This is a genomic window from Pandoraea fibrosis (assembly GCF_000807775.2).
Classification (GTDB): domain Bacteria; phylum Pseudomonadota; class Gammaproteobacteria; order Burkholderiales; family Burkholderiaceae; genus Pandoraea; species Pandoraea fibrosis.
Genome location: NZ_CP047385.1, coordinates 4,606,548 through 4,664,218 on the forward strand (window position 1 = coordinate 4,606,548; position 57,671 = coordinate 4,664,218).

Below are 57,671 nucleotides of genomic sequence, written 5' to 3' on the forward strand. Positions count from 1 at the left end.
GGCCCCACCCAGCACTTCAATGGCCTTCGAGGTCGTTTCCGTGAACTCGTCAATATTGGCGCGTGTGCCCGGGCCTGCCGACTTGCTCGAGATCGACGCGACGATCTCCGCGTAATGCACCTTCGCCACTTGCGAGATGGCCGCGACCATCGGGATCGTCGCCTGACCGCCGCACGTCACCATGTTGATGTTGCGGGCGTCCAGATGCGCGTCGAGGTTGATCGACGGGATCACATACGGGCCGATGGCGGCCGGCGTCAGATCGATCACTTGCACGCCGCGCGCCTGCAGCAATTCGTTGTGATGCGCATGCGCCTTGGCCGACGTGGCGTCGAAGGCGATGCGAATGTCTTCGAAGCCCGGCATTTCCAGCAGGCCATCGATGCCGCCCGCCGTCACCGGTACCCCCAGCCGCTGCGCGCGCGCCAGGCCGTCCGAGGCCGGGTCGATACCGACCATCGCGCCCATTTCGAGATGCTCGCTATTGCGCATCACCTTGATCATCAGGTCGGTGCCAATGTTGCCCGAGCCAATGATCGCCACTTTCTGTTTGCGTCGTTCCGTCACTGTCGTCTCCTGAACGTGTCCGTCCACCGGTATGAGGCGCATCGTAATTCCGCGACAACTTAAATGTCAATATGTAAACATTGATCTCATATATTGAGATAAACAAAAGACGCAGCTTATCCACACTTTTTGTTCACAAGCCCGTTGATAACTTGCGGAAAAGCATGGCAAGTGGCTGATTCGACAGGGAAGAATTGCCGCGCGCGAAAGTTGTGCCACGTGCTGCAAAACGAGGCGTGGCGCGGCTTTACGTCGGGTTGGGTTATCCACAGAATCTGTTTGCAAGCCAGTGGACAACTCGCGGATAGACGACTCAAGTCGTTGATCCGGTGAGAGAAAAATGCGACGCGCATTTGCTGCGCCCATCGGCGGGCTCTCGCGTCTTACTGAATGCCAGTCAATGAAAGACGGGAGGCCCTCGCGATTCAGGCCCGCACCGGGCGACGTTATCCACAGAAATTGTTCACAACCCGGTGCATAACACGTCGATATCCGAGATATCTCATTGACGCGAAAGGACAACTTCTCGGCGCAGCAGGTTCGGTCAATGCGTGCTGCGCGAGTGGGCATTCACGCAAACCGACAGCGCTTCGAACTTTTGCGATGGACGGGAGGTCTAGTCACTCTTGAATGCCGGTCGCACGAAACATCGAAGGCGATACCGCCAATGCCCGACGCACCGCATTCGTCCGCACGATGTCGACGCTTGCCATCGACACGTTTCTCGCAAACCACGACGCACTCATCCATGCCTACGAACCCCCAATTCACCGGGCGGCTCGCGCTACCGATTCGACTCGCACCGCTTGCCTCATCCTCCCGGACTTCGCCACACAATCGCCGCCGCGGGCTTGCGGCACGCAAGGCACTCAGCGCACTCGGCGCCGCGTTGATGTGGGTCTCGCCACTCACGGCACATGCCGACAATGCCCCCAGCGGCATTTCGACCTGGACGGGCGCCATCGTCGACGAACTCCACGAGGTAGCCACGCAAGGGGCCAGCGATCTTTACGTGCCGCTGCATACGCATCACCTGCGCTTCGCGTACACCCGTGAAAAGATCGACCAGTACAACGAAAATCCGTGGGGCCTCGGCTACGGCCGCGTGCTGTCCGATGGCAAGCACGGCTCGCGCATGTTGTACGCCATGGCGTTCAAGGACTCGCATAACGACTGGTCGCCAATGGCAGGTTACGGCCGCATCTGGAACATCGCGAATGCAGGACCGGTGCGATTCGGCCTCGGCTACACCGTCTTTCTGATGTCTCGATCCGACACCATGGGCGGCATTCCCTTCCCCGGCGCGCTGCCCCTCGCGGAGATCGGCATCGGGCGCGCCGCCGTCTCGACCGCCTACGTCCCCGGGGGCAAAGGCAACGGCAACGTGCTGTTCATCTTCGGGCGCTACACGTTCGGCAAGCCAGGCTGATCGTCAGTCTCGATAGCGTCGTGGCGCCCCCTCACGTCGCTGCATGCTGATCGAGCGCGGCATTCGAGTCTGCATCGGGCATGGTGCGTGCGCACCATGCCCCGAACCCGGCGATATAGCTGTATGCCAGCGCCGGAACCAGAAACGACAGCACGATCCCGGCACTGTCCGCCAGTGCTCCCTGCAAGTACGGCAACACTGCGCCGCCCACGATGGCCATGCAGATCAACCCGCCGCCCTCGCTCACGCGCGAGCCGAGCCCGCCGACCGAGAGCGAGAAAATCGTCGGAAACATGATCGCGTTGCCGAGGCCACAGGCCAGCAGCAACCACATCGCAAACGACGCGGGCAAGGCCATCGACGCCAGAAGCAGCATCAGGTTGTAGAGCGCGCACAGGCTCAGCAGTCGTCCCGGCGACACCTTTCGCAGCAGCCACGCCCCCACGAATCGCCCCACCATTGCCCCGCCCCAGTAAAACGCGAGATAACGGCTCGCCTGCGCATGGTCGAGAATGCCCGTGCCCGTTTGCGTCAGGTAGACGATCAGAAAGCTACCGATGCTGACCTCGGCGCCAACATAAAGAAATAGCGCCACGATGCCGTAACGCAAGGGACGGTGCGCCATCAAACTGCGGACGTTGCCGAGCAAACCGGGAGGCAATACGTCACCGGCGCGCTGTTCCGGCAGCGTCAACCGCCACAGCACCACGCCGCCAATGGCAAGCACTACCGCAAGCAGCCCGTAGGGGCCGCGAACGCTGTCGACGGCGTGACCGGTCGCGCTCGAGGCCTGCGGTGCAAGGATCCAGAGGGCCGCAAGCGGTGGCCCCACCGTGGTGCCCAGCGAGTTGAACGCCTGTACGAGCGTGAGTCGGCTCGCAGCCGCACCGCGTGAGCCCAACGTCTCGACATAGGCATTCACCGCGACTTGCAGCAATGTGATGCCGCTCGCCAGCACGAAAAGCGCCGCGAGAAAGCAGGCATAGGAGGTAAGTGCCGCGGCAGGGAAAAACAGGGCGCAGCCCAGACCGGCGAGCCACAGGGAACTGGCCAGCGCGCGCCGATAACCGACACGCGCGGTGTACTGCCCGGCGGGGTACGACACGACGAAATAGGCGGCGAAGAAGCTGGATTGGATCAGCGCTGCGTCGCGGTATGTCAGCGCGAACGCCGCCTTGAAGTGAGGCACCAGAATGTCGTTCAGCGACGTAATGAGCCCCATCGCGAAGAAGAGCGTCGCGAGCATTGCTAGCACACGATTCGCAGAGGGCATGGGAGACGTCGGTGAGTCGTCGGGAAGCGGTAAATCGGAACGGCCGGGGGCATTCGTGCGATCGACAAGCATGCATGTCTCCAGAAGCCAACGGTAAAGACTCGTTGAAAGAGGGGCCAATGCACATCAGTGTAGAACGCGCTTTCGATGCCGGGATACGGGCGGAATCTCATATTTGCGTGACGCTGCGATGGCATGCGATGCCGCGCGATACGCATTCGTTCACCCGTTTCCCCTTGTTTTTCAGTGCTTTCGGCTCTTGTCAGCCGACGTCTTTTGATCGACTATCGGCGGCATAGGATATGCCGCCACATTCGGGGAAACATCATGCGGGGTTTCAGGACTTTGAGAGTTGCGACGGGATGGCTCGTCGCCGGCATGCTCGGCTTCGCCGGGCACGCGCATGCGCAGTCCGGTGGCGCGCCGCGCGCGCCGGTCACCGCGTGCAACTGCGCGCAGATCATTGCCGATTGTTCGGCCTCCGTGTCGGTGCTCCCGACACGCGCGGCCAACGGCGTATTCTCCGCCGACGTCATGCTGCAAACCGACGCGCCCTCGTGCGCCAGGGTCGACTATCAGCTCGACGACACGCCCTACGTCACGATACTGCGCGACGGCGCTCAGGGCGGACAGCGGCTCTACGGCACGCGCCCGCTCACGCGCAATAGCCTGTCTCACATGTCTTGCCACGTGTGCGCCGCGGCGTCCGCACCGGTACAAAACGACGGCTTGTCACCCGACATGGCGCGAGTCGACGGTGCGCCCGGCACATTCAGCGCGGCACCGGCCGCCGTATTGCCGCCCTCGCCCGGCAACAACGTCAGCACCTACGCGCCCCCCGCCACTGCGTCGCAAAACGCGGCCATCGCGGCAACGGCGCCGCAACCCAGCGCACCGCCGCCGAGCACCATTGGCGACACGGCGGGGCTCAATGCAGTGAACGCAACGAACGCCAGTTCACCGGAAGTCGCGCGCGACGTCGCGGCCATCGATGCGCCGCCGCCCGCAGGCATCACCCTCGTCACGCCACCGATCCCCCCGGGCGCGGCGCTCCAAACAAGTGCACCGGCACCGTTGCGCGTGGTGAACCCGTCGGGACGTTGGCGCGGTCTGTGCACCAATGCACCTCCCTGGTGGGGTTTTTGGGGCTCACCGATGACACGACTGATGGCACTCGCGCTCAATGGCGCGCAAGTCACCGGCAGCGTCGACGACGTCGAACCGAATGTTCACACCACCGTTCAGGGCACGCTTGCGGGTGATCGTCTGCAACTCGCGGGCAGCTACGGCGCGAAGCACAACATCACTTTCGGCCCCGACGGCACGACACTCACCGATGCCTGGTGCAACAGCGACGGTCGCTGCGAAACCTGCGAAATGCAGCGTTTCTAAGGGTTTCCGGGACATTGCGCTGGCTCGCGGCGCTTCGGATGCACACAAAAATCGCGTAAAAAAATGCGACGAAAGCCGGAGAAAAATCGCACTGAAAATTCGCGATGGCAACGACGAAGCGCTACGCGACGAACGAAACACGTCGAAATGCAGCGCGATCGTCGCTCAGCCTCGTGCGGCAAGCACGCAACATAATTCGCGCACTACTCTCACAAAGCGATTTCTTAGGTAGAATCGTCGGCGCAGCAAGACGTATCATTCGGGTGGCCGTTCTCCGACGGCACTTTCTTATTCTCATCGATTGGATCGATATGGCAACGGCAAAGAAAGCAGCAGCAAAGAAGGCCCCTGTGGCGAAAAAAGCTCCGGCAGCAAAGAAGGCTCCGGTAGCGAAAAAGGCAGCCCCGAAGGCCGCTCCCAAGGCAGCTCCGAAGGCAGCCGCCGGCAAGATTTCGCCGATCAAGGACTCGCTCAACAAGACCCAGCTCGCAGCGCACCTCGCCGAACAATCGGCTGTCGCCGTGAAGGAAGTGAAGGCTGTGCTGGCCGCGCTCGAGAACACGATCATCAGCTCGCTGCACAAGAAGGGCGCTGGCGAATTCACGCTGCATGGCCTGTTCAAGGTCACGTCGCAACAAATCGCCGCCAAGGCGAAGCGTTTCGGCAAGGATCCGTTCACGGGTCAAGAGCGTTGGTTCCCGGCCAAGCCGGCTTCGGTGCGCGTGAAGGTTCGCCCGCTGAAGAAGGTCAAGGACGCTGCCCAGTAAGTCTTGCGCTCGCGCCGCCGTGGCACTCACGGCAGCGTGAATTGCACAGACCTGGCAGGCAAGGCCTGAATACGGTGCCGGTTTCCGGCACCGTTTTTTTTCGTCCGCCATTTTGTTTCGCGTGTCGTGAGAGACTGATTTCGTCATCCTCATCACTTCGGTGGCGCTGCACCGTTCGACGAAAACTCAGGGTTTTCGCTGGGGTTTGTGCGGAGTGGACGCGTCTTGTGTCGCCCGCTAACATCGCTCGGGACAGCCGTCAGCCAGCGGCAGAGAGCACGCCTGGCACCCCAAGCCGGCGTTTTCGGCGATGTCTTCGCAGCTTCAGGAGACTCAGCATGACTCGCAAGTTTTCGCGTCACCCTGTACAAGCGCAACACGTGTCATCGCATCCGGCCAGCCGACGCACCACGCCAGGCGCCGAGAACACGAATTCGCGTCGCGGCTTTCTCGCCACGCTCGGCGTCGCTGCCATGCCAGCCGCGTTCGTCGGATCGCTCGGCGGCACGCTCGGTGGATGGCTCACCGGCACCCTGTCGCTTTTCTCCACGCCCGCTCACGCGCAGACCGTTGCCGGCATCAAGAAGAAAGGCACGATCAACGTCGGCATGCTCATCGACTTTCCGCCGTATGGCACGACGAACGCGCAAGCGCAGCCAGACGGTTACGACGCCGACGTCGCGAAACTGCTGGCCAAAGATCTTGGCGTGAAGCTCAACCTCATGCCCGTGACGGGACCGAACCGGATTCCGTATCTGCTCAGCGGCAAAGTCGATGTGCTTGTCGCTTCGCTCGCGATTACGCCGGAGCGCGCCAAACAGGTTCAGTTTTCCAAACCGTATGCCGCTGCGACCATCCTGCTGCTCGGCAAGACCGGTGCACCGATCAAGTCCGCCGCCGATCTGAAAGGGGTGCGTGTCAGCGTGGCGCGTGCGAGCACTCAGGACATGGCCGTCACCAAGACGGCGCCCGAAGGCACCGAGATCCGCCGATTCGACGACGATGCCTCCGCCATGCAAGCGCTGCTAAGCGGGCAGGTCGATGCGATCGGCTGCTCGGTGACGGTCGCAAATGCGATTCGTCAGCGCGCGCCGGGTCAGTTCGAGCCGAAGTTCAATCTGCTGCAACAGGCGATGGGCATCGCGATGCGTCCCAATCAGCCAGAGTTGCTGGAGGCGATCAACGACTTCGTTTCACGCAACACGGCCAACGGCGAGTTGAACAAGCTGTATCGAAAGTGGCTCGAGACCGATCTGCCGAAGATGGCGTAAGCGCCATCGGCGCACGGCCCACGTTGCACGAATCGCGACAATCACGCCCCTAGCGATGGCGTCCCGAATCCGCCGTCGCGTTCCCATGTCGGGTTCGCGACCGCCGGATGACGGCAACACGCCGCGCAATACATCCGTCCGCGCTACGAGAAACGCTTCCCCTCCCCGCATCGCGACAAGTCCCACATCGGTATATCGAAATGCACATTTCGATATAGCTTCCGTCGACATCCCTCCTTCGAAAATCTCCCCTGCAGCCCTGCCACAAGGGTATCTCCCCGCTTTCGCCAGGGTCATTACGCAAAAAAATTTTGCTTTCGATGCAATTTAGATATATCGTAAACATGTCTCAACTACATCGATAGGGAGTCGCATCATGCGTGGATCACGTGGCGATTTCATGGGCCGAGGCCCGCTGGACCTGGACAGCATGGATTTTGGCGACGAACGGCGCGGTACGCGCCATGGACGGCGCGGCGGTGGCGACGGCTATGGTGACGGCCGCGGCGACGAAGCCCGCGCAGAGCGCGGCGAACGAGGTGGTCGAGGCGGACGCGGTGGCGGCCGCCTTTTCAGTCATGGCGGCCTGCGACTCGTGCTGCTGCATCTGATTGCGCAACAACCGCGTCACGGCTACGAACTCATCAAAGCCATCGAAGAGAGCGTGAATGGAACGTACAGCCCCAGCGCCGGCGTGATCTACCCGACGCTCACGCTGCTAGAGGAAATGGGCTACATCCGTGTGCAGGAAAGCACGGGCGACAGCCAGCGCAAGTCTTACGAAATCACCGACACCGGCCGCGAATATCTGGCGCAGAACGAAGACTCGGTCACGGAACTGCTCGCACGGCTCGCAGCGCGCCGCGAGCGTTCGGAAGACATGCCGCCGCAGGTCATGCGCGCGCTGCACAACTTCAAATATGCCGTGCATTTGCGTCTGGGCGGCGAGCCGCTCACGACCGAACAAGCCAACGCGTTCGCCGCGATTCTCGACGCGGCCGCACAACAACTGGAGCGACTCTGATGCCAAACACCGCTGCACCGAACGCCGTCCCCGACCGCACGCCGCAACGTGTGCGCCACGAACTTCGCATGCGCCTGCTCGAAGTGCGCAGCGTCGAATCGCTCACGCCGCACATGCTGCGCGTGACGCTGGGCGGCAACGACCTCGAGGGTTTCACCAGCCCCGGCTTCGACGACCACGTCAAACTGTTCTTCCCCAACCCCGAGACCGGCGAACTGGCCCTCCCGACGATCGGTGCCGAGGGCGTGGCCAAACCAGCCCCCGGCGACGCGCCGCGCCTGATGCGCGATTACACGCCGCGACAATACGATGCGGCGTCGAAAACGCTCGTGATCGATTTCGCGATGCATGACTCCGGCCCCGCCACGCAGTGGGCCCGCTCGGCCAAACCGGGCGATCGCATCGGCGTAGGCGGACCGCGCGGCTCCTTCGTCATCCCGATGAACTTCGACGGCTACGTGCTCATCGGCGACGACACGGCGTTGCCGGCAATGGCACGGCGTCTGGCTGAACTGCCCGCCGGCGCGCTGGCATTCGTCTTCGCCGAAGTCGATAGTCCGGCCGACCGCCTGCGCTTCGCAAGCCAGGCCGATGTCGTGGTGGAGTGGATCTACCGCGAAGGCAAACCGGCGGGCGAAAGCACGGCTCTGATCGACGCGCTTCAGGTCGCCTCGTTCCCCGATGGCGATGTCCATGTCTGGGTGGCCGCCGAGGCCGGCGTGGCCAAAGCCGTGCGCCGCCATCTTGTCGACACACGCGGGCTCAATCCGAAATGGGTAAAGGCCGCAGCCTATTGGCGACGTGGCGACGCCGCCGTCCACGAAAATCTCGACGATTGAGGACGAGGCAGCGCGTGTATGCTTTCTACCCCCCGCTCAAGAAAGAACGCTTAATACGTATGGATACGCCGCTGCTGCCCGACACGAACCTGTTTGCCGGCCTACCGTCGCCCCCCGATCCGACGACAGGCGAGCAATTCGACACCCTGATCGCCCGGCCGGGCATGCGGGTCGAGCGCATTGTCTCGACCGGTCAGGCATCACCCGAGGGCTTCTGGTACGACCAGGCGCAGCATGAGTGGGTGGTGTTGCTCGCCGGCAGCGCGGGCCTGGTTTTCGCCGACACGCCTGACCAGACGCTCGTGCTGGGCCCGGGCGACGCCGTCGACATTGCCGGCCACCGGCGTCATCGCGTGGCATGGACGGCACAGGGCGAAACCACCGTCTGGCTGGCGATTCACTACGATTGACGGCCTGCGTCCATCCCCCTTTGGAGAAATTCCCTGCCGTATTTCGGAATTGCCTGATAGAAATAGCAGGAACAAATTCCGACTATGAAAACGCGCCCGGGGATGTCGAATCTCGGCACCCGGAGGGCGGTTCACCCAAGGGGGTACGACGACATGGAGCAACGCAAACGACACGACGGCTTCGAGCGTTGGGCAGCGGGCGCGACGGCGCGTCAGGCTGGGCGGGACGATGCCCGCTGGCGCGTGTTTCGCGCACCGGAGCAGGCAGACTTTCACGGGTTCGTCGTCTGGTGTTACACGCAGGGCGTGTTTCTCGGTCAGGAGTTTGACCGGCGTACCGACACCATCACGCATTGCTACGTGCGTAACGGTGCCTGGGCCGTGCAATTCGATTCGTATGGGGAAGCATGTGAGCGCGCGTTCGACATTCACACACCGACCCTGATTCTGTACGCACCGGAGCGCAACGGCAGCGTTTTCATCACCAGCACTGAGCAGTAAGCGGCACGTCACACCGACGTCTGCCGAAACAAGATGGCGCCGGCCGGCAATCGCTGGCCGGTGCTTTTTTTGGATTGTCGGTCGCCGGGCGGCGACGGCAAACGTTCGCGCCGGACGAACCGGATCAGGCGTAGTTGCGGATGTCGTCGATTTCGGTCTGGCCGAAATCGTCGCGCTCGGTCAGCGCCAGAATGCGACGGGCGACGTCTTCCGGCGAGGAGAGCTTGCCGGTGGCCTTGAGATCCTGAAAACGTGCCAACGCAGGAAAACTCTCGACGCTGCTGCTGCGAATCGTCTCCTGCATGCCGGTATCGACCACGCCGGGCGCCAGCGACACGGCCTGCACCCCATGGTCGCGATGCTCCGCGTTCACCACCCGCGTATACATATCCAGCGCTGCCTTGGTCGAGCAGTAGACGGCCCAGCCGGCATTCGGATTTCGGCCGGCGCCCGACGAGATGTTCACAATCTGCCGTTTGGCGTTCAGCCCCTGCGTGGCGGTGAGAAAGCGGGCCGTGAGGAGCATGACGGACGTCACGTTCAGCGCGAATGCCGCACCGATGGCGCCCGGATCCGTCAGGGCCGCGCTGTTGGCGACCGGATTGACCGTGCCCGCGTTATTGATCAGCAGATAGCGACCGGCATCGCGCGGCAACGCGGCGAAGATGCGCTCGGCAACCTGAGCGGCAGCCTGCGTGTCGGCCAGATCCACCGCGATTTGTTCGAGCGTGACGCCCTGAGCCTTCGCCAGTGCGGCGAGGTCGTCGTCCGTGCGGCGTGCCAGCGTCACGAGATGGGTGCCGGGGGCGAGCAGACCGCGGGCGAGCGACGCGCCGAGACCACGGGAGGCGCCAGTCAGAATGGCAATCGTTTGGGACATTGGGAGATGTGCGGTCGGAAAACGCCGCAAAAAGAGGCCATCGGGACCGTCATTATCCGCGCAACGTCCTGAGATCGCTATCCCGACTCATTGTCGTTTTTCCAGCCGAACCGGGCGCGAGCGTTGGTGCAGGCGGCTGCCGGTGCGGCAAAACGACACCTGGGACCTCCAAAGCGAAATGGAGTATTGCGGAATATAATCGCGCACTTGGTGCGCTGATAACCTAAGGTAGTAAAAACGTATTTGGCGAGACCCTCGAAACGTTCAGGACACCGGTACGGTGCAAAGTTTGTCGCCCGTCAATGGCCCGAATCGTCAAGGTTGTCGCGGTAGGTACAGAGCCCTTGGGTGCACTGCACATTACCGCCTTATGGGTATATATTCCCCCCTCATGGAAACGATACCGAAAATCATTTCGGCGCCTGCTGCTGCGCCGGCCACAAGCAAAACCGCACGCCCGGCGCCACCGCGCCCGCGTCAATACGATGCCCGGCTTGCGCGCTGGATGGTCACGCCGCTGGTCAATACCCGGGTGAGTCCGAACCACCTCACGACGCTTCGCCTGATCGTCGGGCTGGCCTGCACCTGGGCATTTGCACAAGGCAGCTATGCCATGGCCAATGTGGGCGCCTTGCTGCTCGTGCTGTCGAACTTCATCGACCACACGGACGGCGAACTGGCGCGCATCAGCGGCAAGACGAGCCGCATCGGCCACCTGTACGACCTCGCCTCGGACGCTCTCGTGACCGTGCTGCTGTTCGGCGGCATCGGCATGGGCGTGGCGGCGGCGTCCCCCGATCACTACCCGCTGCCTGTGCCCCTGTCGGCCTTCACACTCGGCTGGATCGCCGGGATTGCGGTGGCCCTGATCTTCTTCCTGCGCATGCGCATTGAAGACCGTGTCGGCAAGGTCGGCACGAAGCAAGCGTCGGTCGGTGGCTTCGAAACGGAAGACGTGCTCTACCTGATGCCGCTCGTCACGTTGTTCGACGGCACGCGTGGTTTCCTGATCGCCGCCGCCATCGGCGCGCCGATCTTTGCGTTGCTCGTGATCGCCGACTACGTGCGCGTCATGCGCCGCCCGTTGCCGGTCGAGACCGAAAAGGCCGCCAACGTAGCCGATGACGACTCGACAGCACCGCTTACGCCGATGACGCCGATGACGCCTGCGGCATTCGCGGCAGATGCGGAAATCGAGCGCGCGCTGGACACCGTCGACTTCGACACTGTCACCCGCGAATTCAAATCGCAGGACGCCTTCATCTATCTTGAGAAGTTCCTGCCGGCGACGGTGACGGAACAATTGATCGCAGCGGCGCGTTCGGTCACACCGAACGTGAACCGGAACTACCTTCCCGGTCACAAGCAGGGCGGCAGCGTTAGCCGCCACACGCTCGACGAGCTGGCGCCGTTCGTGGCCGAGTTGTACCGCTCGCCCGCCCTGATGCGCTTTCTGGAGCGTCTGGCCGGCGAGAAGCTGCTGCCTTCGCCGCAGGACGACCCGCATGCGTATGCGCTGTATTACTACACGCGTCCGGGCGATCACATCGGCTGGCACTACGACACCTCGTACTACAAGGGCCGCCGCTACACGCTGCTGCTTGGCGTGGTGGACCAATCGAGTTGCAAGCTGGAATACCGACTGCACACCCGTAATCCCGGCGTGCCGCAAGTCGATGGCGCCGTGGCGTACCCGCCCGGCGCACTGGTGTTTTTCGACGGGGACAAACTGCATCACCGGATCACGCCGCTCGGCGACAACGAGGAGCGAATCTCGCTCACGTTCGAGTATGTGACCGACCCGCGCATGGGCTCATGGCAGCGCTTCATCTCGAACATGAAAGACGCCATCGCCTACTTCGGTTTCCGCCAGGTGTTTCGTCAGTTACTGGGACGGACGAAACGCTAAATGAACCGGACTGCCATCGTATCTCTCACCCTCGGTTTCGCCCTTTTCGTCGCCCTGCTGATCTGGCAGGGCACGGGATCGGTGATGTCCACGCTGGCGATCGCCGGCTGGGGACTCCTGCCCATCGCCGCCTTCCATCTCGTGCCGCTGGTGCTCGACGCCGCCGCCATTCAGGTGCTGGTGGCGAAATCCTGCTCGCTGCGCCGCGCCACCCTCACGCGCTGGGTCGGAGAGTCGGTCAACAGCCTGCTGCCGGCCGGTCAGATCGGCGGGCCGATCGCGATGGTGCGTCAAATGAAGCAACGCGGATTGGCCGGTCGCGAAGCCGCAGCGGCCATCACCGTCAGCACGACACTGCAAGCCGTGGCGCAAATCGTCTTTGCGCTGCTGGGGCTGGCCATCTTCGGCATCAGCGCCACGCAAAGCACAACCGACAGTCTGTGGCTGCCAATGCTGCTCGCCACTGCGCTGGTCTCCGCCCTGCTCTACGCGTTCTATGTCGCGCAACGGCGTGGCATCTTCGGCTGGGCATTCCGTATGCTCTCGAAGATGTCGTCCAAGCGCGACTGGTCGTCGCTGCTCGACCGCGCCGACGCCGTCGACGACATCGTGCAACGCATGTACGGCCAACGCCGTCAGGTGCTCGGGAGCTTTTTGCTCAGCCTGGTCGGCTGGATCGTCGGGACCGTGGAAGTCTGGCTGATCCTGCAATTCATCGGCCATCCGGTGAGCTGGGTCGACGCGATGCTGCTCGAAAGTCTCGGACAGGCAATTCGCGGCGCGGCGTTCTTCGTGCCGGGCTCGCTCGGCGTGCAGGAAGGCGGCTATCTGCTGCTCGCCCCGCTCGTGGGCCTGCCGGCGGACGCCGCGCTGGCCCTCTCGCTGGCCAAGCGCACGCGCGAGCTGTTGCTCGGTGTGCCAGGCCTCGTCTATCTGCATTTCTCCGAACGTGGCTGGCGCCGCCAGCGTGCCTCGCAACAAAGCGTGCCGCTGCCTGCTGCCACGGATTCTGCACCGCTCTAAAGAAGGATACTCATCATGCGGGCCATCATTCTCGCAGCAGGCATGGGCCTGCGTTTGCTCCAGCCCGAAGACAAGCAGTCGCCCAAGTGCCTGCTGCCGTTCGACGGCATGTCGCTGCTAGAGCGCCATCTGCGCATGCTCGCGGCGGCCGGGATTACCGACGTCGTGCTGGCGCTCGGTTTCCATCACGAGCAAGTGAGCGAAGCGCTCGACCGTCTGGACTGGACGCCGCGCCCGCAAATCCGCCTCAACCCCGACTTCCATCTCGGCAGCGTGCTGACGCTGCATACCGCCGCCGACGCGATGACCGCTGGCGGCGATGTGCTCGTGATGGATGCCGACGTGCTCTACGACCAACGCATCTTCAATGCACTCGTTGCAGGCAAGACGGCCAACCGTCTGCTGATCGACCGCGATTTCGAAGTGGGCGACGAGCCGGTCAAGCTGTGCCTGCGCGATGGCGTGCCGGTCGAGCTGCGCAAACAGGTCATGGTCGGCCTCGAGTACGACACGGTGGGCGAATCGGTCGGCTTCTTCCGCTTCAACGAAGCCACGGCCACGCGTCTCGCGGAAATCACGCGCGATTACGTCGAATCGGGCCGCGCCAAGATGCCGCACGAGGAAGCGGTGCGCGATCTGCTGCTTGAGCGCGGCGCGCAATTCGAAACCGCCGACGTCACGGGCTTCCCGTGGATCGAAATCGACTACCCTGAAGATGTGAAGCGCGCCGCCGAACAGGTGCTGCCGCAACTCGAACCGCTCACGATGGTGTCCGAATGAACGCTCCCGACGCTTTCACCCTCCCGCCGACGGCCACACGCGCGTCGCAACTGCGCGCCATGCTGCGCAGCAATCAGCTCGAATTCCTGATGGAAGCCCATAACGGCCTGTCCGCACGTATCGTGCGCGAGGCGGGTTTCAAGGGAATCTGGGCATCGGGCCTTGCCATCTCGGCACAGTTCGGTGTGCGCGACAACAATGAAGCCAGTTGGACGCAAGTCGTCGACAACCTCGAATTCATGGCCGACGCCAGCGACCTGCCGATTCTGCTCGACGGCGACACCGGCTACGGCAACTTCAACAACATGCGACGCCTCGTGCGCAAGCTCGAGCAGCGTGGCGTGGCCGGCGTGTGTATCGAAGACAAGGTCTTCCCGAAGACCAACAGCTTCATCGGCGGCGAGCGCCAACCGCTTGCCGACATCGACGAGTTCTGCGGCAAGATCAAGGCCGGCAAGGACTCGCAGGCCGACGACGATTTCTCGATCGTGGCGCGTGTCGAAGCGCTGATCGCCGGCTGGGGCATGGAAGAAGCCCTGCGCCGTGCCGAGGCTTACCGTCAGGCCGGCGCCGACGCGATCCTGATCCACAGCAAACTCAAGCGTGCCGACGAAATCGTGCAATTCGCCCGCGAGTGGGATAACCGCTGCCCGCTGGTGATCGTGCCGACGAAGTACTACAGCACGCCGACCGATGTGTTCCGCGAAGCGGGCATCAGCGTCGTGATCTGGGCGAACCACCTGATTCGCGCAGCAACGTCGGCCATGCAGGCCGTGGCCGCCGAGATCCACCGCAGCGAGACGCTCATCAACGTCGAAGACCGTATCGCGACCGTCGACGAGATCTTCCGCCTGCAAGATGCCGACGAATACACCGAAGCGGAAGACCGATACCTGTCGGCAGCGAACGCACCGCGCTCGGCCATCGTGCTGGCCGCCAGCCGTGGCAAGAACCTCGAGAGCGTGACGACCGACCGGCCGAAGGTGATGTTGCCGGTGGCTGGCAAGCCGTTGCTGCGCTGGCTGGTTGACGGCTTCAAGAAGCAGAGCGTCAACGACATCACGGTCGTGGGCGGCTATCGTGCCGATGCCATCGACACTGCCGGCATTACCCTCGCCGTGAACGAGCGTCACGCCGAAACCGGCGAACTCGCCTCGCTTGCCCGGGTGGCCAACGCCTTCACGCACGACACCGTCATCTCCTACGGCGACCTGCTGTTCCGCAGCTACATCGTGCGCGATCTGGTCGAGAGCGATGCCGACTTCACGGTCGTCGTCGACTCGACGGCCGCCACCACGGCCAATGCCGCCAACGCCAGCGTGCGCGACTTCGCGTACTGCTCGGCCGGCGACGACCGTGGCCTGTTCGGCCAGCAAGTGCTGCTCGAGAAGATCAGCGGCAACGCCGAGGACGCCGGACGCACGCCCAATGGCCGCTGGATCGGCCTGCTGGGGGTGCGTGGCGAAGACGGCCGCGCGCAACTGCAACGCGTCTTCGCGGCATTGCAGGCTCGCCCGGACTTCGATCAACTCGGCATGCCCGAACTGATCAACGCGCTGGCCGCCGATGGCGCCAGGATCGAAGTGCAATACGTGCATGGACACTGGCGCGGTGTCAACGACATGGAAGAATTCCGCCGCGCGACCGACTTCGCCCATGGTCAGACGCCGTTCAGCGGCGCCGCCCCGGAGGCGCAAGGTGATTGAGGCCGGACAGTTCGTCGAAGCCGCACGCAAACACGGCTTCACCTGGTACACCGGCGTGCCGTGTTCGTTTCTCACGCCGTTTATCAACTACGTATTGCAGGACCCCTCGCTGCATTACCTGTCAGCGGCCAACGAAGGCGACGCCGTCGCGATCGCTGCCGGGGCAACGCTGGGAGAAGGCCGCGGCGCACGCTCGGTCACGATGATGCAGAACTCGGGCCTCGGCAACGCCGTCAGCCCGCTCACGTCGCTCACGTGGACCTTCCGTCTGCCGCAACTGCTGATCGTGACGTGGCGTGGCCAGCCGGGGATTACCGACGAACCGCAACATGCGCTCATGGGCCCGATCACGCCGGCCATGCTCGATCTGATGGAGGTGCCCTGGGAGTTGTTCCCGACGCAGCCCGAGGCGATTGCCCCGGCGCTGGAGCGCGCGGTCCGTCATATGGATGAGACCGGCCGCCCCTACGCGCTCGTGATGCAAAAGGGCAGCGTAGCGCCCTACCCGCTACAGCCGGTCGAGCGCCCCGCGCGCCCGGCACAGCCCGCACCGGTATCGCTGGTGAAGGGCGTCGCCCCGTCCGAGATGCCTACGCGTCGCGACGCGCTGGAGCGTGTCATCGCCCACACACCGCTCGAAGGCACGGTCGTGCTGGCGTCGACCGGCTTCTGCGGCCGCGAGCTGTACGCACTCGACGACCGCGCCAACCAGTTGTACATGGTCGGCTCGATGGGCTGCGTGACCACCTTGGCGCTGGGCCTCGCGCTGGCGCGTCCCGACCTGCGCGTGGTCGCGCTCGATGGCGACGGTGCCGCGCTCATGCGCATGGGCGCCTTTGCCACGCTCGGCGCTTACGGCCCGTCCAATCTCGTGCACCTGCTGCTCGACAATGCGTCGCACGACTCGACCGGCGCTCAGGCGACGGTGTCGCCGACGGTGTCGTTTGCGGGCATTGCGGCCGCCAGCGGCTACGCGCTTGCGCTCGAAGGCGACACGCTCGACGTCATCGAACAATTGTTCGACAGCCGCACGGTCAGCCTGAACGAAGGTCCGCGATTTGCCTGCCTGACGACGCGTCCGGGCACGCCCGACGGGCTGCCGCGCCCGAAGGTCACGCCGGAAGCCGTGAAGGCTCGCCTGATGGACCACATTGCACCACGCGCTCGGGCGTAAGCCTGAGCGTCCCCCAATTCACAAAATCTGCCGAGGAAGCTTCGCCATGCTGTTACTGAATCCGGGCCCCGTTACCCTGACCGAGCGCGTCCGCAAGAGCCTCCTGCAACCCGATCTGTGCCACCGCGAGCCCGAATTCTTCGACCTGCAGGATGAAGCCCGCACCCGCCTCACGGCGGTCTATGGTCTCGACCCGGCCGTGTGGACGCCAGTGCTGATGACCGGCTCGGGCACCGCAGCCGTCGAGAGCATGACCGCAGGTCTCGTGCCGGAAGGCGGCCGGCTGCTGATCGTCGAGAACGGGGTGTATGGCGAGCGCATCTCGCAGATCGCCAAGCAATACCGTATCGACCACGACGTCATTCATTTCGAATGGATGCAAGCGCCCGATCTCGCGCAGATCGTGGACAAGCTCGACACGGCGGGGGATCGTCCGTACACGAATGTGGCGATCATTCACCACGAGACGACGACGGGCCGCCTGAACGATCTGGGCGGTATCGCCGCCGCTTGCCGCGAGCGTGGCATCGGTCTGTTGGTCGACGGCGTGAGCAGCTTTGCCGCCGAAGCCATCGATTTCAACGATTCGGGCATCGTGGCCGTTGCCGCCACCGCGAACAAGTGCGTGCACGGCGTGCCGGGCGTGTCGTTCGTGATGGTGCGCAAGGACGCCCTTGCCAAGGCCGCCAGCCGCACGTACTACCTCGACATTGCGCGCCTCGCCAAACTTCAGGCCGAACGCAATACGCCGTTCACGCCGTCCGTACATGCGTACTACGCGCTGGTCGAAGCGCTGCGCGAACTCGACGACGCCGGCGGCTGGCAAAAGCGCCATGCGCATTACGGCGCACTCGCCGAGCAGGCGCGCGCCGGTCTCGCGGCGCTGGGCATCGATAGCGCATTGCGGGCGAGCGAGTCATCGGTGGTGTTGCGGGCCTACAAGTTGCCCGCCGGTGTCGACTATGCGCGCCTGCACGACTGGCTCAAGGCCGACGGCTTCGTGATCTACGCGGGACAAGGCGGCTTGTCCAAGGAACTGTTCCGCATCTCGACGATGGGCAATCTCACGGCTGCCGACATCGATCGCCTGCTGGCTTCCTTCGCCAGACTGGTGAAGTGAGCGCGGGGACGGACGTTCAGCCATGACCGATTTGCTAGCCAGCATCCCATCCCCAACCGAGCTGCGCGCGCTCTCGCGCGCCGACTTGCATCGTCTGGCGGACGAACTGCGTGCCTGCGTGCTCGACAGCGTCTCGCGCACCGGCGGCCACCTCTCGTCGAATCTGGGCACCGTCGAGTTGACGATCGCACTGCACTACGTCTTCGACACGCCCAATGACCGCATCGTGTGGGACGTGGGCCATCAGACGTATCCGCACAAGATCCTCACGGGCCGCCGCGGCGCCATGCCGAGCCTTCGGCAATGGCAGGGCCTGTCGGGTTTTCCGAAGCGCGACGAATCGCCCTACGACACGTTCGGCACGGCGCATTCGAGCACGTCGATTTCGGCTGCACTCGGCATGGCGCTCGCCAGCAAGGTCAAAGGCGAGAAGCGACACGCGATTGCCGTGATCGGCGACGGTGCGATGACTGCCGGTGAGGCATTCGAAGCACTGAACAATGCCGGCGTCTACGACGACCTGCCGTTTCTCGTTGTGCTCAACGACAACGACATGTCGATCTCGCCGCCGGTTGGCGCGCTCAATCAATACCTCACGCGCCTCATGTCCGGGCAGTTCTATTCGGCCGGCAAGGAGAGCGTGCGTCATCTATTGCGCAATGCCCCCGCGCCGATGCGCGAACTGGCGCACAAGCTCGAAGAACACGCCAAGGCCATCGTCTCCCCCACGGGCACGATGTTCGAGGAGTTCGGCTTCAACTATCTCGGTCCCATCGACGGTCACGATCTCGACGCGCTCATTCCCGCGCTCGAGAACATCAAGGCGCTCAAGGGCCCGCAGTTCCTGCACGTCGTGACGCGCAAAGGCCGTGGCTACAAGCTCGCCGAAGCCGATCCGGTGCTGTATCACGGCCCGGGCAAGTTCAATCCGAGCGAAGGGATTCGTCCTGCGGCACCGGGCACGGTCTCGGCCAAAACCTATACGCAGATCTTCGGTGAGTGGTTGTGCGATGCGGCGACGGCCGACAAACGTGTCGTCGGCATCACGCCGGCAATGCGTGAGGGTTCCGGGCTCGTGGAATTCGAGAAACGCTTCCCTGAACGGTATTACGACGTCGGTATCGCCGAGCAGCATGCGGTGACATTTGCAGGCGGATTGGCGACCGAGGGGCTCAAGCCCGTGGTGGCGATCTACTCCACGTTCCTGCAACGCGCCTACGATCAGGTGATTCACGACGTAGCACTGCAAAACCTGCCGGTCGTGTTCGCGATCGATCGGGGCGGTCTCGTCGGCGCCGACGGCGCAACGCATGCAGGGGCCTACGACATGGCGTACCTGCGCTGCATTCCGAACATGGTCGTCATGGCGCCGGCCGATGAAAACGAATGCCGTCAGATGTTGCAGACCGCGCTCGGTATCGAGGGTCCCAGCGCAGTCCGTTACCCGCGCGGCACCGGGCCGGGCGTGAACACCGAGACCGGCCTGTCGACGCTGCCTGTGGGCCGCGCGCAGGTGCGTCGCGAGAGCGCTGCCCCGGCGGGCCGCCGCGTGGCGATTCTCGCATTCGGTTCGATGGTGGCACTAGGCGAGCAGGTCGCCGGCGAGTTCGATGCGAGCGTGGTCAACATGCGCTTCGTCAAACCGCTCGACGAGGCCACGCTGCTCGACATGGCACGCACGCACGACCTCGTCGTCACGCTTGAAGAGGGCTCGGTGATGGGCGGCGCGGGCACCGCCTGTGTCGAAGTGCTCAATGCCCATGGCGTACTGGTGCCGGTGCTGCAACTGGGATTGCCCGACACGTACATCGATCAGGGCACGCCGGCGCAGCAACTCGCGTCCGTCGGACTCGATGCACAGGGCATCGCCGCATCGATTCGTCGCGCACTGGCCGAGCGTCTTGGCGGCAAGGTGGAGGCAGTGCCCTCCCCCACCTGAGCGTCGTTTCAGCGCGTTCAGCACGAAAAACGGCACCTTTCGGTGCCGTTTTTCATTGCCTCGACGGCATCGAACCGTCGTCGTCAATCCGCCGCCATTACGTCGACGGCGCATCCTTCTCGCGCGGCTTGCCCATGAGCACCGGCTGGAAGAACACCGCCCCGATCAACGTGCACACGAGCGAGAGCGCCAACAGCTTGCCCATGCTCGACGTGCCGGGGTGGTGCGACAGCCACAAGCTCCCGAAGGCGATGCCCGTCGTTGCTGCGGAGAGCACGATGGCCTGCGTCAGACTCGACGCAAGCAATTGCGTCTTCCCCTCGCGCCAGGCGATCACGTAATAGATCTTGAACGCTACGCCGACACCGAGCAGCAATGGCAGCGCGATGATGTTCGCAAAGTTCAGCGGCAAGCCGATCAGCACCGTGATTTCCAGCGTGACGGCCGCCGAGACCAGCAGCGGTACCAGGGTGCGCAGCACGTCGCCGAAGTTGCGCAGCGCCAGCCACAACAACACAGTGATCGAAAGCAGCGCCCAGATGCCCGCCTCGATGAAGGCGCGGATGATCGTGTCGGCCGAGCGCAGGATCGAGATCGGGCCACCCACGGCGTCTGGCGTGGTCGCCAGCACGGCGGCACTGAACTTGCGCAGCATGGCGTCGTCGCTCGGATCGGCGCCCTTCGCCACATGCGGCGAGATGTTCACGAGCGCGCGCCCGTCGGCGGCGACCCATTGCGACACGATGTCCTTGGGCAGCGATTCGCGCGTGACTTCACGCGGTTGCAGCGCATCGCGCAACTGACCGAGGGCCAGCTTCAACGGCTCGGCAATTGCGCGATCCGCACGCTCACGCGTGGCAGCGTCGGCCGCCGCGAGCTTGCGCAGGGCCGCGGCCAGACGCTGGGCCTCCTTCGCCCCTTCGCCAGGATGATCGAGCGCGGCGTCTTCCAACTGGCCCGCAGCCGTCTTCAGAGATGACACGCGAGCCGCATCAGGCACAGGCGCCAGCGGGGTTTGCGAGAGCACCGGCAGTAGCGACGCGGCCGCCGTGCCGATCTGCGCAAGTTTGGCTGGTTGCTCCGCCGGCATGAACGTGGTGAGCGTGACCACGCGACCGACTTCCGGCACAGCGCGCAACTTCGCGGCATCGGTATTGGCGGCATCGAGGTTCGGGGCGAGCAGTTGCACGTCGTTCACCCCGGCTTCCGGCGAATTGGCCAGATCCAGCAGCGTTGCCATCGATTCCGTTTTCGGGTCCTTCAGATGCAACGGGTTGAAGTCGAAGTGCAGATGCGCCAACAGCGGCAGGCCAGCGACCACGAGCGCGAGCGTGCCGTACAGGAGCGGCTTGCGGTACTTTTCGGTGAACTCGTCGACCGGGCCCAGGCTGCGAAAGCCGGGCGGGCTCGCCTCGCCTTTCGGCTTGAACACGCTGATGAGCGCGGGCAGCAGAGTGATAGCGGACGGGAAGGCCACACACAAAATGCCCACGCCCGCGATCAGACCCAGTTCGGACACCCCGCGATAATCCGTCGGCAGGAACGAGAAGAAGCTCGCCGCCGTGGCCGCTGCGGCCAGCGACAGTGGCATGGCAATCGCCTTGCCTGCGCCGGCGAGCGCACCGCGAAGCACCTCGTCACTCGTCGACTTGCCGTCGCCGTCCAGACGATGACGTTCCTCGCGATAGCGAACCCCGAACTGAATGCCGAAGTCCACGCCAATGCCCACGAACAGCACGGCGAACGCCACCGAAATCATGTTGAGAGCGCCGACCATCATCAGACCCAGCGCAAACGTGACGACCAGCCCCGCCAGCAACGTGAGGAACACGGCGAGAATCATCTTGCCCGAGCGCACCGCCAGCCACAGCACCACGAGCACGGCCAGCAGCGTGATGATGGCGTTCGGCCCGGCGTCCTCACGCACGGATGCGAACTCCTCATCGGACAGCGGACGCGGGCCCGTCAGGCGCACCGTTGCCCCATAGCGCTCTGCCAGCTTCAGATCGGCCGCGGCGTCGCGAATGCGGGTCGCGGCATTGGCGCCGGCTTCGAGCGCGGCGTAGTCCAGCACTGGCTGCACCTGCACGTAGCTGCGCGCCACGGTGTCAGGCGCCACGAGCGCGCGCCACGACATGCCCGCCGGACGTCCTGCCAGCACCGCCTCGGTTGTATCGGCTGCGTTGCCGAGCAGACGCGCCATGTCCGGCAGCTTCACCTGCCCGGTGAGCAATGGGGTCTGCAACGTGACCGAGAGCAGGTTCGACAGGCCCGCCAGGCTCGGGTCTTGCGCCAGACGGTTGAGCAGTGGCTTGGCATCCTCGAGCTTGCCGGTCAGCGACTTCACGTCGTCGAGCGACGCAAACAACAGCGCGTTGTGTGCGAAGAATTCGCCCGATCCCGGGCGGCTCACCGACCGGAACACGTCCGTCTCGGTCGAGAGCTTCTCGGCCAGTTCGGCGGCGGCCCGATCGGCGAATTCCACGGCCGGGGCCTGCACCACGGCGAGCGTGATGTCAGCCTTTTGCGGGAATGCGCGATCGATTTCACGACCACGTTCGGCAGCGGGCGTATTCGAATCGATCAGGCTCGAGATGTCAGTGTTGATCGCAAAGTGCCTGGCGACGTACACAGAACTCGCAATCACGAGCAGCAGAGAGGCGAAGATGACTGGGTACGCGTGCTTCGCCGAAAAACGGACGATGCGCACGACGAGCGAAGTCAGCATGTAGCGGTTCCGGAAGAAAGTGGAGGCCGCCCTCGCCTTCGGCCGCGTCGATCCATAAGGTCACGAAACGTTATGGATCCGATGCGCCGGGGAACCAATCGCGCAGAAAATCCGTCGATCAGCCCATGGAAAACGAGGAAACGGTGAATTTGCAAAATCGCAGCAGTATACAAGGCCGCGTGCACTACACTACGGGCCTACCCGTTTTAACCGACTAAAACCGACGAAGACGAGCTGGTATGAACAAATTTTTGGTGACGGCAACCGCTGCCGTCGCATTGAGCGGCATCGGTGGTATCTCAAGCGCCTGGGCACAGGCGAGCAGCGCCAATCCGAACGACATGGTCAAAATGGCGGTCGAGACGGTCGTCAAGGGGGCCAAGGCCGACCCGGCCGCCCGTGACGGCGACGTAAGCGCGACGGCGCGTGTCGTGGCCCGTGACTTCCTGCCTTACACCGACTTTCTCCGCACCACGCGCTATGCCGTCGGCCCGAAGGCATTCGATGCCGCCACCCCGGCCCAGCAGCAGCAGGTCTTCGAACAGTTCCAGCAGTTGCTCGTGAACACCTTTGCGCTGCAACTCTCGCAGGTCCGCGGCACACAGATCTCGTTCAAGTTCGAGCCGGCCAAGCTCACGGCGAACAGTACCGATGTCGTCGTGGGCGCATCGGTGAGCGGCACCGGCGACAATCTTTCGGTCGCCTACCGTCTGGCCAAGACCGACAAGGGCTGGAAGATCTACGACATCAACATGATGGGCGAGAACGTGGCCAACGCGTGGCTCATCCAGTTGTATCAGCCGCAGTTCAAGGCGCGCATCGCTCAGGGTGGGATCGACAGTCTGATCGCCTATCTGCGCGAGAAAAACGAGCGTTTCGGCAAATAAAATCAACGACTTACCGGAAAGTATCGTGGCTGGCACACCCTACCCGGGGCGTGCGCCGCGGTGCACCCGGCCAGCGTTCGGCCACTTGACGGCAGGATCGACGCAGATCCGTTCCAGATAAGCGTCGATTCGTCAACACTTATGCAACAGTCGCTGGCGTTTTCCCACAGGGGGTCGTCAGCAGAATTTGGCCGCGGCGGTTACAATCGCTGCTTGTCAAACGACCGGACGGCGGTCCCCCCGGGGTGTGCGCGAATTGCCATCAAAACTGGCGCCGCGCGTTCCATGAGGCCAGAGTTTCACGACTTGGACACCCGATAGCACCGCCATCCCGGCCGACCTGAGCCGGAGAGCTGAATGCAAGTCTTCCTTGCCCAACCCCGCGGGTTTTGTGCGGGTGTCATACGTGCCATCGAGATCGTGGAACGCGCCCTGGAAAAATACGGCGCCCCGGTCTACGTCCGTCATGAGATCGTCCACAACAAACATGTGGTCGATTCGCTCAAGGCGAAGGGCGCGCGCTTTATCGACGAGTTGTCCGAAGCGCCTGCGGGCGCCGTGACGATTTTCAGCGCCCATGGCGTCGCCCGTGTCGTCGAGCAGGAAGCGCAGACGCGCGGCCTGAAGGTGCTCAACGCCACCTGCCCGCTCGTCACCAAAGTGCACATTCAAGGCAAGAACTATGTCTCTGCCGGCCGAGAAGTCATTCTGATCGGTCATGCGGGCCACCCCGAAGTCGAGGGGACGATGGGCCAGATCGACGGTCCTGTGCATCTCGTGCAGACCGAGGAAGATGTCGACGCCTTGCCGCTCGCCGACAATACGCCGCTCTCCTACGTGACCCAGACCACGCTGTCGGTCGACGAGACTCGCGGTATCATTGCTGCGCTGCAACGTCGCTTCACCAATATCGTCGGTCCGAACACCAAGGACATCTGCTACGCCACGCAGAACCGCCAGACCGCTGTGCGCGAGCTGTGCGAGCGTGTGGACGTACTGCTTGTGGTCGGGGCGACGAACAGCTCGAACTCGAACCGCCTGCGCGAAATCGGCTCCGAAATGGGGCTGCCGAGTTATCTCGTGGCCGACGGCTCCGAGGTGAATCCGGAATGGGTGCGTGGTCAGGCTCGCATCGGTATCACCGCCGGGGCCTCTGCTCCCGAGCAAATGGTCGAAGACGTGATCGACGCACTGCGTCGCATCGACACCGTCGAAGTGACTCTCATGGACGGCATCGAGGAAACCATCCAGTTTCGCCTGCCGTCGGAATTGATTAAAAACGAGCCGGTCGCCGCACAACACGCGGTCGCTGGCTAACGCAACACGAACAGGAGCCGAACTTGGCCATCCCCTTCCTGCAACAGGCGTATGTTGGCGCCTATCTGATGAAGCAACGCTTCAAGGGCAACAAGCGCTACCCGCTGGTGCTGATGCTCGAACCGCTGTTCCGCTGCAACCTCGCCTGCTCGGGCTGCGGCAAGATCGACTATCCGGATCCCATTCTGAATCAGCGCGTCTCGCTCAAGGACTCGCTCGACGCCGTGGACGAGTGCGGCGCACCGGTGGTCTCGATCGCCGGCGGCGAACCGCTGCTGCACAAGGAGATGCCGGAGATCGTCAAGGGCATCATCGCGCGCAAGAAGTTCGTCTATCTGTGCACGAACGCCCTGCTGCTCGAAAAGAAGATCGACGACTACGAGCCGAGCCCGTTCTTCGTCTGGTCGATTCACCTCGACGGCGATCGTGAAATGCACGACGCCGCCGTGTCGCAGGAAGGCGTGTACGACCGCGCCGTGGCCGCCATCAAGCTGGCCAAGTCGCGGGGCTTCCGCGTGAACATCAACTGCACGCTGTTCAACAACGCCGATCCGGAGAAGGTCGCCAAGTTCTTCGATTCGACGAAGGATCTGGGCCTCGACGGCATCACCGTCTCGCCGGGTTATGCCTACGAGCGCGCGCCGGATCAGCAGCACTTCCTGAACCGTTCGAAGACCAAGCAACTGTTCCGCGACATTCTCAAGCGCGGCAACGGCGGCAAGAACTGGTCGTTCAGCCAGTCGAGCCTGTTCCTGGACTTCCTCGCCGGTAACCGTTCGTACCATTGCACGCCGTGGGGCAACCCGACGCGTACCGTGTTCGGCTGGCAGCGTCCGTGCTACCTGCTTGGCGAAGGCTATGCCAAGACGTACACGGAACTGATGAACACCACCGACTGGGACAAGTACGGTGTGGGCAACTACGAAAAGTGCGCCGACTGCATGGTGCACAGCGGTTTCGAAGCCACGGCCGTGAACGAGACGCTCACGCGTCCGCTGCGCGCGCTGGGTGTGGCGCTCAAGGGCGTGCGCACCGAAGGTCCGATGGCCGAAGACGTCTCGTTCGCCAAGCAGCGTCCGGCCGAGTTCGTGTTCTCGAAGCACGTCGAGATCAAGCTCGACGAACTGCGCCGGGCAAAGGCGTAAATGCCGTCGCGTGTGCTGGTCACCGGCGCCTCCGGGTTCGTCGGTTCTGCGGTAGCACGCACGGCGCTCGCGCGCGGTCACGAGGTTCGCCTGCTGGTGCGCGGCACCAGTCCGCGCGCGAACCTCGCCGACCTGCCCGTTGAAGTCGTGGAAGGTGACATGCGCGATGCGGCCTCGATGCAACGCGCGCTCGCCGGGGTGGATGCCCTGCTCCACGTCGCCGCCGACTATCGTCTGTGGGCGAAAGATCCCAACGACATCATGCGAGCCAATATCGACGGCACGCGCACGGTGATGGAAGCCGCGCTGCGTGCAGGCGTCGGACGTGTGGTGTACACCAGCAGCGTTGCCACGCTGCGTGTGCACGACGCCACCGGTCCCGTCGATGAAACCTCCCCGAACGACGAAGCCACGACCATCGGCGTGTACAAGCGCAGCAAGGTCGCGGCAGAGCGTCTGGTCGAGCGAATGATCGCTAGCGACGGCCTGCCCGCCGTGATCGTCAACCCGTCCACGCCGATTGGTCCGCGCGACATCAAGCCCACGCCCACCGGGCGCATCATCGTCGAAGCCGCGCAGGGCAAAATCCCCGCGTTCGTCGATACCGGCCTGAATCTCGTGCACGTCGACGATTGCGCCGAGGGGCATTTGCTTGCCCTCGAGCGAGGCCGCATCGGTGAGCGTTACATTCTCGGCGGCGACGACGTCCTGCTGCGCGACATGCTCGCGACCATTGCCGGCATGGTCGGCCGCAAGGCCCCGACGATCGCGCTGCCGCGCTGGCCGCTCTATCCGCTCGCCATGGCAGCGCAAGGCGTCGCCCGCTTCACGGGCAAAGAGCCGTTCGTCACGGTCGATGGCCTGAAGATGTCGCGCTATCACATGTTCTTCTCGTCCGAAAAGGCGAAGCGCGAACTTGGCTACACGGCCCGCCCCTATCCCGAAGGCCTGCGCGACGCGCTTGCCTGGTTTGGTTCTGCCGGATATCTGTCATGACTGTTTTGGCCTGGATCGCCGCGCTTTCGCTGGCCATCTGGATCTATCTGCTTAGCTCCCAGGGCGACTTCTGGCGTGCGCGCGAACGCGACGACCTCGACGAAGACCGCTTGCCCGTGCCCGACACCTGGCCCGCCGTGGCCGTGGTCATTCCCGCGCGCAACGAGGCGGAATCGATCGGACAGGTGGTCGAATCGCTATGCCGGCAAGACTATGCGGGACGGTTGCGCATCGTCGTCGTCGACGATCAAAGCAACGACGGCACGGCCGACCTCGCCCGCGAAGCCGCCGCCCGTGCGGCTGCCGACGGGTTCGCGCGTCGTGTCGACGTGCTCGGCGGTCAACCGCTGCCCGGCGGCTGGACCGGCAAGATGTGGGCGGTACGCCAAGGCGTCGCGTTCGCGAGCGATCCCGGCACCAACGACGACGGCATCGCCCCCGACTATTTGCTACACACCGACGCGGATATCGCACACACCCCCGAGAACGTTCGCCGTCTGGTCACCCGCGCCACGGGCGACAAGCGAGTGCTCGTCTCGCTCATGGCGAAGCTGCGCTGCACGGCGTGGTTCGAGCGCACGCTGATCCCCGCCTTCGTGCTGTTCTTCCAGATGCTGTACCCCTTCGCATGGGTCAACGATCCGAAGAAGCGCATGGCGGCGGCCGCTGGCGGCTGCATGCTGATCCACCGCGCGTCGCTCGAAGCCGGCGGCGGCATCGAAGCGATTCGCGACGAGATCATTGACGACTGCGCCATGGGACGCCTGCTCAAGAAGCAAGGTGCGATCTGGCTGGGATTGACGGAGCGTGCAGTGAGCGTGCGTCCATACGACAACCTCGGCGAGATTCGCAAGATGGTGTCGCGCACCGCCTACGCGCAATTGCAGTACTCGCCGGTGCTGCTCGCGGGCACGATCGTTTCGCTGCTGCTCACGTTCATCGTGCCACCGGCGATGACGATCTTTGCGTCGGGCATTGCGCAGTGGCTCGGCCTCTTCGCCTGGGTCGCAATGACGCTGTCGTACCTGCCGATGTTGCGCTTCTATCGCCAGCCGTCGAGCTTCGGGCCATTGCTGCCGCTGGTCGCCGCGCTCTACACCGTCTTTACGTTCGACTCCGCGCTGCAACACTGGCGCGGTCGTGGCGGCATGTGGAAGGGACGCGCTCAGGCTCGCGGACAGCAATCGTCGGACGTGTAGCCCCCCTCACACCACCAGCGGCCCAAAACAAAAACGCCAGCCCGTCTGCGAAGACGCGCTGGCATTTTTCATGCGTGACGACAGAGTACGGTGATGCGATCAGATCCCTGCGGCCACCGCGCCGAAGCCATCCCCCAGCTTGAGGGCGACGATTTGGCGTCCGTGACGCATCGCCTGCCTGGCGAGGCTGGCGTCTTTGCCGACGCGCAATAGCGCGGGTAGTTGCCGCGGATTCACGGCCAGCGAGCGCAGCACGCCGAGAATATCGGTAGAGCCATCGCTGCGCAGTCCGGCAAGCGCCGCCGGGGGCAGAGAGCGCTCGGCCGGATCGATCACGACTCGTGCAGCAACGAACGGCAGCCCGTGAGCCTGCGCCACTCGCGCCACGATATGCGACTCCATATCCGCTGCCGCAGCCCCACTCTCGCGGAACAAGGCGGCCTTGTCGTCGGCGCTGACCACCGGCGCGGTGACGCCGGCGAGATCGGCGCGCAACGCGCCGGGCATGGCACGACGCAGGGCTTCGGCCCAACCAATGGCCGCGACGTACTCACGCGCGTGCTGCGGCATATCCAGCACCTTGTGCGCAATCACCCACTGACCGGGCTTCACGCCGGGAATCAAGCCACCGGCGGTGCCGAAACTCACCAGCCCACGCGCACCATCACGCGCAATTGCGGCCTCGAGATCTGCGGCAAGCGTGCTGTTCTGTGCGCAGACCACGAGCACGCCGTCGCCGCGCGCAATGCGCGCTTCGAAAGGCATGCCGGTCACAACGATGATGGGTGGGTTCATAGGGTCGGCGGCACAGGGTTTTGCGGGTTACATGCCGCAGGGCACGGGGCAATCGTTGCGCACCGTCAGATTCCGGTAGCGTGCGAGCGCCCACAGCGGGAAGAACTTGCGATAGCCGTGATAACGCAAATAGAACACGCGCGGGAAGCCCGTCGCCGTATAGAGTTCTTCGTCCCACAGCCCTTCTTCGTTCTGCGTATTGAGCAGATAGTCGATGCCACGCTTGACCGCCGGATCGTTGGCCTTGCCGGCTGCCATCAGCCCCAGCAATGCCCAGGCCGTCTGCGACGACGTGCTCGGTGCCGCCTCGTAGCCCTTGTATTCGAGCTTGTAGCTGTCGCCGTCCTCGCCCCAGCCGCCATCGGCGTTCTGGATCGAGATCAACCACTGCGCCGAACGCGCCATGGCCGGGTGCTCCGGCGGCAGGCCTGCTGCCTGCAAGCCGCACATGGCCGACCAGGTGCCATACACGAAATTCATGCCCCAGCGGCCGTACCAGCTACCGTCGGCTTCCTGATCGTCGAGAATGTACTTCAACGCCAGATCCGCCGAGGCCTTGCGCTCCGGCGACGGCGGCAGTTGCGCCAACATCGACAGACAGCGCGCCGAAACGTCTACCGTCGGCGGATCGAGCAGCGCGCCGTGATCCGAGAACGGAATGTTGTTCAGATACAGATGCGTGTTCTCCGGCTCGAACGCGCCCCAGCCGCCGTTGCTGCTCTGCATGCCGATGACCCACTCCGTGCCGCGGTCGATCGCATGGCGCATCGGACGCGTACTCGCATCTACCTTGTCGTTTTCGAAAGTACCGGCGAGCTTCTCGTAGCGGTCCATCGCCATGGCGACGACAGCGGTGTCGTCCACATCCGGGTAATGGGGGTTGGCGAACTGGAAGGCCCAGCCGCCCGGACGCACGTTCGGGCGACGCGAAATCCAGTCGCCGCGCACATCCAGAATCTGCAACGGGATGAGCCACTCAAGCCCCTTGCCGGCCATTTCGATGGCGCGTTTGTCGCCGGTTTCGAGCAAGGCGTGCGCCGACAGTGCGGTGTCCCACACCGGCGAAAGACACGGTTGCACGTAAGTCTCGTGATCGGCCGGTGTCACCAGCTTCTCGACCGACTTGCGGGCAATCGCACGGCTCGGATGATCCTCCGGATAGCCGAGCACGTCGTACATCATGACGGCGTTGGCCATGGCCGGATAGATGGCACCGAGGCCGTCTTCGCCGTTCAGACGCTCTTCGACGAAATCGACGGCGCGCTTGATCGACTTCTCGCGCAGCCTTTTCGGGAAGAACGGATCGAGCGCGCGCAGCACATGATCGACACCCGAGAAGAAGGTGAACCAGAAACGGCTCTGATGCGCAGCACGTTTGGGCGGCCCGACATCCTTGGGACTACCGATGAAGAGTTCGTCGATGCCGACGCCCTTCGGATTACGCGCGCGCGGACGCTTCGCCTGCAATACGAGCAGCGGCACGATCACCGTGCGTGCCCAGTACGACACCTTCGACAGATGGAACGGGAACCACTGCGGCAGCAGCATGATCTCGACCGGCATCATCGGGACGGCCTTCCATTCGAGTACGCTGTAGAGTGCCAGCAGAATGCGCGTGAAAACGTTTGAATTCTGCGCACCACCGCGCGAGAGGATGGCCTCGCGCGCGCGCACCATATGCGGCGCGTCGATCGGTTCGCCGATCATCTTGAGCGCGAAGTACGCCTTCACGCTGGCGCTCATGTCGAACTTGCCGTTGTGAAACAGCGGCCAGCCGCCGTGTTCGCCCTGAATGCGACGCAGGTAGGCCGCAATCTTCGCCTCGAGTTCGGCGTCGACCGCTTCGCCCAGATGGTGGCGCAGCAGCACATACTCGGCCGGAATGGTCGAGTCGGCTTCGAGTTCGAACAGCCAGTGCCCGTCGGCCTGTTGCAGGTCGAGCAGTGCGGTGATCGAACGGTCGATCCCTGTCTCAAGCGTCTGCGTGGCCATTGCCGTGCTCACCTTCTGAGCAAGCTCCGTGTGCAGTTTGAGGTCCACGGCCGTGGCAGTGGCCGTGCGTCGCGCTTCCTTTTCGGAAGCATCGCGTATCGTATCCATGGCGTTCTTGCCTACTCAAAGGCGTATGGGCGGCGCGGGGTACACGCCGGTTAAACATTCACTCTTGCGATTGCGCCGGGTTCTTCCGCCCGGCTGGCGCGTAAGGCGATGACAGGGCTCAGGCCGGGCGCAGCACGTCGGCCGCCCGGTTGCCGCTGCGCAGCGCCCCCTCGATGGTCGCGGGCAGCCCGGTGGCCGTCCAGTCGCCGGCCAGCACAAGATTGCGCCAACGCGTATGCACGCCCGGGCGACGCTTGTCCTGCGCCGGGGTGGCCGCGAACGTGGCGCGCTTCTCACGCACCAGTTGCCACACCGGCATCGGCGTCGCCGGTACCTGACACGCGCGGGCGACCTCTTCCCAGATGCGAAGCGCGAGCGACTCCCGCGATTCGTCGAGCAAGTGGTCCGCACCGCTGATCGTGACCGACAGACGACCATCGAACGCGAAGATCCAGTCGCTCACCCCGTTCACCACGCCGATCATCGGCGGGCAGCCCGGCGGCGGCGGCACCTGGAAATGCGCGTTGACGATGGCGCGATATTCATCCGGCGTGGTCAGCGCCGGCACCAGCGCGGCCGCGACGTTCGGCGGCACGGCGAGCACTACGGCGTCGTCGGCGCCAAGCGTCTCCGGGCCGTCGCCAAAATCGATCGACTCGACGCGGCTGCCGTCCTGCGCGTAGTGCAACGCACGCACACGGTGCTGCATCATCACGCGCGCGCCCCTGGCTTCCAGATACGCCAGCGCGGGATTGACGAACGAGACATCCAGACCGTCGCTGGCAATCAGCGGATGGCAGGCTTTGCCACCTGCCGCAAGCGTCTCGCGAATCACGGCAGCGGCCATCTGCGCCGAGCCTTCCGCCGGATCGGCGTTGAGCACCGCGAGAAACAGCGGATGAATCAACCGCTTGTACAGCGTCGGCGGGCAATTCATGGCGTCGGTCATCGTCGCCTCGGGGCCTGCGCGGAGCAACGGCGCGAGCGACAGATAGTCCGACCACTTCGTGCCCGGCACGCGGGCATCTTTACGGAAAATCCACCACGGCAGACGCCCTTCCGACAGACGCACCGTCCAGCGCTCATCGCTATCGAGGTCGATGAACGCGAACTCGGCACGATCGGGGCCGCTCAGCGTGTGTTCCGAGCCGATGGTGCGCGTGAATTCGCGCATCGTCGTATTGCCCGAGAGCACCAGATGGTTGCCGTTATCGATCACGGCATTCAACTGCCGGTCAAAATACGAACGGCACCGTCCGCCGGCCTGAGGCGCGGCCTCGTGCAGCACCACGGACACACCGCGCGTGGCGAGCCTGACCGCGGCGGCCAGCCCTGCAAGGCCGGCGCCGATGACGTGAACCGTGCCCGCCATCAGAAGGCCATCTGCCGCAGCAGCATCAGAATGAGACGCCAGCGCGGCACACGCACACGCTCGCGAGGCGCGGCAAAACCGCGCGCAATGAGTTTGTCGAGAATCGCGCCGTAGGCTTTGGCCATCACCGCAGGAGCGACGACCACGCGACGCGGATGCCGCGCCATGATCGCACGCGCCTTCGCATAGTGATCGCGCGCCTGCGCCACCAGCGGCGCACAGGCACGGTCGAGTCTGGCCGCGACGACCGTCGCGGGCGTGGCGTCGACGATCCCGGCGTCGGCCAGCGTTTCGCGTGGCAGATAGACGCGGCCGATGCCGGCGTCTTCGTCGATATCGCGCAGAATATTCGTCAGTTGAAGTGCACGACCGAGGTGATACGACAGGTCGATGCCGTCCTGCTCGGGCATACCGAACACCTTGACCGACAAACGGCCAACGGCGCTCGCCACGCGATCGCAATAGAGATCGAGCGTGAGCAGATCGGGCGCGACGATGGGGCCGCAGGCGTCCATTTCCATGCCTTCGATGACGGCAAGGAAGTCGTCGTGCTTCAGACCGAACTGCTTGACCACGCGGGCAAGGTTCGCGAGCGAGGGCGCCGGGCGGCCGTCGTACAGGTCGGCCAGATCGCGCCGCCAAGCGGCCAGACGGGACATCCGGCTCGCCGAGGTGTCCTCACCGTCGTCGGCAATGTCGTCCACGGCGCGGCAAAAGGCGTAGATCTCGAACATGCCTTCGCGCTGCGCGGGCGGCAGAATGCGCATGGCAGCGTAAAAACTGCTGCCCGAGGCCACACGTGCACTGCTTTGCTCAGGCGAAATTTCGATCGGTTCGGCGACGCTCACGAGGCTCCTCGTCGTGCAGGGGAACAGGGTGACACCACGGAAAAAAACTCAGGGGATTCTTGCAAGGAGGGAAGTATACCGGGGATTGGCGCGACTTTCCCGCCAAGATTTGGAACGATAGCATAGAATCTCGGGTCACTCAGCGCAGCCGCGTTGGCCCAATTGCCTCACCCGCCGATGACTTCCGACGCCAAGATCGAGCATTACGAGAACTTCCCGGTCGCCAGTATCCTGCTGCCGCGCGAAATGCGCGCGCCGGTGGGCGTGATCTATAACTTCGCCCGCACCGCAGACGACATTGCCGACGAGGGCGATGCGACCAACGCCGAGCGCCACGCCGGCCTCGCCGCCTATCAGGCCGAACTCGACAAGATCGCCGCCGGACAGCCGACGTCGCCCGACAAGCCGCTGTTCGCCGCCCTCGCAGGCGTCATTGCCGAGCATCGGCTCAGCGTTCAGCCCTTCTCCGACCTGCTCTCGGCGTTCGATCAGGATATCGAGGTCAAGCGCTACGCGACGTTTGCCGAGTTGCGCGACTACACCCGGCGCTCCGCCGACCCGGTCGGGCGCATCATGCTCGCGCTGTTCAAGCTCGACACGCCCGAGAACATCGCCTGCTCGGACGATATCTGCTCCGCGCTGCAACTCATCAATTTCTGGCAGGACGTGGAAGTCGACTGGCGCAAGGCACGCGTGTATCTGCCGCAGGAGGACATGGCCCGTTTCGGTGTGAGCGACGCTGACATCGGCGCGCAGACGTTCGACGACCGCTGGCGCGCCCTTATGCGCTACGAGGTCGACTTTGCCCGTCAAATGATGCTGCGCGGCGCACCGCTGGCCAACCGCGTGCCGGGCCGTTTCGGGCTCGAATTGTGCTGCGTGGTGCATGGTGGCCTGCGCATTCTCGACATGATCGAGGCGGCCAACTACGACGTCTTCCGCCACCGCCCGCAACTGGGCAAGTCCGATGGCCTGCGTGTGTTCCTGCGCGGCCTCGGCATGAAGCTGAGCGGCACGCCGCCCAAGGCCCGCGCCCACTGAGGCCGTTCGGCGCTCCGCTGTCCGGCAGCGTGCTGCCGCCGCGCCGGACCCGGCGGCGCGTGGCACCACCGATTCCCTCGTTTCTGGCGCTTCTCTACCCTCCACGGCTGCCCTAACGTGACGGGATAGCGCGTTCCGCCTGCGGCGGCACGCGTGTCAGAGACCTCCGGGAGCCCGTGCGCGTGAATCTGCCAGCCAGTCTGCAACGCCTGACCTCGAATCGATCCTCCGTGCGATCCCATGCTGGCGTGCTCTTTGCCATCGTCATCGTGGCGTGGGGCGTGAACTGGCCCGTCAGCAAGGCCCTGCTCGCCCACGTCTCGCCGTGGTGGAGCGCCGCGCTGCGCTCGGTCATCGGCATGACGACGCTGTTCATCATCTGCGCCCTCACCGGGCGTCTCGTGCTACCCCGCCGGGGCGATCTGCCCGTCATCCTGAGCGTCGGTCTGCTGCACATGACGGTGTTCTCGCTGCTCGTCGCTCTGAGTCTCCAGTACGTCAGCGCCGGTCGCTCCGCCGTGCTCGCTTACACCACGCCGCTGTGGGTCATGCCGGCTGCACGCGTGTGGCTGGGCGAGACGCTCACGCCACGCCGTCTGCTCGGGCTCGCATGCGGCCTGCTGGGGCTCGGGGTGATGTTCAACCCGCTCGCGTTCGACTGGCATGATCGCAACGCCGTGTTCGGCAATGCGCTGGTCCTGACCTCGGCCTTCGTGTGGGCGGTGGCGATCGTTCATATGCGCGCGCATCGTTGGGTCAACGGACCGTTCGAACTCAGCCCGTGGCAATTGCTGCTCGCGAGCAGCGTGATGTGCACGCTCGCCGCCGTGGTCGACGGCGCGCCGCGCATCACCGGTTGGGGCGGATTTTCGGGATTGCTGGCGTATGGCGGCGTGATGGGCGGCGGCATCGCCTACTGGCTGGCGGGCGTGGTCACACGACAGTTGCCGGCGGGCGTCACCTCGCTGGGGCTGCTGGGGGTGCCGGTCGTCGGCACGCTGGCCTCGGCGCTCATCTTGCGCGAGTCGCTCGGACTGGACGTCTGGATCGCCCTCGCGCTGATCGTCGGCGGCATTGCGCTCGGCACCGTGCAGGGCGGTGCGACGTCATGCCGCACAGACAGCACCGCCTGAGCGCCGCCGGCGCTTGACCCATCGCAAGATCCGTTCGACAGGCAGATGCCAGACTGCCTTCTCGCGTGCGCGAAGCCATCGTGGCGCATTCGCGCGAGCGAGCCAACTTCGACGAACGGAACTGACATGAACGAGCAATGGTTGACGCTGGCGGGTCGCCGGCTGGTGCCTGTAGTGCAAGGCGGCATGGGAATCGGCATCTCCGCGCACCGGCTGGCGGGCACGGTCGCACGGCACAACGGCGTGGGCACGATCGCGAGCATCGACCTGCGTCACCATCACCCCGACCTGCTCGCCCGGGTCGACGGCACACGTGACAAGGCGGCCATCGAGGCCGTCAATCTGATCGCGCTGGATCGCGAAGTGCGGGCCGCCAAAGCCATTGCCAACGGCAATGGGCTCGTGGCCGTGAACGTCATGAAAGCGGTGAGTGCGCACGCCTCGCTGGTGCGCCAGGCCTGCGAAAGCGGTGCCGACGCCATCGTCATGGGCGCCGGACTGCCACTCGACCTGCCCGAACTCACGGCCCGCCATCCCGAGGTCGCCCTCATTCCGATTCTGTCCGACTCACGTGGCGTGAGCCTCGTGTTGCGCAAGTGGATGAAGAAGGGCCGTCTGCCCGATGCCATCGTCATCGAACATCCGGCGCATGCGGGCGGGCATCTTGGCGCGTCGCGCATCGAGGATCTGGGCGATGCGCGCTTCTCGTTTGACCGTGTGCTCACGGAGTGTCGCGAGATCTATGCTGCGCTGGGCATCGACTGGGCCAGCGTGCCGCTTATCGTGGCCGGCGGCATCCATCGTCATGAACAGGTGCGGCATTGGCTCGACAAGGGGGCCGCCGGCGTGCAGTTGGGCACAGCGTTTGCCGTGACCGAAGAGTCGGATGCGCACCCCGCGTTCAAGGCAGTGCTTGCGAGTGCGCGCCCGCAAGACATTGCCGAATTCACCAGCGTGGCGGGATTGCCTGCGCGCGCCGTGCTGACGCCATGGCTCAGGAAATATCTGTCGCGCGAAACCGCACTGCAAGCGAAGGCGAAGGTACGACAGTGTCTGGAAGGGTTCGATTGTTTGCAGGCCTGCGGGCTTCGCGATGGCGTAGCGCGCATCGGGCAGTTCTGCATCGACCTGAAACTTGCGCAGGCCGTGCGTGGCGATGTCGCACGCGGGCTCTTCTTCCGTGGGCGCGACCCACTGCCCTTCGGCGAGCGCATTCGTCCGGTAGCCGACCTCATGCGGTATCTGCTCACAGGGGAGCGGCCGGAGGAGGAAAGTCCTGCCCCGGCCACGGCAACATGATCGAGCCACTTCATCGGACAAAGATCGGGCAAAGTCATCGCGACGGGCGCCGGCACTGCCGGCGCCCTCCGACTATGCCGCCACGTATGACGTCTTGACCGTCGTGTAGAACTCGGCGGCATAGCGCCCCTGCTCGCGCGCCCCGTAGCTCGACGCCTTGCGGCCGCCGAACGGCACGTGATAGTCCCCGCCTGCCGTCGACACGTTGGTCATTGTCATGCCGGCCTGCGCGTGTCGTTTGAAGTGATTCGCATACTTCAGCGACGTCGTGCAGATACCCGCCGACAATCCGAACTCCGTGTCGTTGGCCAGCGCGAGTGCGTGCTCGTAGTCGTCGGCCGGAATGACGCACGCGACCGGCCCGAAGATTTCTTCGCGAGCGATACGCATCTCGTTGTGCGCGTCGACGAACAACGCAGGCGACAGGTAGTACCCCGGCCGCTCGCGCGTAAGCCTTTCACCACCGAACGCCAGCGTTGCGCCCTCCTCCCGGCCGATCGCGATGTAGTCGAGGTCCGTCTGCAACTGGCCCTCGCTCACCACGGGACCGATCTGTGTCGCCGGATCGCGCGCGTCGCCAATGCGCAGCGTCGCCAGACGCGCCGTCATCGCCTTGACGAAGCGGTCGTAAATCCGCTTGCCGACGATCAACCGGCTCGATGCCGTGCACCGCTGTCCCGTCGAGAAATAGGCCCCCTGTACCGCACATTCGACGGCAATCTCGAGATCGGCGTCGTCGAGCACGATCAGCGGATTCTTGCCGCCCATCTCCAACTGCACCTTGGCAAATCGCTGCGCGGCGCTCAGCAGCACGCTCTTGCCCGTGGCAACCGATCCGGTGAAGCTGATACCCGTCACGTCACGCGAGTCGAGCAACACCTGTCCGACCTCGCGCCCACGGCCCATCACCAGATTGAAGGTGCCCGCCGGCAACCCGGCCCGGCTGATGATTTCCGAGAGCGCCCACGCCGAGGCCGGCACCAGATCGGCCGGCTTGAAGACAACGCTGTTGCCGTGCGCCAGCGCGGGGGCGATCTTCCATGCGGGGATGCCCAACGGGAAGTTCCACGGCGTGATGATGCCGACCACGCCCAGCGGTTCGCGCGTGATATCGACGGTGATCCCCGGACGCAGCGAGGCCAGATGTTCACCGCCGGGGCGCAGCGCTTCCCCCGCGAAGAACTTGAAAATCTGTCCGGCGCGCGCCGCTTCGCCGACCGCCTCCGGTAGCGACTTGCCTTCTTCGCGCGCCAGCAGCTCGCCGAGTTCCTGTTTGCGGGCAATCAACTCGGTGCCGATTGCGTCCAGCGCATCAGCGCGGACTTGCGGTGTGGCATGTGCCCACGCGGGACCGGCATGCTTGGCGGCTGCGATGGCGTCGCGCGTGGCAGCGGCGTCGGCACGCGCATACTCGCCGAGAACGTCATCGGTATCCGAGGGATTGACGTTCGGCGTGGCGGCTACTCCCTGCACCCACTCGCCGTTGATGAAGTTCGGTTTCATCGGTTTCACCCTTATGACGCGCGAGCGGCACGAATCGATTCGGCGAGCACCTCGAGCCCCTGCGCGTAGACATCGTCTTCGATCGTGAGCGGGAACAGGAAGCGGATGACGTTGCCATAAACGCCGCAGATCAATAGCAACAGCCCGCGCTTGAGCGCCTCGGCCTGCACGCGACGCGTCATGTCGGCGTCCGGCGCGCCGGTGTCCGCCGTGCCGAACTCCACCGCGACCATGGCCCCCGGTCCGCGAACGTCGATGATCTCGGGCACCTCATTGCGCAAGCCACCGAGCATGCACTTCAGTTGATCGCCGAGCACCGATGCGCGCTCGATCAGCCCTTCCTCTTCGATCACGTCGATGGCCGCGAGGGCAGCCGCGCAGGCGAGCGGATTGCCCGCGTATGTGCCGCCAATGCCCCCCGAGCCTGCGGCGTCCATCAGTTCGGCGCGCCCCGTGAGTGCGGAAAGTGGAAAACCGCCGGCCAGACTTTTCGCCATGGTGATCAGGTCGGCCTCGGCTTCGTAGTGCTCCAGTGCAAAGCGCTTGCCGGTGCGGGCAAAGCCCGTCTGCACTTCATCCACCACCAGCAGAATGCCGTGCTGATCGCACAACGCGCGCAGTCGCTTCACGAACTCCGGCGGCGCCACATAGAAGCCGCCTTCGCCCTGCACCAGTTCGATGAAAATTGCCGCGACGCGCCGTGGGTCGACGTCGGTCTTGAAGAGCGTCTCGAGCGCCGCCATGCTGTCGTCCACGCTCACACCGTGCAACGCCACCGGGTAAGGCGCATGGAATACTTCGGCCGGCATCGGCCCGAAACCCAATTTGTACGGAGCCACTTTGCCCGTAAGCGCCATGCCCATCATCGTGCGGCCGTGGAATGCCCCCGAGAACGCAATCACAGCGCTACGGCCGGTCGCGGCGCGCGCCACCTTGATGGCGTTCTCCACCGCTTCAGCGCCCGTGGTGAACAGCGCCGTCTTCTTGGCAAACTTGCCCGGCGTGATCTCGTTCAACCGCTCGCACAGCGCGACGTAACCCTCGTAAGGCGTGACGTGAAAGCAGGTGTGGTGAAACTGCGCCAGTTGCGCCTGCACGGCGGCCACGATGCGCGGGTGACGATGCCCCGTCGCGAGCACGGCGATCCCGCCCGCGAAGTCGATGAAACGATTGCCTTCCACATCCCAGATCTCGGCGTTCTGGGCATGGGCGGTGAAGTGCTGCGTCATGACGCCAATGCCTTTGGCGCAGGCGGCGTCCTTGCGCGCCTGGAGCGATGCGTTGCTGCGGGCTGAATTCAACATGTCGGTAGATCTCGTCAAGAAAGCATGCCGGGAGCGCCGGCGATTCGGGTGGGCCTATCAAGTGCGCGAGTGCTTACGCGTAGTGCACGGCATCCAACGCTCCCCTTCCTCCAACGCTCGGAAACGCTTCGGACACCACAACGCGACGGCCGGGCCAGTGTAGATTTGACGTGAAAATTTTGCAATGAATTTTCATTAATGTGAAAATTCAACAGAACATTTAAAATTCATGCAAGGCTTGAAGCCGCGGAAAAACGCCCGCCTGCCTTGCTTCACGATGGCATTGCGACGGTGTCGGCTAGAATTCGGGACGCGACGCGCACAGCCGTGTCGTTTGCGCAACACGTTGGGGATCGGGATGCCAGTACACAAGAAATCGGGGAACGCGCCGCAAGGCGAGACGGCCGTGCAAACGACGCCGCGCGTGCAGCGTGCGCCAGCGGCATCGACACGTCAGAGCGCGGCGCGCAAGAAGACCCCCGCCGCACCCCGTGGTGCCGGCAGCAGCGACGAGGCAGCCCCGCTCGACTGGATCGGTCCCGAGATCAAAAGCCTGCGCAAAGCACGCGGCCTGTCGTTGCAGGACCTTTCCGCTCTTTGCGGCAAATCCATCGGCTTTCTGAGCCAATTGGAGCGAGGCAAGAGCAAGCCGACGATTGGCGCCCTGCACGACGTCGCTGCCGCGCTCGGTGTGCAGGTGAGCTGGTTCTTTCCCCATGGAGAGAGTGCCGAGCCCTCGGATGGCGGCGTCGTGGTGCGACGCGAGCGCCGCCGGCAACTGACGTTCGACTCGGGCATCGCGGACTACCTGCTCTCACCGAACCTGAGCGGCCAGCTCGAACTGCTGTGGTCCGTCATGGCGCCCGGCTCCGACAGCGGCGACGCGTATCAGCATCGAGGCGAAGAAGGCGGTGTCGTGATCCGCGGCACACTGGAACTCTGGGTGGGAGAACAGCATTTCGTTCTGGAGGAAGGCGATAGCTTTACCTTCGAGAGCCACACGCCTCACCGGTACCGTAATCCGGGCAGCACGCCCACCGAAATCGTCTGGGTAATCACGCCGCCCTCTTACTGACCGATCCGACTTCACGACGCATTCCCCGCAAGCGTCCTGTCAAATTTGCCCCCGAGCCCGGCCTTCGCCGGGCTTTATTTTTTTCCGATCCCCGTTTCGGCGCACTGACTCCCCCCCGGGCACCACGGCCCGCAAAGCCCCGTCTCGCGCGGCTTTACGGCCGATCGCCCACGCGATCAGGAAAAAACGCTTTCCCGACACCGAAGTTTTCCGTTACGATGATTTCATGTGAATCATAAGTATTCATATAGAATACATCCATCCGGCGATACCGAGATGGATGGAGACCATCCGGCCCCCGGGTCGATTCTGGAGACGTTCCTCATGGCCGCCGTGCCTACAGAAATTTCCGATCATCGCGATGCGCCCCCGCGTGCGCGACATCCCGATGTGCTGATGCGGCCGGAGCGTCTGGCCGCGTTGCAACCCAGCCGCTTGTCGATGACCCGCAGCTTCATGCGTCAGGCGGTCGACGAGCGCTGGGACATTCAGCGGCTCGCCTTCGATATCGACGGCCAATCGCGCGGCACCGCGCATTACCGGATCGATGCGAACGGCATGCCGCTCGACTTCGTGCTGAGTTCGTTCGCGTATCAGGAAGAAGGCAGAACCGGGCGCATCATCGGGCGCGCCTGGGACATGATGGGTGGCCTGCTCGACGGCCCCGCCACCGACGCGCAGATCGCGCAGACCCGCGCGGAGTTGCCCAAGCTCTACGAGGGACGCGCCACACCGAACACCCTGACCTGGGCACGCGCCAACCGAAGCTCACGCGTCTTCGCGCATGCGGTCGACGCCCTGGCGCAAGGCCGTCAGCCCGACATCGAGACCGTGGCGCAGGTGTGCTACCTCATGCGCAATACCGGCATCGACGGCAACGGCACGTTTGGCACGCGCTCGTACAAGGCGCTCGAGCGCCGCCATCCGCTGCGCAAGACGCTCGCCGCGCAGATGGCCTCGGCGTACATGATGCGAGTCTTCGCCGTCGATCTGGTGAATCGTCTCGCGCACGCGCGCTCGTCCAACGCCGCAGAACTGTCGCCCGAGTATCAGCAGTTTCTCGGCATCGGCAACGGTTCGGCGCTGGGCCTCATCTTCTTCCTGCACAACCATCCGCATCTGATCAACCGCTGGCTGACGGCACGCGAACAGGCCATCGTCGCCGCCAAGTCGCTCAAGGTGGATGCGGGTAGCCCGGTGATATTGCATCTGCGCAACTTGCTCGACCGTGCCATCGCGTTTCGTCGCGAAGACCGCATGGAATACGAGCATTTCGCGCCGAGCGCACTGGTGGCCAACGAGTTGGCGAAGGCACGCGAAGACGTCGATACGCTCTATCGCACCGGCCTGGTTCGCGGCCGGCGCGCGGCCTACGCCCTGAACGTGCTCGCCGACGCGCTCGAATCCGAGATCCATCTCGAAGCCCACGAGACGCTGCTCGCGCTGTACATCGAACTCGTGCCCGAGTTGGCCGACCGTCTGGTCGCCGACGTGCTCGACGCCGAAGAAGAAATGCCAGTGCAACCGGAAATGACGGCGGGCTTCCTGCGCGAGATCCTGCACACCGAATATGCGTGGGCGCTGGCGATGGACCTGACCACGGAGGCCTCGCGTCGCTACATCTGGTACAAGTCCGCCACCGCCGAAGAACCGCGCCGCGGCCCGCGCGAAGAAGTGGGCGACGCCCACCAGTTAGGCCTCGACCTGCCGCGCTATGTGCAGCAGCTGGAAGGCGTGCTGGCCGGTGTACCGCCGCAAACGCGCATGGCGCATGTGTTGCTTCGCCACCCGCATTTGCGCGCCATCGTCGCCCGTATCCAGTCGCTGCGAGGGCTGCCGTATCACTCGCCGCAGATGAACATCATGGGCGAGGACTTCATCCCGATTCACATCGTGCGTCTGTTGAATGTGGCGATTCACGGGGTGGATCGTCCACGCGACTATCTCGGCCGCAACCTGCGCGGCGTGCTGTTCCTCGGCGCCCCCACGCCCGATGCCATTCGCGCGGGCGCCGATCACGACTGGTTCAGCCCACTGGAGCCCAAGCAATGAGTTCGACCTGCACCACCATGACGGGCGCGCTGCAAATCAGCTTGCGCGAGGCCCGCCTGACCCTGGACCGCGCGTTGCTGGAGACCGGCATGCCGTATGGGTTCAATCATGCCGTGCGCGAATGCGTGCTGCTTTCCGAGGCTCGCCGCAACGCCGACCCGGCACGCCCGCTAGGCGGTTTTGCGCGCTACATGGCCTTGCACGACAGCTTCAGACAAGCAAGGCCTGACGCGCTGCAAGTCGGCGTCGCAGGCGCAGCACAAGGCAGCGCCCCCTTGCAGGTCGATTGCGCAGGCCAGCACGCATGGATCGTCGCACAGATGCTGCTCGACTTACTGCTCGCCGAGCACGCTGAGCGCGAAGCGACCACGCTCAACGCCATCGACGTGGCCGACCCGCACGAGCTTCAGGTCATTGTCTGGCTGGCGCAGCGACATGGTGCGACGCTTAGCGTGACATGCGGCCAGGCGTGCAGTGGCATGGGCAACGCCACGCTCACCCTGCACGGTCGCCGTCTGCCGCCGAAAGACGCCGCCGACGCGGCGTTGCGCGACGTGATCCATCACGGGCTACCGGTCGATGCCTCGCTTTGGTGGTCGATGTACCACCTCGCGCTCGGCGCGCTGGCGCCGGACAACATCGTCTCGCGCCGGCATGCGGGTGCGAACATCGTCGACGAAAAGGGGCAGGTCATTGGCCGCCCCACCGATGACGACACCGACTTCTCGCTACTCACGCGGGTTGAGAGAGGCACCGCAACGGCCGGCAAGACAACGGCCTGAGCCACGAACAGCGCTGGACAGGACAACGACATCCGATTCACAAGCGCGCCGGCGGCAAGGGGCTGGCGGCGCGCTCTTCTGGAGCAAAGGCAATGATTATCGACGGTCTGCAATGCGGTCACTTCACGCGTGAAGTATTCGAAAGCCTGAAGCGGGGCAATATTGGCTGCGTGACGAACACGCTCGGATTCTGGGAAGGCACGGTCGCCTCGATGGACGCCATCGTGAAATGGCGCAACATGGCGATGGCCAATGCGGACGTCTTCGGCATCGCAACGACCGCGGCCGAAATCGAGGCCCTCATCGCCGCAGGCAAAGTCGCGGTGCTCATGGGCTTCCAGAACACCGATCATCTCGAAGGCCGCATCGGTTATGTCGAGTTGTTCGCCGACATGGGTGTGCGTGTCATGCAACTCACGTACAACAATCAAAACGGTCTGGGCGGCAGTTGCTACGAGGAACACGATTCCGGTCTCGCCCGTTTCGGCAAGGAAGTGATTCGCGAGATGAATCGCACTGGTGTGCTCATCGACGTCTCGCACGTTGGCAACAAGACGTCGCTCGAGGCCATCCGTTACTCAGAAAAGCCCGTGGCGATCACGCACGCCAATCCCGACTCGGTGTTCCCGCACAAGCGCAACAAGACGGACGACGTGCTGCATGCCTTGCGCGAGAACGGCGGCGTGATCGGCTGCGCCGCGTATCGCAATATCGCAGGCGACTACTTCTGCCTGACGGTGCGTAACTGGTGCGAGCTGGTGGCACGCACGGTAGATATCGCCGGCATCGACCATGTGGCCATCGGCACGGACCGCAGCCATAACACCACGCAAGTCGATCTCGACTGGATGCGCATGGGGCACTGGACGCGCGGCGTGGATTATGGCGCAGGCTCAGCGGCTCGCCCGGGGAAAGCGGCACGTCCCGAGTGGTTCGAGGAGGTCCATCAACTGGGCGACGTCCATGGCGGGCTGCGAGAGGTGGGCTTTACGCCGGAGGAAGTCGACAAGATCACGCACGGCAACTGGCTGCGCGTGTATCGGGAAGTCTTTGGCGCCTGACCTGGAGACATTCGGGCAACCGGCGGCGGTGCGGTGCGAGCGCGTGGTGTCGTGGGGACACCGCCCGGCCAACCGTTGTCCGGTGCCCTTCTGCCTCGGCGCGACGACGAATCGTCGGCGCCCCGGGGTCGCAATCGTGAAACAAACGTGTGAATGGATGTGAGGAAGAGCGCGAGATGAACGGTGCCGATGTCTTGTGCGACACGCTGCTGGCAGGCGATGTCGACGTGTGTTTCGCCAATCCCGGAACGTCGGAGATGCATTTCGTCGCGGCGCTCGATCGAAAGCCGGCGATGCGCTGCGTTCTCGGCTTGTTCGAGGGCGTGGTGACAGGGGCGGCAGATGGATACGCGCGCATGGCCGACAAACCGGCCGCGACGCTGCTCCATCTCGGACCGGGATTGGCGAATGGTCTGGCGAATCTCCACAACGCGCGACGTGCGGGCAGCCCCGTCGTGAACATCGTGGGCGAGCACGCAACCTATCACCTGCCTTTCGACGCGCCGCTCACCAGCGATATCGAATCGCTCGCGCGGCCGATGTCGGCGTGGGTCGGACGCATCGGTCATAGCGACGAGGTCGGTGAGCGTGCGGCACAGGCCATTGCCGCGTCGCGGGTGAATGGTGGCGGCGTCGCCACGCTGATTCTGCCGGCAGATGCCGCCTGGGGCGAGACATCCCGGACGTCCCCCGTCGCGCAGACGCCAACCAGCGAAGGCATTCCGGACGACCCGATATTGCGGGAGGTGGCGACGCGTCTGCGCAATGGCCGTCGCACGCTGTTGTTGCTTTCCGGACATGCCTTGCGCGCCGACGCCCTGACGGTGGCCGGACGCATTGCACAGGCGACGGGCGCACGGATGTTGGCGCAGCAATCGAACGCGCGCATCGAACGGGGTGCCGGACGCGTCCCCATCGAGCGGGTGCTTTACAACATCGACGCCTGTACCGCGGATCTGGCAGACGTCGAGCAGGTGGTATTGATCGGCGCGAAGGCCCCGGTCGGCTTCTTCGCCTATCCCGGCAAACCGAGCGACATGCTACCGCCGGGGTGCGAGGTCGTGAGATACACGACGCGTGGCCACGACGCGCTCGCATCGCTACAGGCACTGGCCGAAGCACTCGGCGTGACGCCGGACGCGGCCGTCACGTTGGCGAAGCCAACGCCACCGGAGCGGCCAACGGGGGCGCTGACGCCGGCAAGTATCGCCGCCTCGGTCGGCCGTCACTTGCCGGAGGGCGCCATCGTCTGCGACGAGGCGATCACATCGGGCCATGCATTCTTCAAGCTCACGAGCGGCGCCGCGCCGCACGACTTTCTGGCACTGACGGGTGGCGCCATCGGGGCCGGACTCCCCATGGGCACGGGGGCGGCGGTGGCATGCCCTCACCGCAAGGTGGTCTGTTTGCAGGCGGACGGCAGCGGCATGTTCACGCTCCAGGCGCTCTGGACACAGGCGCGCGAGCGGCTTGACGTGGTGACGATCCTCTTCGCGAATCGCGGTTACGCCATTCTGCACAACGAGTTGAAACAGGTCGGCGCGGGGGAAGCGGGACATAACGCGCGCCGCATGCTGGACGTAGTGGACCCGACGCTGGACTGGGTGAAGCTGGCCGCCGGCATGGGCGTGGAAGCGGTGTTCGTGGATACGATCGCGCGCTTCGACGACGTCTTCGCGCTGGCGATGCGCCGCCCCGGCCCCTTCCTGATCGAGGCACGAATTTAAGTTTGATCGAACGGACCGAATGACGAGGCGCGTCCGAAGACGCGCCAGCAAAAGAGCACTGCAACCTTCCGAGCCGCCGCAAGCGGCTCTTTTTTTGCCTGTCCGGGACGGCTTGGGATAAAAAAACGCGCCCGAAGGCGCGTGCGATTGACCGCGGGTCCGGGCGACGCCGGATATCAGAACGTATGCCGTATCCCGAACTGCACACCCGTGGTGCTATCCCCGGCATCCGGCCGGTTGAGCAGTGTGCCGCTCGGGGCTTGAGCCGCCCCCAACGCATAGCGCAGCCCCTTCGAGTTCGTGATGTATGCCGCCGACGCATACAAGGTTGTGCGCTTGGACAGCAAGTGCAGATACATCAGCCCGAAGTGATTGGCGTGCCCTTTCCCGGGGAACGTTGCGACGTCGCTGTTCGCCGCATCGGCCTTCACGTCGATATACGTGTAGCCAAGACTCAGTTGATCCGCGGGCGTAATGAACCAGGCCGCGCTCACCGAGTACAGATCCTTGTTGATCGTGTCGTCCGATTGCTTGTTCTTGAAGTAGCCGAGATAGAGACGGAACGGCTGGATGTCGTAGCTCCCGCCGATCGCATACTGACGATCCACCACCCCCTTGTACGTGTTCGGCGCGCTCACCAGCGGACGCGCTTCCACATACCCCGCCAGGAAATACGCCCCGTTGCCACGATACTCGATGGCGACCTGCGACGACGTCCCGTTCGCTTTGTTCTGCGCGTCGTTACCCAGCGAATGATGCAATTCCGCGCGCCACCCGGAGATGCGCGGTGTGGCAATCATGATGTCGTTCGAATTGCGGAAGTTATAGCCCGACTCCGTGCCCAGTCCCGCGCCGTAGGTGCCGCCGTAGAACGCCGCAATGTTGCCAAGAAACATGAAGAAAATGCTGTTCTGCTGGCCGATGCGGAACTCGCCATAGTTCTCATGGCTCATCCCCACCCAGGCCTGCCGATTGAACATGCCGCCGGCCACCGACGCCGTGCCATTGTTCATGTTGAAGCCGTTCTCCAATTGGAAATTGGCCTTCACGCCACCGCCCAGCCCCTCCGATCCGCGCATGCCCCAACGCGAGACCTGCAAGCCGCCGCTATCGACGCCATACGCCGAACGTCCGCTGCTGAAAATCCCCGTGACATACGTGTCGATCACGCCATACAACTGAATATTGGTCTGCGCCTTGACCCCCGGGGCAAACGCTGCCGTTCCGGCCGCGAGACAAATCGCGGCAGTACGGGCCGTCATGCCGATACGGACTCCCGTCGTTTTCATGGTCCTGCTCCTTGCATAGGTGTGCTCTGGTAACTCGCTCACGCGAGGCTGGCTCTCAGGGCACGGCAACCGGGCGGGCTTGATTTGTGTTTTGCGTCTCGTCTCATCACGGCGCCCATGCGTGCGTTGACCGCATCGCATGCACCACCGGCATCGGAACGAGCGCTGCCCTACGCCTTTGCTTTGGCAAAAGCGCTTCCACCACCCCTCGTTTCGGGGGCGTTATCTCCAACGCTTTACGACTCAGGAACGAAATCCGGACGAGGCCGCAAGTCCCCGTCCGGTCGGGATCGGGCTTAGTCGCCCAGCACGTGCGTATGCACCGGATCCCAATGAATCGGATGACGACTGCCGGGCGTCACCCCCTGCATATCGATGTTCGGCACCTTCACGCGCAGCGGCAGGCCCGCGCTTTCACCGATCACCAACGCGCTGTCTCCGTAGTGAATGACGTTCTTCACCTCCAGATGCGCATCCTTGACGCCCGAGGAACAGGCCGTCCCGCCGCCCGTTCCCAGACGAATCCACTCGGGCCGCAGCAGCAGCGCCACCGTCGCACCGGCCGGTCGCTCGGACACGGCAGCACGCACCCGGCCCAACGCTGCCGACGCATACTCGCCCTTCGCACCGTCCACGACCGTCACATCGATGAAGTTGCTCTCCCCGATGAACTCGCCCACGAAACGGGTGCACGGGGCACCATAAAGATCCAGCGGCGCGGCGAACTGCTCGACTCGCCCGGCGTTGAACACGGCAATCCGGTCGGACATGGTCATCGCCTCGCCCTGATCGTGCGTGACGAACACCGTGGTCATGCCCAGCTCGGTATGCAACCGCTTGATCTCGATCTGCATCTGCACACGCAGGTTCTTGTCGAGTGCCGAGAGCGGTTCATCGAGCAGCAGCACGTCCGGCTCGAACACCAGCGCACGCGCCAGCGCGACACGTTGCTGCTGACCGCCCGAGAGTTGCGACGGCATGCGCTGCCCATGCTGGCCCAACCCGACGATCTCCAGCGCACGTTGCGCTCGCTTGATCTGATCCGTCGCGTTGACTTTGCGCATGCGCAGCGGAAATGCCACGTTCTGTACCGCCGTCATGTGCGGGAACAGGGCATAGCTCTGGAACACCAGACCGATGTTGCGTTGATGCACCGGAATCTGCACCAGCGAGCGTCCGTTCACACGAATATCGCCGGCCGTCGGTGTCTCGAATCCGGCAATCATCGACAGCGTGGTCGTCTTGCCCGAGCCACTCGGCCCGAGGAAGGTGATGAACTCACCTCGCCGGATCTCCAGATTGACGTCGTCCACCACACGGTGAACCCCGTCATACGACTTGCACAACTGGCTGACATGCAGATAGGCGTCGCTCAGCGAGGGAGACGCCGCACTGGTCGTGGCCATGACACCGGCGGAATGCATCGACTTCATAAACATGGAAACCTCTGTGACATAGAGCGGGACGGCGTCGTCAAACAACGGCGACCGCCTGCATGGCCGAGCGCTGCAACGCGGCCTGACGACGCGCCTTCATGCGGCGCACGACAATCGGGGTCAGCGAGCCGATCACCACCAACACCAGCAGCAGCGTCGAGACCACCGAAATCACCGGATCGGCCTGCGTGCGCAAGCTGTCGAACATCTTGCGCGGCAGTGTCGACACATCGCGCCCGGAAATGAACAGCGACACGATCGCCTCGTCGAACGAGTGCACGAAGGCGAACATCCCTGCGGCAAGGAACCCCGGACGCAGCACAGGAAACGTCACCAGCCAGAACGCCTGCAATGGTGTTGCGCCGCAATTGGCCGCCGCGCGCTCGAGCGTCCGGTCGTATCCCTTGAGACTCGCGGACAAAATCAGATAGGCGATGGGGGTCGACAGGCAGGTGTGCGCGAGAATCACGCCAAGATAGGTCTGCGTCAGACGCAACGAACCGAAGTAATAGAAGTAACCCAACGCCACCACGATATTCGGCACGGTCAACGGCAGCAGAATCAGCAGACTGCCAAATGCGCGGCCACGAAACTCGTAACGCACCAACGCGAACGCCGCCGGAATGACCAACGCCAGCGTGAGCGCCGCCGTGCCCAGTCCGATCAGCAAGCTGTTGATCGCGGGGCCTGTCCAGGTGGGGTCATTGAAAAAGGCCGAGTAGTAATGCATCGACCAGGCCGGCGGCGGGAAGCGGAACGATTCGGACGCCGAGAACGACATCGGAATCACGACCAGCAGCGGCGCGCCGATCAGGATCGCCATGATGACGGCAAAGCACTTGAGCGCCTTCATTTGCCTTTGCTCCAGAGTTTGTCGAGACCGAAAAAGCGGTTGTACAGCGCGTACAGACTGAGCGTCGCGCACGCCAGCACCACCGCCATGGCGGAGGCATCGCCGAAGTTGCCGAACTCCTCCATCTGCTGACCGATGAGTCCGGCCATCATCTGTTCGCTCGGGCTGCCGAGCAGCACCGGCATCACGTAGAAGCCCAACGAGACGATAAACACCATCGTGCAGCCGTTGACGATCCCTGGCAGCGACAGGGGCAGAAACACCGCCCGAAACGCCGCCAACCGATTCGCCCCAAGATTGGCCGCAGCTTTCACGAGCGCAGGGTCGATCTTCTTCATCACCGAGTACAACGTGATGGTCATGAGCGGCAGCAGCGCGTGCACCATGCCCAGCGTCGAAGAAAAGCGGGTGAAAAGCAGTTCCGGAGGTGTCTCGACGCCCACCGCGCGCAGCAGACCGATGATCGGCCCGCTATTGCCCAGAATGATCATCCACGCGTAGCTGCGCACAAGGAAGCTCGTCCAGTAACTCATGCCGACCACGAGCAGAATGCCCGCGCCGAACCGCGCACTGGCCTGCGTGAGGCAATACGCGAGCGGGTACCCCAGTGCGAGGCAACACACCGTGACCAGCAACGAGGTGAGGAATGTCATGCCGAGCACACGCAGATAGAACGGATCGGCGAAGAAGTGCACATAGTTGGCGAAGCCCGGCGTCGGCTCGGTAAAACTCAGCCAGAGCACCTGCGCGAGCGGCACCAGAAAAAACGCTGCCAGAAACGCGGTCAACGGCGCCAACAGCAGATAAGGGCGAAGCTTTTGCATGACGTAACGGCCCGCTCAGCGCACGACGAACTGATCGAAGCGACGCGACAGTTCGTTCAATTGCGGTCCCATCTTGGCCAGATCCTGTTCGAAGGTGAGACGGTAGTTCGCAGGGTAGGTCGGCATGCCCTTGGCTTGCGCTTCGGGAATGTACTGGAACACCCGCTGATCGACCGGGCTGTAGTCGGCCTGCATGCAGAACTTGGCGAGCCGCTCGGCCTTGAGCGCCGACGCGATGAACTGCCATGCCTGCTTCGCACGCGGCGTGCCCTTGGCCACGACCCAATACGCGCGGTCGATCTCCCCCTGGTTCCAGACGAGATCCACCGGCACGTTCTGACGAATCAGCGACAGCGCCCGGCCATGCCAGATCGCAATGGCGTTGACTTCGCCGTCGCGCAGCAACTGTTGCGATTGCTGGCCCTGCGTCCACCACACCCGAACGTCCTTCTTCAGGCGGTCGAACGACTTGAAGGCACGATCCAGATCCATCGGATAGACCTTGTTCGTCGGCACGCCGTCGGCGAGCAAGGCGAGCGGCACCACGCGCGCGGCATAGCGTTGCAGGCTGCGCGGCCCGGGGAAACGCTGGGTGTCCCAGAACTCGGCCCAGTTCTGCGGGCCGCCATTGGCGAACTTGTCTTTGCGCGACGCGATGACCGTCGCAAACGCATGAGTGGCAATGCCGCTCAGGTAAGCCTGTCCCGGTGGCAACTGCTTCATGTCGATGATGCTCGTATCGATCTTCTCGACGAGGCCAGCTTCGACGGCGCGAATCAGTTCGCCGCCCCCCAGTGTCGTGACGTCGAACTCGTACACCCCCGTGCGCGCCTGCGCCGCGAGCTTGGCGTATGAGACCGGCGACACCGTGCGAATCGGAATGCCCGATTCCTTGGTGAACGGCTCGAACAGGTGAGCGGCCGCCGCCTTCTCCCAATCGCCACCCCAGGTATTCACAAACAACGGGTCGGCGGCGCGCGCGGTTTGAACGAACGGTGCGCACACTGAGGCGCCAGCGGCAGCTCCCAGCCATTTGATAACGGAACGGCGACCTGCCGACGGATTCGATGTTTCGTTTTTCACGTGTTCCTCGCAATCATCTCAACGCTCCCGAGGGAGCGATCGGGGTGGTACCAATCTGGCGCTTTGCACGTATTAGAATTTAAATTGGTCACATCAAATAGTGCCGATCAATTAATGTTTGATGGAGCCAATTTTCGAGCAACGAACTCGGGTAATCCCTGCTTGCGCCTTATTTTTCTACTGTTCCAGCACTATCGTGCAGTATTATCCGCCGGTGACATGGCGGTAATGCCATTTTTTTGCACCTATGTGGTGCAATCGCTCTCATTGTGGGGCCAATCACCCGTCGAGGTGCCGCTTTCATGCAGATATTGCTGTCCGATCTGATCCTTCAGCATCTCGAACCGAACGCGGACATCCCGCGCAATCGGCAGCTTTACAACATCGTGCGGGCCTCCATCCTCGATGGACGGCTGCCGGGTGGCACCCGTTTGCCGGCCTCACGCGATCTCGCGCGTGAGCTCTCGATATCGCGCAACACCGTGCTCTATGCCTACGAGCAGTTGCGGGCGGAGGGCTACGTGCGCTCGCGCACGGGGGACGGCACGTTCGTCACCGATGCCATCCCCGAAGAGTCGATGGCGACCCGGCCCGGCCGCACCCCCGATGTGCCGCCTGATGCCGAGGTCACGCTCTCGCAACGCGGGCGCGGCCTCATCGTGAACGCGCGCGCCTCGCGGCGTCAGGCGGGGGCCTTCATGCCCGGCGTGCCCGATCTCGAAGCCTTTCCGCTCAAGCAGTGGAGCCGTCTCGTCGAACGCCACTGGCGCCGGCGCACGCCCGAGAACCTCACTTATGGTTACGGCGGCGGTCATCCGGCACTCAAGAAAGCCCTTGCGCAGCATCTGCGAAGTGCGCGCTCGGTCGAGTGCGAGCCCGAACAGATCATCATCACCGAAGGCATTCATCAGGCCATCCATCTGTGCGTGCAGATGCTGACCGACGTGCGTCATCGCGCGTGGGTGGAAGACCCAGGCTATTGGGGTATTCATAAAGTGCTGCAGGCGTATGGCGTCGAGACGGTCTCGATTCCGGTCGATGCGGAAGGTCTGAACCCGTCGCCGGCCGACTGGCGCAAACCCCCGCGACTGATTTTCGTGACGCCGTCGCATCAATACCCGCTGGGTCACGTGATGTCGCTCGCGCGGCGCAGGCAGTTGCTGCAATACGCGCGCAAGCACGATGCCTGGATCGTCGAGGACGATTACGACAGTGAATTCCGCTACGCCGGTCGCCCCATTGCGTCGTTGCAGGGGCTGGAATCGGGCGCGCGCGTACTATACGTCGGCACCTTCAGCAAGACGCTGTTCCCGGGGTTGCGCATCGGCTATCTCGTGGTGCCCAAGGCGATGGTGGAGCCGCTCCAGTTGGGGATCGCCGAACTCTATCGCGAGGGGCGCTGGATGGAGCAGGCGGTGCTGGCCGACTTCATCGGCGAAGGGTATTATTCCGCGCACATTCGCCGTATGCGACTCACCTACGGACGCCGTCGCGCCTTGCTGCAAGACGCGATTCGACGCCATATGGGCGAGGCGAGACTGATCTCGGCGGACAGCAATGCGGGGCTGCATCTGACGGTACGTCTGCCGCCGGAAGTCGACGACGTCTCGTTATCGGCACGGGCGCAGGAACTCGGCCTGATCGCCCTGCCGTTGTCCCGTTATTATCTGGAGCAACCACCGTTGCAGGGGCTTGTCCTCGGCTACGGTTGTGTTCCCGATGAAGCGATTGAACCGTCGCTGGCGAAGCTCGCGTCGCTGTTGAGCTGACGTGCCCGACATCGCCGACAATACCCGACGTCCACACCCTGCGACGCCGTGCTTGCCGGCCCGATCCCTCCCGACTCCGATGGATGTTGCGTGAACAAGAAGTCCAACCTGACTGCCGACGACGACAGCGTGGCCAACGGGAAGCCTGACGAAGAAGGCGGCGTGCGGCCGCTGTCGTCTGCGCTCAAGACGCTCGAAGTCCTCGACGTGCTCGGCGCGTCGGATACGCCAATGCGGCTGATCGACCTCGCGCGTAGCGTCGACGGCAGCCGTGCCACCGTCTACCAGCGATTGCTCACGCTCGTGCGGGCGGGCTGGGTAGAACTCACGCACGACGGGCTGTATCGCCTGAGTCTGCACGCCGCCCGCGTGGGCGACGCCGCGCTCGCGCACGCGAGTCTTGGCGACCGGGCCGAAGCCGTATTGCGTCAATTGGCGGACACCACCGGCGAGACGGCATCGCTGGCCGTCGTGGACGATGGATTGATTCGGATTGCTCGACGGGCGGAGCCGCACGGTGTGCTCAAGGCAGAGTTGCGCGTGGGCGCGGTACTCACGCTCGACGGCAGTGCCTCCGGACGGATTCTCGCCGCCTTCCTGCCGCAAGGCACGCTTGACACGCTGGTGCGAGCCGGCGGCATGGTGGCCGACCGGCATGTCATCGAAGCTGCCCGTCAGACGGGGTACGCCACGTCCAGTCAGCGCGACATGCCTGACGTCATGGCGCTCGCCGTGCCCGTCAACGACGCACAACAGCAATGCTACGCCGCGCTGTCACTGGTCGGCCCGGTCTCGCGTTTCGACGCGCAAGCGCTGCTGGGTCCGCTGCGTGACGCCGCCGCCGAGTTGACGGCGATGCATCAACGTCAGCACATTGTCGTGCGACGGACCTGAGCTCGACACGGGCCACGGTGCGCGCCGCTACTGCGCGCCCGGCGCACTTGCCGGCGAGGGCGGCGAGGCTGATGACGCCGATTCGGGCGACGCCACGCCGTCCTGTGCAGCCCCCAAACCGCTCGTTTGTCCTCGCGCCGCGATCCGCCGATCGAAAAATGCGGCGAGGGCCGGATCGTTCACTTTGAGATCGAACTGAAGCTCGTCGACGGCGTTGAAGTAACCATCGCACAAGTCGGCCTTCTCGGCCTCGGTCGGTTGATCGTCGATGCTGCGCGCATACACGACGAACTGACGCTCCACGAGCATGGGCAACTGCGTGCGTAACAAATCGTCGAAACGCTGACGTGCCTGCGCATCGGTGTAAGCGGTCTGTAGTTCGGCGCGCACGCGTCGGCCTTCGGCGAGATAGTCGCGGTGACGCGCCTGCCATGCGCGCAACGCCGCGTTGCCATGCGTTCGGGTCGACTCGCCGTAAAGGCCGCATTTCTGCACAAGCCGCTCCAGCACCACGCCCACACCTTCGGGCGACGCAATGGCTGCGCCCATCAACTCTGCGTCGTTCTTGTACTGCGGCGGTTGTGCAAGTGTGGGCGTCGCCCATGCGATGCCGGCGCTTGCGAGTGCGCAGGCGACGAGGCGTCGCAATGCGTTGCCAGGTAGCATCGTTCCACTCAAAGGGATGGCGGGCTCGGGCGGCCACGCTCTCGGAGATATCGCATCGGCCACGACGTCGATGGCTGCATCTTAGCCGAAGTGACGTCCCGACGCGCCGCAGCCCCCGGTCCTCCCCCCCGCGGCGATGGCCCCCACTCAACCCGGTGTCGCGACCGGGCCCACCTCCGGCCCGAGCTTTGCCACCATGTAGCGCACGAAGTCCTCAAGCTTCGACGACACGTATCGCCCTGCCAGATGCACGAGATGCATCGGCTCTCCCGGTTGCGCTTCGGCTTCGAGCACGCGTACCAGCCGCCCCGCGTCCACCTCGGGCGCGAGCAGATACTCCGGCAGCAGCACAATCCCCATGCCATGCACGGCCGCCTGCAACTGCGCCAGCGGATTGTGTGCGATCAACCTGACGTCGCGCCCCGCACCGGCTTGCTCGAAGAGCCATCGGCCCAGCACGTCGTCGTACCGGAACCCCACACAGTCGTGCCCGGCCAGATCATTGGGATGCCGGGGCACCCCGCGCCGCGCCAGATAGCCCGGCGAGGCGCAGGCCATGCGCGTCACCCCGCGCAGGGTATGCGCCACCAGCCCCGGCTCGGGACTCCCGCCTGCCTGAAAGGCAGCGTGAATCCCCTCCTCCTCTAGATCGACGGCACGATCCTTCAGCGCGAGATCGAGCGCCACGTCCGGATGCGATTGCAGATACTCGGCGAAAATCGGCATCAGCAGGTGCGAGCCTACGGTGGTCGGTGCGCTCACACGAAGCTGACCGACTGGCCGGGACATCGCATTCGACATGGATGCACCAGCCGGTGCGGCGTCGCCCAGCGCATCGGCGTTCTCCACGCGTGCCAGCACCTCGGCACACTCGGCGAAGTACCGTTGCCCCAGTTCGGTCGGCACCTGACGCCGGCCGCTGCGCCGCAGCAGCGGCTGCCCGAGGCGCGCCTCGAGCGCCTGTACGTGACGCGCCGCCGTGACCGCCGACATGCCGCAAGCCGCCGCACCGGCCGACAGGCTGCCGGCACGCACGACCTGCACGAACACCTCCATGCATTTGAGGCGATCCATGATCAATCGCGCAGCTTGGCCCGTTCGATGGACATGTGCGTCGGCATCATGTTGGTGTTGGCGTTATGCATCACCCAGAGCGACCCGGCAACGATGATCGCGATCAACCCCGCCGTACACAGGAAGATGGCCGAGTTCTGACGCTGGCTGCGCCTGGCGCCGATGTGCAGGAAGTACACGAGTTGCACGACCAGTTGCGCCACGCACAGCACAACGATGGTCGCCAATCCCATGCCGGGCGGCACGAGCTTGAGCATCACCGCGCCGAACGACGCAAACGTGAGCACCAGCGACAGGAAGAAACCGATGACGTAATCGCGCAGGTGACTCTGCGAGGCATACGCCGCATGGTCGTGGACTTGAGCGCTCGTCATACGAACTCCCGCAAATAGACGAAGGTGAAGACACAGATCCAGACGAGGTCCAGAAAGTGCCAGAACAGGCTGAGGCATTGCAGACGGCGGCGCACCACGGCGTCGAAGCCGAAGCGGCCGATCTGGTGAATCATCACAACGAGCCACAGCAAACCGCAGGTGACGTGCAAACCGTGCGTGCCCACGAGAGTGAAGAACGCTGACAGGAATGCGCTGCGCCCGGGTCCTGCGCCTTCGTGGAGCAACGCCGAGAACTCGTAGACCTCCATGCAGACGAAGGCCGCACCGAGTGCGAACGTCACCCACAGCCAGCGCTGGACAATCGCTTCATTGCCCGGACGCATCGACAGCGACGCGAGACCAAATGTGAAACTCGACAGCAGCAGCAGCATGGTCTCGCCGAGCACGAACGGCAATTCGAACAGCTCGCGGCCGGTCGGGCCACCGGCCGTGTTCTGCACGAGCACGCCGAAGGTGGCGAACAGTACGCAGAAGATGAGGCAGTCGCTCATCAGGTAAATCCAGAAACCGAGCGTGGTGGTCGCACCGGTGTCGTGATGACCGTGAGCATGATCGTTGGGCGACGCCTTGGCGCCGTGCCCATGATGGGGATGAAGGGATGCCGAGGACATCAGGCTGCCTTTTGCTGGGATTGACGCGCAGGAAGCGCTGCACGCAGGTCGGCAAAGCGGGCGTTTTCGATACGCTCCACTTCCGCCGCCGGCACGTAATAATCGACGTCGCGGTCGTAGGTACGCCACAGGAAGACGGCGAGCGTGGCGACGAGGCTCACGCCGGCCAGCCACCAGATGTGCCACACGAGCGCGAAGCACATGACGCCGCTGAACACCGAGACGAGGAAACCGGTACCGGTGTTGCGCGGCATGTGGATGTCTTCGTATTGCTTGGGTTCACGCCATGCGAGGCCGCGTTCCTTGTCGTCCCAATGCTGTTCGAGCGAGTCGATATGCGGCACATGCGCGAAGTTGTAGAACGGTGCCGGCGAGGAGGTTGCCCACTCCAGACTGCGCGCATCCCACG

The 57,671-nt window shown here is 64.1% G+C and carries 50 protein-coding genes and 1 pseudogene (2 of these 51 cut by a window edge); 31 read left to right on the forward strand and 20 right to left on the reverse strand.

The genetic code is table 11. The features are described 5' to 3' along the window. Positions 1–609 carry the 5' portion of an acetaldehyde dehydrogenase (acetylating) gene (locus tag PI93_RS20355; RefSeq protein ID WP_191623379.1) on the reverse strand. It extends 378 nt beyond the left edge of the window, so 609 of the gene's 987 nt are visible here — the first part of the coding sequence; the start codon lies at positions 607–609; the stop codon falls past the left edge of the window. Between the two features lie 706 nt (positions 610–1,315). On the opposite strand from PI93_RS20355, the gene pagP reads away from it, so the two are divergent. Then, positions 1,316–1,996 carry a lipid IV(A) palmitoyltransferase PagP gene (gene pagP / locus PI93_RS20360; protein WP_158453318.1) on the forward strand — a complete coding sequence of 227 codons (681 nt, stop codon included), beginning with the start codon at positions 1,316–1,318 and terminating at the stop codon, positions 1,994–1,996. Between the two features lie 31 nt (positions 1,997–2,027). On the opposite strand, the gene PI93_RS20365 is transcribed toward pagP, so the two are convergent. Continuing rightward, positions 2,028–3,341 carry a sugar MFS transporter gene (locus PI93_RS20365; RefSeq protein ID WP_236105774.1) on the reverse strand — a complete coding sequence of 438 codons (1,314 nt, stop codon included), beginning with the start codon at positions 3,339–3,341 and terminating at the stop codon, positions 2,028–2,030. 273 nt (positions 3,342–3,614) lie between these two features. On the opposite strand from PI93_RS20365, the gene PI93_RS20370 reads away from it, so the two are divergent. The 7 genes from PI93_RS20370 to PI93_RS20400 all read left to right on the forward strand — a co-directional run bounded on the left by PI93_RS20370 (position 3,615) and on the right by PI93_RS20400 (position 9,473). After that, on the forward strand, positions 3,615–4,661 hold the full coding sequence (locus PI93_RS20370; protein ID WP_144400537.1) for a hypothetical protein: 1,047 nt from the start codon (positions 3,615–3,617) through the stop codon (positions 4,659–4,661). 311 nt (positions 4,662–4,972) lie between these two features. Further along, a complete protein-coding gene (locus PI93_RS20375; protein ID WP_039370019.1) occupies positions 4,973–5,428 on the forward strand; it encodes an HU family DNA-binding protein in 456 nt (151 codons plus the stop codon). Positions 5,429–5,901: 473 nt separating this feature from the next. Beyond that, the gene (locus PI93_RS20380; RefSeq protein WP_039370016.1) at positions 5,902–6,699 is read left to right on the forward strand and encodes a transporter substrate-binding domain-containing protein; all 798 of its coding nucleotides are present in this window, start codon (positions 5,902–5,904) and stop codon (positions 6,697–6,699) included. A 376-nt stretch (positions 6,700–7,075) separates the two neighbouring features. Then, entirely contained in the window at positions 7,076–7,723 is a 648-nt protein-coding gene (locus PI93_RS20385) for a PadR family transcriptional regulator (RefSeq protein ID WP_039369942.1), read from the forward strand. Beyond that, on the forward strand, positions 7,723–8,562 hold the full coding sequence (locus PI93_RS20390; RefSeq protein WP_039369939.1) for a siderophore-interacting protein: 840 nt from the start codon (positions 7,723–7,725) through the stop codon (positions 8,560–8,562). The genes PI93_RS20385 and PI93_RS20390 overlap by 1 nt, the downstream gene beginning before the upstream one ends. A 59-nt stretch (positions 8,563–8,621) precedes the next feature. Further along, positions 8,622–8,972, forward strand: coding sequence for a cupin domain-containing protein (locus PI93_RS20395; RefSeq protein ID WP_039369935.1), 351 nt, complete (start codon positions 8,622–8,624; stop codon positions 8,970–8,972). Between the two features lie 153 nt (positions 8,973–9,125). Next, the gene (locus PI93_RS20400; RefSeq protein ID WP_039369932.1) at positions 9,126–9,473 is read left to right on the forward strand and encodes a hypothetical protein; all 348 of its coding nucleotides are present in this window, start codon (positions 9,126–9,128) and stop codon (positions 9,471–9,473) included. 124 nt (positions 9,474–9,597) lie between these two features. Here the strand turns inward: PI93_RS20400 and PI93_RS20405 are convergent, their stop codons facing one another. After that, a complete protein-coding gene (locus PI93_RS20405) occupies positions 9,598–10,353 on the reverse strand; it encodes an SDR family oxidoreductase (RefSeq protein ID WP_039369929.1) in 756 nt (251 codons plus the stop codon). A 505-nt stretch (positions 10,354–10,858) separates the two neighbouring features. Here PI93_RS20405 and PI93_RS25020 point away from each other — a divergent pair. The 8 genes and pseudogenes from PI93_RS25020 to dxs all read left to right on the forward strand — a co-directional run. Continuing rightward, positions 10,859–11,452: pseudogene (locus tag PI93_RS25020) on the forward strand (CDP-alcohol phosphatidyltransferase family protein); the annotation flags it as partial. Positions 11,453–11,503: 51 nt separating this feature from the next. Further along, positions 11,504–12,262, forward strand: a complete 759-nt coding sequence (locus PI93_RS20410; RefSeq protein WP_407945371.1) for a HalD/BesD family halogenase — start codon at positions 11,504–11,506, stop codon at positions 12,260–12,262. Then, positions 12,263–13,285, forward strand: a complete 1,023-nt coding sequence (locus PI93_RS20415; protein WP_039369926.1) for a flippase-like domain-containing protein — start codon at positions 12,263–12,265, stop codon at positions 13,283–13,285. A gap of 15 nt (positions 13,286–13,300) precedes the next feature. After that, positions 13,301–14,065, forward strand: a complete 765-nt coding sequence (locus PI93_RS20420; protein ID WP_039369924.1) for a phosphocholine cytidylyltransferase family protein — start codon at positions 13,301–13,303, stop codon at positions 14,063–14,065. Further along, on the forward strand, positions 14,062–15,771 hold the full coding sequence (aepX, locus tag PI93_RS20425; protein ID WP_039369921.1) for a phosphoenolpyruvate mutase: 1,710 nt from the start codon (positions 14,062–14,064) through the stop codon (positions 15,769–15,771). Before PI93_RS20420 ends, aepX begins: the two co-directional genes overlap by 4 nt. Continuing rightward, complete coding sequence (aepY, locus tag PI93_RS20430) at positions 15,764–16,945, forward strand: phosphonopyruvate decarboxylase (protein WP_039369918.1); 1,182 nt, start codon at positions 15,764–15,766, stop codon at positions 16,943–16,945. The genes aepX and aepY overlap by 8 nt, the downstream gene beginning before the upstream one ends. Before the next feature lie 46 nt (positions 16,946–16,991). Next, positions 16,992–18,065 carry a 2-aminoethylphosphonate aminotransferase gene (locus PI93_RS20435; RefSeq protein ID WP_039369915.1) on the forward strand — a complete coding sequence of 358 codons (1,074 nt, stop codon included), beginning with the start codon at positions 16,992–16,994 and terminating at the stop codon, positions 18,063–18,065. Between the two features lie 22 nt (positions 18,066–18,087). Further along, positions 18,088–20,004: a 1-deoxy-D-xylulose-5-phosphate synthase gene (gene dxs, locus PI93_RS20440; RefSeq protein ID WP_039369912.1), complete on the forward strand. Its 1,917-nt coding sequence runs from the start codon at positions 18,088–18,090 to the stop codon at positions 20,002–20,004. A gap of 97 nt (positions 20,005–20,101) precedes the next feature. On the opposite strand, the gene hpnN is transcribed toward dxs, so the two are convergent. After that, positions 20,102–22,732: a hopanoid transporter HpnN gene (gene hpnN, locus PI93_RS20445; protein WP_039369909.1), complete on the reverse strand. Its 2,631-nt coding sequence runs from the start codon at positions 22,730–22,732 to the stop codon at positions 20,102–20,104. Between the two features lie 239 nt (positions 22,733–22,971). Here hpnN and PI93_RS20450 point away from each other — a divergent pair, with 239 nt between their 5' ends. The 5 genes from PI93_RS20450 (at position 22,972) to PI93_RS20470 (ending at position 28,276) form a co-directional block, all read left to right on the forward strand. Next, positions 22,972–23,619 carry an MlaC/ttg2D family ABC transporter substrate-binding protein gene (locus PI93_RS20450; RefSeq protein ID WP_039369906.1) on the forward strand — a complete coding sequence of 216 codons (648 nt, stop codon included), beginning with the start codon at positions 22,972–22,974 and terminating at the stop codon, positions 23,617–23,619. A gap of 357 nt (positions 23,620–23,976) precedes the next feature. After that, the gene (ispH, locus tag PI93_RS20455) at positions 23,977–24,936 is read left to right on the forward strand and encodes a 4-hydroxy-3-methylbut-2-enyl diphosphate reductase (RefSeq protein ID WP_039369902.1); all 960 of its coding nucleotides are present in this window, start codon (positions 23,977–23,979) and stop codon (positions 24,934–24,936) included. A gap of 23 nt (positions 24,937–24,959) precedes the next feature. Beyond that, the gene (gene hpnH / locus PI93_RS20460) at positions 24,960–26,081 is read left to right on the forward strand and encodes an adenosyl-hopene transferase HpnH (protein ID WP_039369899.1); all 1,122 of its coding nucleotides are present in this window, start codon (positions 24,960–24,962) and stop codon (positions 26,079–26,081) included. Further along, positions 26,082–27,077, forward strand: a complete 996-nt coding sequence (gene hpnA / locus PI93_RS20465; protein WP_039369897.1) for a hopanoid-associated sugar epimerase — start codon at positions 26,082–26,084, stop codon at positions 27,075–27,077. Beyond that, positions 27,074–28,276: a glycosyltransferase gene (locus PI93_RS20470; RefSeq protein WP_039369894.1), complete on the forward strand. Its 1,203-nt coding sequence runs from the start codon at positions 27,074–27,076 to the stop codon at positions 28,274–28,276. The genes hpnA and PI93_RS20470 overlap by 4 nt, the downstream gene beginning before the upstream one ends. A 99-nt stretch (positions 28,277–28,375) precedes the next feature. On the opposite strand, the gene PI93_RS20475 is transcribed toward PI93_RS20470, so the two are convergent. The 4 genes from PI93_RS20475 to hpnD form a co-directional block, all read right to left on the reverse strand. Continuing rightward, positions 28,376–29,071 carry a phosphorylase gene (locus tag PI93_RS20475; protein ID WP_080759163.1) on the reverse strand — a complete coding sequence of 232 codons (696 nt, stop codon included), beginning with the start codon at positions 29,069–29,071 and terminating at the stop codon, positions 28,376–28,378. 27 nt (positions 29,072–29,098) lie between these two features. Next, complete coding sequence (gene shc / locus PI93_RS20480; protein ID WP_052240632.1) at positions 29,099–31,063, reverse strand: squalene--hopene cyclase; 1,965 nt, start codon at positions 31,061–31,063, stop codon at positions 29,099–29,101. A 226-nt stretch (positions 31,064–31,289) separates the two neighbouring features. Then, entirely contained in the window at positions 31,290–32,543 is a 1,254-nt protein-coding gene (hpnE, locus tag PI93_RS20485; RefSeq protein WP_039369892.1) for a hydroxysqualene dehydroxylase HpnE, read from the reverse strand. Continuing rightward, positions 32,543–33,391 (reverse strand): presqualene diphosphate synthase HpnD, encoded by an 849-nt coding sequence (hpnD, locus tag PI93_RS20490; protein WP_052240628.1) that lies wholly within the window; start codon positions 33,389–33,391, stop codon positions 32,543–32,545. The genes hpnE and hpnD overlap by 1 nt, the downstream gene beginning before the upstream one ends. Before the next feature lie 177 nt (positions 33,392–33,568). Here hpnD and hpnC point away from each other — a divergent pair, with 177 nt between their 5' ends. From hpnC to PI93_RS20505, 3 genes are all read left to right on the forward strand, one after another. Beyond that, entirely contained in the window at positions 33,569–34,432 is an 864-nt protein-coding gene (hpnC, locus tag PI93_RS20495) for a squalene synthase HpnC (RefSeq protein ID WP_039369889.1), read from the forward strand. Between the two features lie 182 nt (positions 34,433–34,614). Further along, positions 34,615–35,565: a DMT family transporter gene (locus tag PI93_RS20500; protein ID WP_236105773.1), complete on the forward strand. Its 951-nt coding sequence runs from the start codon at positions 34,615–34,617 to the stop codon at positions 35,563–35,565. A gap of 126 nt (positions 35,566–35,691) precedes the next feature. Beyond that, positions 35,692–36,864, forward strand: coding sequence for an NAD(P)H-dependent flavin oxidoreductase (locus PI93_RS20505; protein ID WP_039369886.1), 1,173 nt, complete (start codon positions 35,692–35,694; stop codon positions 36,862–36,864). Between the two features lie 72 nt (positions 36,865–36,936). Here PI93_RS20505 and PI93_RS20510 read toward each other — a convergent pair whose 3' ends face one another. Continuing rightward, positions 36,937–38,367, reverse strand: a complete 1,431-nt coding sequence (locus PI93_RS20510; RefSeq protein ID WP_039369884.1) for an aldehyde dehydrogenase family protein — start codon at positions 38,365–38,367, stop codon at positions 36,937–36,939. An 11-nt stretch (positions 38,368–38,378) separates the two neighbouring features. Next, positions 38,379–39,671, reverse strand: a complete 1,293-nt coding sequence (gabT, locus tag PI93_RS20515; protein ID WP_039369880.1) for a 4-aminobutyrate--2-oxoglutarate transaminase — start codon at positions 39,669–39,671, stop codon at positions 38,379–38,381. A 358-nt stretch (positions 39,672–40,029) separates the two neighbouring features. Here gabT and PI93_RS20520 point away from each other — a divergent pair, with 358 nt between their 5' ends. From PI93_RS20520 to PI93_RS20540, 5 genes are all read left to right on the forward strand, one after another. Then, on the forward strand, positions 40,030–40,746 hold the full coding sequence (locus tag PI93_RS20520; RefSeq protein WP_080759165.1) for a helix-turn-helix domain-containing protein: 717 nt from the start codon (positions 40,030–40,032) through the stop codon (positions 40,744–40,746). 276 nt (positions 40,747–41,022) lie between these two features. Beyond that, a complete protein-coding gene (locus PI93_RS20525; RefSeq protein WP_201278405.1) occupies positions 41,023–42,798 on the forward strand; it encodes a hypothetical protein in 1,776 nt (591 codons plus the stop codon). After that, positions 42,795–43,580, forward strand: a complete 786-nt coding sequence (locus tag PI93_RS20530; protein ID WP_052240627.1) for a hypothetical protein — start codon at positions 42,795–42,797, stop codon at positions 43,578–43,580. Before PI93_RS20525 ends, PI93_RS20530 begins: the two co-directional genes overlap by 4 nt. Before the next feature lie 92 nt (positions 43,581–43,672). Further along, a complete protein-coding gene (locus PI93_RS20535) occupies positions 43,673–44,641 on the forward strand; it encodes a membrane dipeptidase (protein WP_039369875.1) in 969 nt (322 codons plus the stop codon). 176 nt (positions 44,642–44,817) lie between these two features. Beyond that, positions 44,818–46,368: an acetolactate synthase large subunit gene (locus PI93_RS20540; protein ID WP_039369871.1), complete on the forward strand. Its 1,551-nt coding sequence runs from the start codon at positions 44,818–44,820 to the stop codon at positions 46,366–46,368. A gap of 176 nt (positions 46,369–46,544) precedes the next feature. Here the strand turns inward: PI93_RS20540 and PI93_RS20545 are convergent, their stop codons facing one another. The 5 genes from PI93_RS20545 to PI93_RS20565 form a co-directional block, all read right to left on the reverse strand. After that, on the reverse strand, positions 46,545–47,657 hold the full coding sequence (locus PI93_RS20545; protein ID WP_039369869.1) for a porin: 1,113 nt from the start codon (positions 47,655–47,657) through the stop codon (positions 46,545–46,547). Positions 47,658–47,953: 296 nt separating this feature from the next. Continuing rightward, complete coding sequence (locus PI93_RS20550; RefSeq protein WP_158453319.1) at positions 47,954–49,090, reverse strand: ABC transporter ATP-binding protein; 1,137 nt, start codon at positions 49,088–49,090, stop codon at positions 47,954–47,956. Positions 49,091–49,130: 40 nt separating this feature from the next. Continuing rightward, positions 49,131–49,946 (reverse strand): ABC transporter permease, encoded by an 816-nt coding sequence (locus PI93_RS20555; RefSeq protein ID WP_039369866.1) that lies wholly within the window; start codon positions 49,944–49,946, stop codon positions 49,131–49,133. Next, on the reverse strand, positions 49,943–50,770 hold the full coding sequence (locus PI93_RS20560; RefSeq protein ID WP_039369863.1) for an ABC transporter permease: 828 nt from the start codon (positions 50,768–50,770) through the stop codon (positions 49,943–49,945). The genes PI93_RS20555 and PI93_RS20560 overlap by 4 nt, the downstream gene beginning before the upstream one ends. A 15-nt stretch (positions 50,771–50,785) precedes the next feature. Then, positions 50,786–51,853 (reverse strand): ABC transporter substrate-binding protein, encoded by a 1,068-nt coding sequence (locus PI93_RS20565; protein WP_039369860.1) that lies wholly within the window; start codon positions 51,851–51,853, stop codon positions 50,786–50,788. A gap of 302 nt (positions 51,854–52,155) precedes the next feature. Here PI93_RS20565 and pdxR point away from each other — a divergent pair, with 302 nt between their 5' ends. Both pdxR and PI93_RS20575 read left to right on the forward strand, forming a co-directional pair. Further along, positions 52,156–53,622, forward strand: a complete 1,467-nt coding sequence (pdxR, locus tag PI93_RS20570; protein WP_039369857.1) for a MocR-like pyridoxine biosynthesis transcription factor PdxR — start codon at positions 52,156–52,158, stop codon at positions 53,620–53,622. A gap of 90 nt (positions 53,623–53,712) precedes the next feature. Beyond that, positions 53,713–54,516, forward strand: coding sequence for an IclR family transcriptional regulator (locus PI93_RS20575; RefSeq protein ID WP_052240626.1), 804 nt, complete (start codon positions 53,713–53,715; stop codon positions 54,514–54,516). Positions 54,517–54,543: 27 nt separating this feature from the next. Here the strand turns inward: PI93_RS20575 and PI93_RS20580 are convergent, their stop codons facing one another. The 5 genes from PI93_RS20580 to cyoB all read right to left on the reverse strand — a co-directional run. Then, entirely contained in the window at positions 54,544–55,182 is a 639-nt protein-coding gene (locus tag PI93_RS20580; protein WP_039369854.1) for a hypothetical protein, read from the reverse strand. Positions 55,183–55,329: 147 nt separating this feature from the next. Continuing rightward, entirely contained in the window at positions 55,330–56,256 is a 927-nt protein-coding gene (locus tag PI93_RS20585; protein WP_039369851.1) for a LysR substrate-binding domain-containing protein, read from the reverse strand. Positions 56,257–56,258: 2 nt separating this feature from the next. Then, positions 56,259–56,630, reverse strand: coding sequence for a cytochrome o ubiquinol oxidase subunit IV (gene cyoD, locus PI93_RS20590; protein WP_039369848.1), 372 nt, complete (start codon positions 56,628–56,630; stop codon positions 56,259–56,261). Next, positions 56,627–57,262 (reverse strand): cytochrome o ubiquinol oxidase subunit III, encoded by a 636-nt coding sequence (gene cyoC, locus PI93_RS20595; RefSeq protein WP_039369845.1) that lies wholly within the window; start codon positions 57,260–57,262, stop codon positions 56,627–56,629. The genes cyoD and cyoC overlap by 4 nt, the downstream gene beginning before the upstream one ends. After that, on the reverse strand, positions 57,262–57,671 hold the end of the coding sequence (cyoB, locus tag PI93_RS20600) for a cytochrome o ubiquinol oxidase subunit I (protein WP_052240625.1). It continues 1,597 nt past the right edge of the window; the window shows 410 of its 2,007 coding nt (coding positions 1,598–2,007); its start codon lies beyond the right edge, outside the window; the stop codon is at positions 57,262–57,264. Before cyoB ends, cyoC begins: the two co-directional genes overlap by 1 nt.

Bases quoted from the DNA above. Each gene is read 5' to 3' on its own strand.
- PI93_RS20390 (WP_039369939.1), top strand. From the start codon at position 7,723: ATGCCAAACACCGCTGCACCGAACGCCGTCCCCGACCGCACGCCGCAA.
- PI93_RS20385 (WP_039369942.1), top strand. From the start codon at position 7,076: ATGCGTGGATCACGTGGCGATTTCATGGGCCGAGGCCCGCTGGACCTG.
- PI93_RS20470 (WP_039369894.1), top strand. From the start codon at position 27,074: ATGACTGTTTTGGCCTGGATCGCCGCGCTTTCGCTGGCCATCTGGATC.
- aepX (WP_039369921.1), top strand. From the start codon at position 14,062: ATGAACGCTCCCGACGCTTTCACCCTCCCGCCGACGGCCACACGCGCG.
- PI93_RS20555 (WP_039369866.1), bottom strand. From the start codon at position 49,946: ATGAAGGCGCTCAAGTGCTTTGCCGTCATCATGGCGATCCTGATCGGC.
- PI93_RS20400 (WP_039369932.1), top strand. From the start codon at position 9,126: ATGGAGCAACGCAAACGACACGACGGCTTCGAGCGTTGGGCAGCGGGC.
- dxs (WP_039369912.1), top strand. From the start codon at position 18,088: ATGACCGATTTGCTAGCCAGCATCCCATCCCCAACCGAGCTGCGCGCG.
- PI93_RS20475 (WP_080759163.1), bottom strand. From the start codon at position 29,071: ATGAACCCACCCATCATCGTTGTGACCGGCATGCCTTTCGAAGCGCGC.
- PI93_RS20405 (WP_039369929.1), bottom strand. From the start codon at position 10,353: ATGTCCCAAACGATTGCCATTCTGACTGGCGCCTCCCGTGGTCTCGGC.
- PI93_RS20550 (WP_158453319.1), bottom strand. From the start codon at position 49,090: ATGAAGTCGATGCATTCCGCCGGTGTCATGGCCACGACCAGTGCGGCG.
- PI93_RS20435 (WP_039369915.1), top strand. From the start codon at position 16,992: ATGCTGTTACTGAATCCGGGCCCCGTTACCCTGACCGAGCGCGTCCGC.
- PI93_RS20415 (WP_039369926.1), top strand. From the start codon at position 12,263: ATGAACCGGACTGCCATCGTATCTCTCACCCTCGGTTTCGCCCTTTTC.
- PI93_RS20530 (WP_052240627.1), top strand. From the start codon at position 42,795: ATGAGTTCGACCTGCACCACCATGACGGGCGCGCTGCAAATCAGCTTG.
- hpnE (WP_039369892.1), bottom strand. From the start codon at position 32,543: ATGGCGGGCACGGTTCACGTCATCGGCGCCGGCCTTGCAGGGCTGGCC.
- PI93_RS20540 (WP_039369871.1), top strand. From the start codon at position 44,818: ATGAACGGTGCCGATGTCTTGTGCGACACGCTGCTGGCAGGCGATGTC.
- PI93_RS20375 (WP_039370019.1), top strand. From the start codon at position 4,973: ATGGCAACGGCAAAGAAAGCAGCAGCAAAGAAGGCCCCTGTGGCGAAA.
- PI93_RS20510 (WP_039369884.1), bottom strand. From the start codon at position 38,367: ATGAAACCGAACTTCATCAACGGCGAGTGGGTGCAGGGAGTAGCCGCC.
- pdxR (WP_039369857.1), top strand. From the start codon at position 52,156: ATGCAGATATTGCTGTCCGATCTGATCCTTCAGCATCTCGAACCGAAC.
- cyoC (WP_039369845.1), bottom strand. From the start codon at position 57,262: ATGTCCTCGGCATCCCTTCATCCCCATCATGGGCACGGCGCCAAGGCG.
- PI93_RS20535 (WP_039369875.1), top strand. From the start codon at position 43,673: ATGATTATCGACGGTCTGCAATGCGGTCACTTCACGCGTGAAGTATTC.
- pagP (WP_158453318.1), top strand. From the start codon at position 1,316: ATGCCTACGAACCCCCAATTCACCGGGCGGCTCGCGCTACCGATTCGA.
- PI93_RS20395 (WP_039369935.1), top strand. From the start codon at position 8,622: ATGGATACGCCGCTGCTGCCCGACACGAACCTGTTTGCCGGCCTACCG.
- PI93_RS20410 (WP_407945371.1), top strand. From the start codon at position 11,504: ATGACGCCGATGACGCCTGCGGCATTCGCGGCAGATGCGGAAATCGAG.
- hpnA (WP_039369897.1), top strand. From the start codon at position 26,082: ATGCCGTCGCGTGTGCTGGTCACCGGCGCCTCCGGGTTCGTCGGTTCT.
- PI93_RS20560 (WP_039369863.1), bottom strand. From the start codon at position 50,770: ATGCAAAAGCTTCGCCCTTATCTGCTGTTGGCGCCGTTGACCGCGTTT.
- PI93_RS20380 (WP_039370016.1), top strand. From the start codon at position 5,902: ATGCCAGCCGCGTTCGTCGGATCGCTCGGCGGCACGCTCGGTGGATGG.
- PI93_RS20545 (WP_039369869.1), bottom strand. From the start codon at position 47,657: ATGAAAACGACGGGAGTCCGTATCGGCATGACGGCCCGTACTGCCGCG.
- PI93_RS20420 (WP_039369924.1), top strand. From the start codon at position 13,301: ATGCGGGCCATCATTCTCGCAGCAGGCATGGGCCTGCGTTTGCTCCAG.
- PI93_RS20365 (WP_236105774.1), bottom strand. From the start codon at position 3,341: ATGCTTGTCGATCGCACGAATGCCCCCGGCCGTTCCGATTTACCGCTT.
- PI93_RS20520 (WP_080759165.1), top strand. From the start codon at position 40,030: ATGCCAGTACACAAGAAATCGGGGAACGCGCCGCAAGGCGAGACGGCC.
- hpnC (WP_039369889.1), top strand. From the start codon at position 33,569: ATGACTTCCGACGCCAAGATCGAGCATTACGAGAACTTCCCGGTCGCC.
- gabT (WP_039369880.1), bottom strand. From the start codon at position 39,671: ATGTTGAATTCAGCCCGCAGCAACGCATCGCTCCAGGCGCGCAAGGAC.
- PI93_RS20585 (WP_039369851.1), bottom strand. From the start codon at position 56,256: ATGGATCGCCTCAAATGCATGGAGGTGTTCGTGCAGGTCGTGCGTGCC.
- PI93_RS20580 (WP_039369854.1), bottom strand. From the start codon at position 55,182: ATGCTACCTGGCAACGCATTGCGACGCCTCGTCGCCTGCGCACTCGCA.
- PI93_RS20505 (WP_039369886.1), top strand. From the start codon at position 35,692: ATGAACGAGCAATGGTTGACGCTGGCGGGTCGCCGGCTGGTGCCTGTA.
- hpnN (WP_039369909.1), bottom strand. From the start codon at position 22,732: ATGCTGACTTCGCTCGTCGTGCGCATCGTCCGTTTTTCGGCGAAGCAC.
- cyoD (WP_039369848.1), bottom strand. From the start codon at position 56,630: ATGACGAGCGCTCAAGTCCACGACCATGCGGCGTATGCCTCGCAGAGT.
- shc (WP_052240632.1), bottom strand. From the start codon at position 31,063: ATGGCCACGCAGACGCTTGAGACAGGGATCGACCGTTCGATCACCGCA.
- ispH (WP_039369902.1), top strand. From the start codon at position 23,977: ATGCAAGTCTTCCTTGCCCAACCCCGCGGGTTTTGTGCGGGTGTCATA.
- PI93_RS20450 (WP_039369906.1), top strand. From the start codon at position 22,972: ATGAACAAATTTTTGGTGACGGCAACCGCTGCCGTCGCATTGAGCGGC.
- PI93_RS20525 (WP_201278405.1), top strand. From the start codon at position 41,023: ATGGATGGAGACCATCCGGCCCCCGGGTCGATTCTGGAGACGTTCCTC.